Genomic DNA, 55,985 nt, shown 5'->3' on the forward strand with positions numbered 1-55,985 from the left:
GCATGGTCGTTGTAGACGAGGAAGATCACGTCGGGCTTGTTCTCCTTCATCCACTGCTTGGAGAACTCGTAGCCCTTGAACAGCGGCTGCCAGTACGGCTCGTGCGTCTTGCCGAGGTCCAGCGCGACGCCGATGGCCGGCACGTGGCTGGTGTAGACGGAGGCGGTGATGCGCGCCATCTCAGCTCCTGCCCCAGCGCGGATCACGCCCGCCGTTGATCATCATGTTGCGGTATTCCTCTTCGCTCATGCCGGTCATGCTGCCGGCCATCTGCTGGAAACTCCTGCCGTCGGTGGCGCCGATCTTGGCCAGGAAGTAGATGTTGCCGCCCAGTGCGATGCAGCGGTTCAGGTCGCGCGCCAGCACGGCCTGCTTCTGGTCTTCGCTCATCGGCCACTCGTCGAGGTAGGCGCGTTCATCCGCCTTGAAGCGCGTGCGGTTTTCGGCCTTCATCAGCGACATGCAGAACTGGTTCAGCCAGTAGCCCTTGCGGGACTGCTCGGCATCGAAGATCGTCGTGCCGGGGATGTTCTTGTAGGGTTTGTTCAGCGCCATCTCAGACCTCCTCCGGCCAGTACAGACGCATCGGATTGTCGACCAGCAGCTTCTTCTGCAAGGCCGGCGTGGGGGCGATGTGCGGGATGAAGTCGACCAGCAGGCCGTCGTCGGGCATGTGGTTCTTCAGGTTCGGGTGCGGCCAGTCGGTGCCCCAGAGCACGCGGTCCGAAAAGGTCTCGACGATGCGGCGCGCGAACGGGATCACGTCGCGGTAGGCATGGCGCTCGCCGTTCAATGCGGGCGGACCAGCGACAGAGAGTCGCTCAGGGCAGCTGACCTTGCTCCACACGTTCGGATGCTCGCGCATGAACTTGACGAACAGCTCGAACTCGGGGCCGTCGATGGGCTTGCTCACGTCGGGTCGGCCCATGTGGTCGACCACCACGGTGGTGGGCAGCGCGGTGAAGAAGTCCCACAGCTCGGGCAGGTCCACCGCCTCGAAGTAGATCACCACGTGCCAGCCGAGCTTCGCGATGCGGCCGGCGATCTCCATCAGCTCGTCCTTGGGCGTGAAGTCCACCAGCCGCTTGACGAAGTTGAAGCGCACGCCGCGCACGCCGGCGGCGTGCAACTGCTGCAGCTCGTCGTCGCTGATGCTGCGCCTGACGGTGGCCACGCCGCGCGCCTTGCCCTGGCTGGCCAGGCAGGCGTCGACCATCGCCCGGTTGTCGGCGCCGTGGCAGGTGGCCTGCACGATCACGTTGCGCGCGAAGCCGAGGTGGTCGCGCAGGGCGAACAGCTGCTGCTTGCTCGCATCACACGGCGTGTACTTGCGCTCCGGCGCATAGGGGAACTCGGCTCCAGGGCCGAACACATGGCAGTGCGCGTCGACGCTGCCGGGCGGCAGCACGAACTGCGGCTTGCTCGGGCCGGCGTACCAGTCCAGCCAGCCAGGGGTCTTGGTGAATTCCATCAGTCGGCTTTCTTCAGATGCGTGAGGATTCGGTCGGCCTCGGTGCGCCAGTCGGGGCTGCGCGCGAAGTCCCTGGTGCCCTTGGCGCCGAACAGTCCGGCGTCGGCCAGATCGGCCACCCAGGCCTGGCGCTCGGCGGTACCGGCGGCGCTCCAGGGTTCGAGGCCGGCCTCGCGCACGGTTTCCGCCACTTCGCGCACTTCCTCGCTGCGGCGCCGGCCATGTTCGATGACGCGCTGGAAGAAGTAGGCGGCCTGCTTCTCCCAGTCGATGCCCGGGAAGGTTTCCTTCAGCGAGGCGATCACCGCATCCTCCACGCCGTAGTGGCGCGCCGCGGTGAAGCTCTCGATGACCATCGCCTCCAGGCCCTTGATCATCACGCTGCGGCACATCTTGGTGGCGCTGGCCACGCCGAGCGTTTCGCTGGCGACCTTCGGCGCGAAGCCCAGGCCCGCGAGCACCGGCTCGAGCGCGGCGGCCTGCGGCCCGCCGAGCAGCAGCGGTACCTTGATGCGGTAGGGCGGCACCGAGGTCATCACCGCGCCCTCGACGTAACGGCCGCCGGCGGCGTTCACGGTCTGCGCGGCGCGCGTCTTGGCGCCGGGCGAGGCGGAGTTGAAGTCGAGGAAGAAGGCGGCCGGGGCGAGGCCCGCGGCGCAGGCCTCGGCCACCGCCACCGCCTGGCTCGCGGTGACGGCCGAGACGACCAGTTCCGCGCCGCGCACCGCGTCCACGTGCGAGGTGCCGAGCCGCACGCCGATACCGGCCGCGTGTTCGCGCAACGCATTGCCACGTTCGTCACCGAGCTTCAGATCGAAGGCCACGAGCTCGTGGCCCTTCAGGTCCTCCGCGAGGATCCGGCCGACTTCGCCATAGCCGATCAGCGCGATCTTCATGTCAGTCGATGTACCTGAGCCCGGCCTTGGCCAGCGGCTCGCGCATCTTGTACATGTCCAGCCCGAGCACGCCGCTGGCGAGCTTCGCGCGCTTTTCGCCCTCGTTGGCCTCGCGGGCCGCGGCGGCTTCCAGCGTCCTGGCGGCCATCGCACGCGGCACGCAGACCACGCCGTCGTCGTCGGCCACGATCACGTCGCCCGGGGTCACGTACGCCCCGGCGCAGACCACCGGGATGTTCACCGAGCCGAGCGTGGCCTTGATGGTGCCCTTGCTGCTGATGGCCTTGCTCCAGACCGGGAAGCCCATCTCGGTCAGCGTCTTCACGTCGCGCACGCCGGCATCGATGACCAGCGCACGGGCGCCACGGGCCTGGAAACTCGTCGCCAGCAGGTCGCCGAAATAACCGTCGGTGCACTCGGCGGTGATGGCCGCGACCACGATGTCGCCCGGCTGGATCTGCTCCGCCACGACATGCATCATCCAGTTGTCGCCCGGGTGCAGCAGCACCGTCACGGCGGTACCGGAGACCTGCGCGCCGGCGTAGATCGGGCGCATGTAGGGCTTGAGCAGGCCGACACGGCCCATCGCCTCGTGCACCGTGGCGCTGCCGAACGTCGCCAGGCCGTCGCGCACGGCCGCGTCCGTGCGCTGGATGTTGCGGTAGACGACACCGAGTTCGTAGGACATGGCTTACTTCCCCTTCTTCTTGAGCGCGGCGTCGAGGCGCGAGTAGACACGCCGTGCATTGCCCTCGTAGATCTGCTGCTTCTGCGCCGCCGTCAGCTGCGTGCTGGCCTCGATGTAGCGCTTGGTGTCGTCGTAGTTGAAGCCGGTCTCCGGGTCCACGCCGCGCACCGCGCCGATCATCTCGCTGGCGAACAGGATGTTCTCCACCGGGATCACGCGCGTCAGCAGGTCGATGCCGGGCTGGTGGTAGACGCAGGTGTCGAAGTAGATGTTCTTCAGCAGGTGGTCCTTCAGCAGCGGCTTCTTCAGCTCCTGCGCCAGGCCGCGGTAGCGCCCCCAGTGGTAGGGCGCCGCGCCGCCGCCGTGCGGGATGACGAACTTCAGGGTCGGGAAGTCCTTGAACAGGTCACCCTGGATCAGCTGCATCACGGCCGTGGTGTCGGCGTTGATGTAGTGCGCGCCGGTGGTGTGGAAACACGCGTTGCACGAGGTGCTCACGTGGATCATCGCCGGGATGTCGTACTCGACCATCTTCTCGTAGATCGGGTACCAGGCGCGGTCGGTCAGCGGCGGGCTGGTCCAGTGGCCGCCGGACGGGTCCGGGTTCAGGTTCAGCGCCACGTTGCCGTACTGCTCGACGCACTTCACCAGCTCGGGAATGCAGGTGGCCGGGTCCACGCCCGGGCTCTGCGGCAGCATCGCGGCAGGGATGAAGTGGTCCGGGAACAGCTGCGCGACGCGGAAGCAGAGCTCGTTGCAGATCGCCGCCCAGGTGCTCGACACCTCGAAGTCGCCGATGTGGTGCGCCATGAAGCTGGCGCGCGGGCTGAAGATCGTCAGGTCGCTGCCGCGCTCGCGCATCTTGGCGAGCTGGTTGGTCTCGATGGTCTCGCGGATCTCGTCGTCGGAGATCTTCAGGTCGCTCGCCTTCGGCTTGGCCGACGGGTCCTTGATGCCGGCGATCTGCTGGTTGCGCCAGTTCTCCAGCGCCTTCGGGGCGGTGGTGTAGTGGCCGTGGATGTCGATGATCATGGGCGGGTGTCTCCTCGGGTCCTCGTGTTTCGCGCTCAGGCCGGTTCCATGCCGTGGCGCCGCTTGGTCGCCGCGGTCTCGGGGGCGGCCAGGAAAGCCAGCAGCGCGCGTGCCGCATCGACCTGGGTCGAGCTGCGGCAGACGGCGGCGGCGAAGATGGTCTCGATCTGGATCGCCTCGGGCAGCGGCCCGAGGATCTCGATGCCCGGCACGTTCAGCAGCTCGCTGAGCTGCTGCACGCCCAGCTCGGCCTCGCCGCTGGCCACCAGCGAGGCCACCGGCACGCCGGGGCGGGCCTGCACCAGGCGGGCCTTCACGGCCTCGGCAATGCCCCAGCGCTCGAAGAGCTTGATGAGCGCCGTGCCGCTCGGGCCGGTGGAGTAGCCGATGCTGCGCGCGGCGAGCACCGCCTGCCTGACGGCGGCTTCGCTGGCGATGTCCGGCCGCGGCGCCCCTTCGCGCACGGCCACGGCCACGCCCGATCGCACCACGTCGACCCGGCTGCCCGGCAACGCATGGCCGGCCTCGACCAGCTTGTCGATCGCGTCCGAGGCCAGCACCACCACGTCGAAGGCCTCGCCGGCCGCGACGCGCTTCGCGGCATCGACGCCGCCGACCGATTCGAAGCTCACGCCACCGCCGCGCTGCGCCCAGGCGGCCGCAAGCTCGGCCAGCAGGGCGCGCGTCGCCATCGAGGAAATGCCGGTCAGGGAAGAACTCATGGCGGCGATTCTGGGCGCCGCCCCTCCCCCTCACAAGAAAGGGGTGCCGCTAACAGTTATCGCAGCTTGTTATGGCCGGGGCGCTCGCTGGCCAGCACCTGCTCGCGCAGCAGGCGCATCGCCTGGCGCAGCACCGGCGTGGCCGGCTTGTGCGCCGAGACGGCCAGGCACAGCCGGCTGGTCATGGCCTCGCCGGCCAGCGGCTGCACGCGCAGCGCGCTCGCCTGGCCGGAGGCGAGCACGGCGCTGCGCGCCAGCACCGCATGGCCGTGCCCGTGGCGCACCAGCTCGAGGATGGAGGCCACGCTGGACACCTCGTAGGCGATGTTCAGCTTCAGCCCGGCGAGCGCCGCCTGCGTCTCGAGCAGCTTGCGGATCGCGTGGCTGTGCTCGGGCACGACGAGCGGCAGCTTCGCCAGTTCGGCGAACGACAGGGGTGTGGCCTTGCGCCCTTCGCGCGCACCGGTGCGGGCGGCGCTCACGAGGCACAGCGGCTCGTCGAGCACCGGCAGCGTCTCGATCGCCGGGTTGGCCTCGGGGTTGTGGATCAGCCCGAGGTCGACGCGCCCGGTCGAGATCCACTCGACGATGTGCGTCGACAGGCCCTCGACGATCGCCAGCCGCGCCTTGGGCAGCTCGCGCTCGAAGGCATCGACCAGCGGCAGCGTCAGCAGCCGGCCCATGCTGGGCGGCAGGCCGAGCACGATGCGGCCGGCAGCCTCGTCGCGGCTCGCGCTGACGTCCTCGCGGGCGCGCGCCACCAGTTGCAGGATGGCCACCGCATGGTCGAACAGCCGCTTGCCCGGCTCGGTGAGCAGCACGCCGCGGCCGGTGCGCTGCAGCAGGTTGACGTGCAGGTCGGTCTCGAGCAGGCGCACCTGGCGGCTCAGCGCGGGCTGTGCGACGTCCAGCTCGATGGCGGCCTTGCTGAAGCTGCCCATCTCGGCAACGCGGACGAAGTAGCGCAGCTGGGTGAGGTTCATGGGGGCGTGGCGGCCAATGTAGCAGGCACAATGCCCCGCCAAGGGAGGGGAAGGACCGATGTCGCTGGCCGTCGTCCACAGCCGCGCGCTCGACGGGCTGCGCGCCCCGGCGGTGACGGTCGAGGTGCACCTCGCCAACGGCCTGCCGAGCTTCACGCTGGTGGGCCTCGCGGAAACCGAGGTCAAGGAGTCGCGCGAGCGCGTGCGGGCCGCGCTGCAGACCAGCGGGCTCGAGTTCCCGGCCAACAAGCGCATCACGGTCAACCTGGCTCCGGCCGAGCTGCCGAAGGAATCCGGCCGCTTCGACCTGCCGATCGCGCTCGGCCTGCTGGCCGCGAGCGGGCAGCTCGACGCGGCCCGGCTGGCGGATTTCGAGTTCGCCGGCGAGCTCTCGCTGGCCGGAGAGCTGCGCCCGGTGCGGGGTGCGCTGGCGATGGCGCTGGCGCTGCGGCGCGACGACAGCGCGGCCCCGCGCGCGCTGGTGCTGCCGGCCGAGAGCGCGGCCCAGGCGGCGCAGGTGGGCGGGCGCCGCGTGCTGGCGGCCACGCACCTGCTGGACGTGGTGCGCGCGCTGCTGCCCGGGGACGCGGCCACCGCGCTGCCGGCAGCAGACGCCGCGGCACCGGCACCCGCCGCCCCGCTGCCGGACCTGCGCGACGTGAAGGGCCAGGCCGCCGCCAAGCGCGCGCTCGAACTGGCCGCGGTCGGCGGCCACAGCCTGCTGATGGTCGGGCCGCCGGGTTCGGGCAAGTCGATGCTGGCGCAGCGATTCGCCGGGCTGCTGCCGCCGCTCACGCACGAGGAGGCGCTCGAGTCGGCCGCGGTGCTGGGCCTGGCCGGCGCCTTCGCGCCGCTGGACTGGGGCCGTCGCGTGCTGCGGGCGCCGCACCACAGTGCCTCGCCAGCCGCGCTGGTGGGCGGCGGCTCGCCGCCGCGCCCGGGCGAGATCTCGCTCGCGCACCACGGCGTGCTCTTCCTGGATGAACTGCCCGAGTTCGCCCGCGCCAGCCTCGAGGCGCTGCGCGAGCCGCTGGAGACCGGCCGCATCACGATCTCGCGTGCGGCGCGGCAGGCCGAGTTCCCGGCCCGCTTCCAGCTGCTGGCGGCCATGAACCCCTGCCCCTGCGGCCACCTCGGCAGCCCGCTGCGCGCCTGCCGTTGCACGCCCGACGTGGTGGCGCGTTACCAGGGCCGGCTCAGCGGCCCGCTGCTGGACCGCATCGACCTGCAGGTGGACGTGCCGGCGGTGCCGCCCGAGGCACTGGCCGCCGCGCCCGACGGCGCGCCCAGCGCGCAGGTCGCGGCGCGCGTGGCGTCCGCGCGCGAGCGGGCGCTGCAGCGCCAGGGCATGCTCAACGCGGCGCTGGCCGGCGAGGCGCTGGAGCGCCACGCCGCGCTCGACGCCGCCGGCAGCGCCTTCCTGCGCAACGCGTCGGCGCGGCTCGGCTGGTCGGCGCGCAGCTGGCACCGCGTGCAACGCATCGCCCGCAGCATCGCCGACCTGGCCGGCAGCGACACGATCGCGCTGCCGCATCTGGCCGAGGCGATCCAGTACCGGCGCGTGCTCGCGGTGCAGTGAGGCTCAGCCGGGCAGGCCGTCGAGCACACCCTTGCCGATCGCCTGGCCGCTCTCGATCCAGGCGTGCGCCTGGCGCAGCGTGGCCGCGCCCAGCGTGCCGAAGTGGCGCGTGCGCGTGCCCACCAGGCGGCGGTCGTCGATCGCCTGCGCCACGCGCTCGAGCAGCCGGCCCTGCTCGGCGATGTCGTCGGTCTGGTACATCGGGCGGGTGAACATCAACTCCCAGTGCAGCGACAGGCTCTTGCCCTTCAGCGCGCGGATGTCCAGCGGCTGCTTCGGGTCGTCGATCAGCGCGAGCCGGCCCTGCGGACGCAGCGCGGCCACCAGTGCGGGGAAATGCTGCTCGGTCTGCGTCAGGCTCGCCACCAGGTGCACGCCGTCGGCACCGATGCGCGCCAGCTCCTCGGCCAGCGGGCGGCGGTGGTCGACCACGTGGTGCGCACCGAGCCGCGTGACCCACTCGACCGTCTCCGGCCGCGAGGCCGTGGCGATCACCGTCAGTGCGGTGAAGCGCCGCGCGATCTGCACCAGCATCGAGCCGACGCCGCCGGCCCCGCCCACGACGAGCAGGCGCTGGCCCGCACCGCCGCCGGGAGCGACGCCGAGGCGGTCGAACAACAGTTCCCAGGCGGTGATGCTGGTCAGCGGCAGCGCGGCCGCATCGGCGAACGAGAGTGACGCCGGCTTGTGCCCGACGATGCGGGCATCGACCGCCTGGCGCTGCGCGTTCGAGCCCGGGCGGTCGATCGCGCCGGCGTAGAACACCTCGTCGCCGGGCGCGAAGCCCTGCACCCTGGCGCCGACCGACAGCACGACGCCGGCCGCATCCCAGCCCGCGATGCGCGGTGCGCCGGGCGGCACGGTGCCCCCCATCCGCACCTTGGTGTCGACCGGGTTGACCGACACCGCACGCACCTCGACCAGCAGGTCGTCCGGCCCGGGCTCGGGCTCCGCGACCTCGACGTCGACGAGCGCCTCCGGGTGGCTGAGGGGATGGTTCTGGAAGAAGCCGACGGCTTTCACGGCAGGCCTTTCGGGGTGGATGGGATGCCCGCACTGTGCGCCGCCGCGGCCCGGCGATCCAGGCGTGCCACACTGCGCCACCCACAAACGCCATTTGTCGATGGCCGCTGCCTCGCCCCTGTCCGTCGAGCTGCCGGCGCTGCGCCTGGCGCTGCGCGTGGCCGAGCTCGGCAGCGTGGCGGCGGCGGCCCGCGAGGGCTCGCTGCTGCCCGCCACCGCCACCGCGGCGGTGCGGCGCCTCGAGGCGGCGCTCGGCGTGCGGCTGTTCGCCCGCAGCAGCCGCGCGCTGCGCGTCACGGCCGAGGGCGAGGCCTACCTGCAGCGCGTGCGCGAGGCGCTCGCGCTGCTGGACCTCGGCGCCGGCGAGCTGCAGTCGCCGCTGCAGCAGGTACGCGGCACGCTGCGCCTGGCGGTCTCCACCGACCTGGGCACGCAGGTCATGCGGCCGCTGCTGGACGAGTTCCTGCGCCTGCACCCGCAGCTGACGCTGGAGCTGTCGATCGGCGACCGGCTGGCCGACATCGGCCGCGAGCCGGTCGATGCGGCGATCCGCTATGGCGAGCCGCGCAACGCCGGCCAGATCCTGCGCCCCCTCCTGCCGGGCAACCGGCGCATCCTGGTCGCCTCGCCGGCCTACCTGGCCCGGGCCGGCGTGCCGGCGAGCGCCGCGGACCTGCGCCGCCACGAGGGCATCGCGCTGCGCCTGGCCGGGCCGCGCCACCGCGTGTGGACGGTGCACGACGGCCACGCCGAGATCACGCTCGAGCCGCGTGTGCGGCGCCTGGTCGACAACGGGCTGATGGCGCGCCTGTGGGCGCTCGACGGCCTGGGCATCGCGTTCAAGAGCGAGCTGGACGTGGCCGAGGACCTGGCCGCCGGCCGGCTGCGGCGCGTGCTGCCGTCGCTTGCGATGCCCTACCCGCTGGTGCTGGCGCTGGCGCCCGGCACCCACCTGACGGCGCGCATGCGTGCGCTCGGCGACTTCCTCGCCGCGCGGCTGGCGCGCCCGGTGCGAGCCGGCTGACCCGCCGCGTGTGCGGGCCTCAGCTGGCGCCGGCGATGGCGCGCAGTGTCTTGCCCTGCAGTTGCACCCGCTGGCCGACGGCCGGCGCGCTGGACTGTTCGATGGTGCGCACGCTGCCGTCGTCCATGCGCACGGTGACCTGGTGGACCACGGTGCTCTTGACCTGCTTCTCGACCTCGTGCCCGGCCACGCCGCCGCCGACGGCGCCGAGCACCGTCATCGCGGTGCGGCCATCGCCCTTGCCGAACTGGTTGCCGACCGCCGCGCCGAGCACGCCGCCGGCCACGGCGCCGACGCCGCTGGCCTCGCCCTTGCGCTTGACCGCACGCACCGATTCGACCACGCCGCAGTCGGTGCAGGCCGGCGCCGCGGCCACCTTGGCCCCCGGCTGAGCCGCCGGAACGCGTCGTTCGGCGGTCCGTGGCGCAGGCGGGGCCGCGGCCTCGAGCGCGGCGGTGCCGCCGCCGCCGGCGGGCTCGACCGGTGGGGGCATCGCCCCGCGCATCAGCATGCCGGCGCCGGCCGCCAGCGCGGCAGCGGCGAGCACCCCGCCGATCAGCCAGGGAGTACGCGACGACGAGGCGGGCGCGGCGCCCGCAGCGGTGTCGGTGGTCATGGGTTCCTCAACGTTCTTCGAATGACGACCGCGGATTGGACCGCAGACGAGCCGGCCGGCTCCGCGGCATCCCCGCATCAGTCGTAACGGTCTGTGCGTATCAGAACGACAGTGAGCGAACGCTTACAGAAGAGACGAGAGCGAGCGGCGCACCTGCGCCACGTCCTGGCCGCCACGGGCCGCCCAGTCGGCCAGCTGGTCCTCGCCGACCTTGCCGACGTTGAAGTAGGTCGCCTGCGGATGCGCCAGGTAGAAGCCGCTGACGCTGGCCGCCGGTGTCATCGCCAGGCTCTCGGTCAGCCCCATGCCGATGTCGGCGCAACCGAGCACGCGGAACATCTCGCGCTTGACCGTGTGGTCCGGGCAGGCCGGGTAACCCGGCGCGGGGCGGATGCCGCGGTACTTCTCGGCGATCAGCTCCGGGTTGGCGAGCGCCTCGTCCGGCGCGTAGCCCCAGAACTCGGTGCGCACGCGCTGGTGCAGCCGCTCGGCGAAGGCCTCGGCCAGACGGTCGGCCAGCGCCTTGAGCATGATGGCGCTGTAGTCGTCGTGGTCGTCGAGGAACTGCTTCTCCTTGCGGTCCACGCCGATGCCGGCGGTCACGGCGAACAGGCCGATGTGGTCGGCCACGCCGGACCCCTTGGGCGCGACGAAGTCGGCCAGGCAGCGGTTCGGCCGCTTCACCCCGTCGACCACCGGCCTCGCTGTCTGCATGCGCAGCCCGCGCCAGGTCATCAGCACCTCGGTGCGCGACTCGTCGGTGTAGATCTCGATGTCGTCGTCGTTCACCGTGTTGGCCGGGTACAGGCCGACCACGCCATGCGCCGTCAGCCAGCGGCCCTCGACCAGCCGGCGCAGCATGCGCTGGCCGTCGGAGAGCACGCGGCGCGCCGACTCGCCGACGATCTCGTCGGTCAGGATCGCCGGGTAGGGGCCGGCCAGGTCCCAGGTCTGGAAGAACGGGCCCCAGTCGATGTACTGCGCGAGCTCGGCCAGGTCCTGGTTGCGCAGCAGGCGCCGGCCGGTGAACTTCGGCGGCGGCGCCTGGTAGCCCGACCAGTCGATCGGCGTCTTGTTGGCACGCGCCTCGGCCAGCGAGACCAGCGGCGTGGCCTTCTTGTTCGCATGCTGGTCGCGCACGCGCACGTAGTCGGCCTTCAGCTCGGCGATGAAGGCGGCTGCCCTGCCGTCGGACAGCAGGTCGGAGCACACGCCCACCGAGCGGCTCGCGTCGGGCACGTAGACCACCGGGCCGTCGTAGTGCGGCGCGATCTTCACCGCGGTGTGCACGCGGCTGGTGGTGGCGCCGCCGATCAGCAGCGGGATCTTCTTCACGCGGAAGAACTCGTCGCGCTGCATCTCGGCCGCGACATGCTGCATCTCCTCGAGGCTGGGCGTGATCAGGCCCGACAGGCCGATGATGTCGGCGCCCTCCACCTTGGCGCGCGCCAGGATGTCCTGGCACGGCACCATCACGCCCATGTTCACCACCTCGAAGTTGTTGCACTGGAGCACGACGGTGACGATGTTCTTGCCGATGTCGTGCACGTCGCCCTTGACGGTGGCGATGACGATCTTGCCCTTGGCCTTGACGTCGCCGCCGGCATCGGCCATGGCCTTCTTCTCGGCCTCGATGTAGGGCAGCAGGTGGGCCACCGCCTGCTTCATCACGCGCGCGCTCTTCACCACCTGCGGCAGGAACATCTTGCCGGCGCCGAACAGGTCGCCGACGATGTTCATGCCGTCCATCAGCGGGCCTTCGATCACGTGCAGCGGCCGGCCGCCGGTGGCCTCGATGGCGCGCCAGCATTCCTCGGTGTCGGCGACGATGAACTCGGTGATGCCGTGCACCAGCGCGTGGCTCAGGCGCTGCTCGACGCTGCCGCTGCGCCAGGCCAGGCGCGCCGAGTCGTCCTTGGCCGCGCCCTTGGCGCGCTCGGCGATCTCGACCAGGCGCTCGCCGGCGTCCTTGCGCCGGTTCAGCACCACGTCCTCGACCCGCTCGCGCAGCTCCGCATCGAGCTCGTCGTAGACGCCGATCATCCCGGCGTTGACGATGCCCATGTCCATGCCGGCCCGGATGGCGTGGTAGAGGAACACGGTGTGGATGGCTTCGCGCACCGGGTCGTTGCCGCGGAAGCTGAAGCTCACGTTGCTGACCCCGCCGCTCACCTTGGCGCCGGGCAGGTTCGCCTTGATCCAGCGCGTGGCCTCGATGAAGTCGACCGCGTAGTTGTCGTGTTCCTCGATGCCCGTCGCGATGGCGAAGATGTTCGGGTCGAAGATGATGTCCTCGGGCGGGAAGCCGACCTCGTCGACCAGGATGCGGTAGGCACGTTGGCAGATCTCGATCTTGCGCTGGTAGGTGTCGGCCTGGCCCTGCTCGTCGAAGGCCATCACGACGGTGGCCGCGCCGTAGCGGCGCACCAGCGTGGCCTGGCGCTTGAAGGCCTCCACGCCCTCCTTCAGCGAGATCGAGTTGACGATGCCCTTGCCCTGGATGCACTGCAGGCCGGCCTCGATCACCTCCCACTTGGAGCTGTCGATCATGATCGGCACGCGCGCGATCTCGGGCTCGCCGGCGATGAGGTTCAGAAAACGCACCATCGCGGCCTTGCTGTCGAGCATGGCCTCGTCCATGTTGATGTCGATGACCTGTGCGCCGTTCTCGACCTGTTGGCGCGCCACCGACAGCGCCTCCTCGAACTGTCCGGCGAGGATCATCCGGGCGAAGGCCTTCGAGCCGGTGACGTTGGTGCGCTCGCCGATGTTGACGAACAGCGTGCCCGCGCCGATCTCCACCGGCTCGAGGCCGGAGAGCTTCATCGGGGGGACGGTGACGGTGGAGGCATTCATCGCGGCAACCAGGTGGTGGGCCGCGGCTCACCGCGACCTGCTGTCGGGTGAGCGCCGTTGACTGCGGACCCGGCGGCCCGCCCCGCCCGAGCCTGGCGACCTGGTGGTCGTCGCAACGCTCCTCGGGCAGGCGGGAATTGTACGGTTACCGTTTCGCCCGCAGGGATCTTGTGGGCGGCAGGACCTTCGGCTGCAATCGTGTCATGCGTCACGCCCTGCGACTCCCCTCCCTGCACGCCCCCGCCGCCCTGCTCGCCGCCGCCCTGCTGGCCGCCTGCGCCACGCCGGTGGCGCCGCCGCCCAACGTGCCGCCGCCGGTGGCGCCGGCCCAGCCGAGCAGCACCGCGCCCGCGCCTCAGCCGGTGGCGCCGACCGGTGCCTGGACCTGGTCGCCCGAACTGGACGAGGCCGCGTCACGGCTGCGCGGCTCGCTGCGTGGCAGCAGCGTCGACGTGGTGCAGACCACCGACCAGCGCCTGTGGCTCAGCCTGCCGGCCGAGGACACCTTCGCGCTCGGCCGCTCGGCCATCAAGCCGGGCGCCGGGGCCTGGCTCGACGAGGTGGCGCGTTCGCTGAAGGGCCTGCCGCGCGCCGAGGTGCAGATCGTCGCGGCGCCGGACGCCAAGGGCGCCGGCGGCTCCGCGCTGGCGCTGGACCGCGCCTCGAGCGCACGCGACTGGATGGTGATGCGCGGCGTGCCGGCGCGCCGCGTGACCGTCTCGGCCCAGCTGCCCAAGTCGGCCAAGGCGCCGGTGTCGAACCGGCTCGAGATCCTGATCGGCGAGCGCAGCGGCGCGCCGGCCACCCGCTGATCAGGCCGCCGCGGCCAGGCGCGCGGGGCCGCAGCAGCGCGGCCGGTAGCGGCCCACGCGCTGGGCGATCTGCGCGATGTGCGCCGGCGTCGTGCCGCAGCAGCCGCCGGCGATGTTCAGAAAACCGGACTTCGCGAACTCCTCCAGCAGCCCGGCGGTGATCTCCGGCGTCTCGTCGAAGCCGGTCTCGCTCATCGGGTTGGGCAGGCCGGCGTTCGGGTAGCAGCTGACGTAGGTGTCGCCGGCGATGCGCGCCAGCTCCTCGATGTAGGGCCGCATCAGTGCCGCGCCGAGCGCGCAGTTCAGGCCCACGGCGAGTGGCCGCGCATGTCGCACGCTGTGCCAGAAGGCACCCACCGTCTGGCCCGAGAGGATGCGCCCGGAGGCGTCGGTCACCGTGCCGGAGACGATCACCGGCAGGCGCTCGCCGGTCTCCTCCATCAGCTCGTCGAGCGCGAAGATCGCCGCCTTGGCGTTCAGCGTGTCGAAGACGGTCTCGACCAGGAACAGGTCGGCCCCGCCCTCGAGCAGCCCGCTGGCCTGCTCGCGGTAGGCCGCGCGCAGCTCGTCGAAGCTGACGTTGCGCGCCGCCGGGTCGTTGACGTCCGGGCTGATGCTGGCGGTGCGCGGCGTCGGCCCGAGCGCGCCGGCCACGAAACGCGGCTTGTCCGGCGTGGAATAGCGGTCGCAGGCGGCGCGCGCGAGCCGCGCGGCCTCGACGTTCATCTCGTGCGCCAGGTGGCCGAGGCCGTAGTCGTCCTGCGCGATGCGCGTGGCGCCGAAGGTGTTGGTCTCGACGATGTCGGCGCCCGCCTCGAGGTACTGCGCGTGGATCTGCGCGATCACGTCGGGCCGCGTGAACTGCAGCAGCTCGTTGTTGCCCTTCAGGTCCTTGGGGTGGTCCTTGAAGCGCTCGCCGCGGTAGTCGGCCTCGCCCAGCTTGTGGCGCTGGATCATCGTGCCCATCGCGCCGTCGAGCACGACGATGCGTTCGGCGAGGATGCGCGGCAGCGCCGCGGCGCGGGTGTAGTTGGGCTGGCTCATGCCCGGATTATCCGCGCCGCGTCAATGCAGCGTGGCCGGCTTGGTTTCCTCGAACAGCGAGGCGCGGAATTCCATCGCGCGCGGGCCGTCGTCGTTCATGGCCCACAGCGCCAGTGCCTTGGCCGACATCGGCTTGGCGAACAGGTAGCCCTGCAGCTCGTCGCAGCCCAGCGAGCGCAGGATCTGCGCCTGCGCCTCGGTCTCCACGCCCTCGGCCACCACCTTGCGGCCGAGCGCCTGCGCCAGCTTGACCACCGCGTCGACCACCGCGCGCGCGTCGGCGCTGGTCTCCAGGTCGAGCACGAAGCTGCGGTCGATCTTAAGTTCCTCGGCCGGCAGCTTGCGCAGCATCGCGAAGTTGCAGTAGCCGGTGCCGAAGTCGTCGATCGAGATGTGCACGCCGACCTTGGACAGCTTCTCGAAGATCTGGCGCGTGCCGTCGGCATCCTCCATCGCCACCGACTCGGTCACCTCGCAGGTGATCAGCTGCGGGTTCACCTGGTGGCGCTGCAGCGCCGCGGCGATGCGCTCGGGCAGGTCGCGCTGGCGCAGCTGGTGCACCGAGAGGTTCATCGCCACGCGCATGCGCAGGCCCTGGTCGCGCCAGTCGCGCGCCTGGCGGCAGGCCTCGTCGATGACCCACTGGCCGATCGTGCCGATCAGGCCGTGGCGCTCGGCGATCGGAATGAACACTGCCGGGCTGACCATGCCGCGCTTCGGGTGGTGCCAGCGCAGCAGCGCCTCGGCGCCGGTGATCGCGCCGCTGGGCGCATGCACCTTGGGCTGGAACACCAGCTCGAACTGGCGCGCCGCCACCGCCGCGCGCAGGTCGCGCAGCAGCTCGACCTGCTCGCGCGGGTCGCCCAGCATCGCGGGCTCGAAGAACGCGAAGGTGGCGCCGCCGTGGCGCTTGGCGTAGCGCGCCGCCGCCTCGGCGTGGCCCATCGCGTCGCCGGTGGCCGCGCCGCGCGGGCACATCGCGATGCCGATCGAGCAGCTGCTCGGGATCGGCCGGCCCTCGATCTCGCAGGGCTCGGCCACCGCCGCGAGCAGCTGCTGGGCCGCCGCTGCGGCCGCGTCGCGGTCGATGTCCGGCCACAGCAGCACGACGAACTCGTCGCCGCCCACGCGCGCCACCTCGCCGCGCGTGTCGACCACCTCGCGCACGCGCTCGGCCTGGCGCTGCAGCAGCAGATCGCCGACGCGGCGCCCGAACGAATCGTTGACCGGCTTGAAGTTGTCCAGCCCGAGGAACAGCACCGCCATGGTCTGGCGCTCGCGCTCGGCGCGGCGCCCGGCCGCGTCGAGCCGGCGGTCGAAATCGACACGGTTCGGCAGCTGTGTCAGTGCGTCGGTGCGCGCGGCCGCATCGAGCCGTGCGATGGCCGCCTGCAGCGCGCCGCGCATGCGCGTTTCCATCACCGACAGCAGCAGCAGCACGGCCAGCAGCGAAGCGCCCGCCACCCCGGCCAGCAGGGCCAGCGTGCCGGCGCTGGCATGGTGTTCGTTCAGCGAGACGCTGCCCAGCGGCACCTCGATGGACTGCAGCAGCAGCCGGTGGCCGCCCAGCAGCGCCAGCCCGCCCAGCAGCGCCGAAGCTCCCCGGCGCAGCATGGAGGGCAGGCGGCCGGTGCGGGCGAGCAGGCCGCCGGCGCAGGCGGCCGACGCCACCGTGCCGAAGGCGAGCAGCACACCGAGCGGCGCCCATCGCGGCGCCGGTGCCAGCTGCAGGTCGGCGACGTAGAGGACCTGGCTGCCGGTCCAGGCAGCCGCCCAGAGCAGGGCCGCCAGCACGCCGCCGGCCACGCGTGTGCCGGTCGCCCAGGCCACGCGCAGCGCGACGGCCGAACCGGCCACGCCGAGCAGCACGCCCAGCGCGCTCAGGGCGCCGCCCGATCCCAGCGGCACCGGCAGCGCCGGCCCGGCCAGCGTGATGAAGTGCAGCGCCGCGGCGCCGGTGCCCATCGACAGCGCCGCCGCGGCCAGCCACAGGCCGGCGACGCGCCCCGAGGTGTGCGGCACGCGGCGCACCAGGTCCACCGTCACCCACACGGCCAGCACGGCCAGCGCGGCCGCGGTCGCGTCGAGCAGGGGACGGAATTGCCAGGGAACGATGTGGTCAGGCGTCACGGGGTCGCGCAATCGGGCTGCACCGGCCTATCGGCCCGGGGCTGCCGCGCTTGAGCGAGCCGGGCGGCGCACCGTGCGCTTGGTCACGCGTCGCGCAGGAACCCGATGCCGCGACGCTGCCGCACCTCGGGCTTGACGCGATGCTCGGCCTCGAGCTGGGCGAGGAACTCGTCCGGCCCGAACCGCTCGCCCAGCACGTCGACCTGGCGCCGCACCGCGGCGAAGTCGCCCGGCGCGAGCTGGTCCAGCGCCAGCAGCCGGGCGCGCTGCTCGGCGCTCAGCGCCGAGGCGTCGCCGTCCAGCGCCTCGGCGACGAACATGCGCTCGCGCTGCGCCGGCTCGAGCGGTTTGAACGCGATCTTGAACGTGAAGCGGCGCAGCGCCGCCTCGTCCAGCTCGTGGAACAGGTTGGTGGTGCAGATGAACACGCCGGCGAAGCGCTCCATGCCCTGCAGCATCTCGTTGACCTCGCTGACCTCGTAGTGGCGCTCGGCCATGCGGCGGCTGCGCAGGAAGCTGTCGGCCTCGTCGAGCAGCAGTACCGCCTGCTCGGCCTCGGCGGCCTCGAACATGCGCGCCATGTTCTGCTCGGTCTCGCCGACGAACTTGCTGGCGATGTCGCTCGCCTGGCGGATCATCAGCGGCCGTTGCAGCTCGGCGGCGATGTGCTCGGCCAGCGCCGTCTTGCCGGTGCCCGGCGGGCCGTGGAAGCACAGCGTGCCGAAGCCCTTGCGGCGCAGCGCCTCGACGATGCGCGGCAGCGGGAAGCGCGACTCGGTGTTGACCAGCGACAGGTCGTACTGCGTCACCACGCGGCGCGCGCCGCGCTCCTCGCGGGCCTGGCCGAGCGCCTTGTCGGCATTGCCGAGCTGGCGCTCGATCAGCGCCTCGGCGCCGAGCGCGCCGCCGGCGGCCAGGCGCGCGAACTTGACCGCGGTGCGCACCTGCGCCGGCGTCAGCCCGCGGCGCTCGGCGAGCCGCGCGGCGAAGCGCTCGCCGACCTGCACGCCGCCCAGCGCGCGCCGCACCAGCGCCTCGCGCGCGCCCGGCGGCGGGCTCTTCAGCTCGAGGTGGTACTGGAAGCGGCGCCGGAACGCCAGGTCGATCTGCTCGATGCGGTTGGTGACCCAGATCACCGGCACCGGATTGGTCTCGAGGATCTGGTTCACCCAGGCCTTGCCGGACACGCTGCCCGAGGGCTGGCCCTCGCCGAGGTCGAGCCGCGCCATCAGCTGCGCGGTGTCGGTGGAGATCGGCGGGAAGACGTCCTCCACCTCGTCGAACAGCAGTGCGACGTCGGCGCTGCCCTTCAGGAACACCTGGCTGATCTGCAGCGAGCGGTAGCGGTCGCGGCCGGACAGCGAGTTGCCGTCGCGGTCGGCGTACTCCACCTCGTAGAGCTGCAGGCCGCCGGCGCGTGCGGCCACCTTGGCCAGCTCGGTCTTGCCGGTGCCCGGCGGCCCGTAGAGCAGGATGTTGACGCCCGGCTCGCGGCACGCCACCGCGTTGCGCAGCAGCGCGCTCATCATGCGCAGGTCGTCGGCGATGTAGTCGAAGTCGCCCTCGACCAGCTCGCTCGGCGCGGCCGGGCGGGTGAACACCGCCATCAGGTCCGAGGGGCCGCGGTACTCCCGCATCAGCACCGGCGGCAGCTGCTCGCTGACCTTCATCAGGTCGGCCAGGTCGGTGATGTTGTGCTCGGAGATCAGGTTCTCGACCATGCCGGTGCGCTCGAGCCGCGAGCCGGCGCGCAGCGCCTCGGCCACCTCGGCCTCGTCGACGCCGGCCACGCGGGCGATCGCCGCGTAGGCCTCCTGCGCGTTGCTGACCTTGAACTCGACCAGCAGGCCGCGCAGGTCACGCTGGTAGCGCGCCAGCGTGCCGTACAGCAGCAGCGCGCGCTCGGCCGGGTTGAGCTGCAGCAGCCCGGCCAGCGCGTCGATGTTCTTCTCGACCAGCGTGGATTCCTTCTTCAGGCTGCGCTCCAGCCAGTCGGCGGTGGCGCCGAGCACGGCCAGCAGGTCCTTCGGCGCGTCCTTGACGTACTCGTCGAGGTAGAAGAACAGCGAACCTTCCTCGTACGGCCCGCGCCAGGGGCCGTGGCGGGCCATGAAGGCCGTGTCGTCGAGCGCCTCGTGGCCGCGCCAGTGCTCGTTGCCGCGGCAGCGGTTGGCCAGGAAGGCACGCAGCCGCGCCAGCACGGTGGCCGGCCAGACCAGGTGCTTGCCGGTCAGCGCGAGCAGGCTGTTCCAGTCGCGCCGGGGGTTGAAGCGCGCGACGTTGCGCATCGTCAGCGCCAGCACGAAGTGCGAGCACATGCGGTCGAGCACCGGCGCCTCCAGCAGGCCGGGCGACAGAACGGGCCGGCTCTCGCCGGCCGGGCGGCTGCGCGTCTTCCCCATCGCTTGGGCACCCCCATCGGGTCGGGGGCATCTTGGCCCAGCGCGCCGCACCGGACAAGCCCCCGCGGACGGCGGGGACTGGGCGCGTTTTCCCTCAGCCGCGCATCACGGCGGGGTCAATGCAGGACGAGCGGTTGCGCCATCACCCCGGCGAAGCCGGCGATCAGCGCGTCCATCTCTTCCTCGCTCGGGTCGCGCTCGACCAGCGCCTGCACCTCGTTCTTGAAGCGCTCGGCCAGCGCGCCCTGGATGAAGATCTCCTTGCGCGCGAACTTGTCGACGATCTCGTAGCCGCCGCGCGAGAGCGCCGGCGCGACCGCCTCCTCGATGTCGATCCGGACCACCGCGAAACTGTCGGAGTTGTAGAGCATCTGCATCGTGTACCTCGCTGATCCCCACCTGCGGCCGCCCTTGCAGGATTCAAGCCGGGTCGTCCCGCAGACGCGGCCTCAGCGCAGGCGCAGCTCGAACATCTCCTCGTCGCCGCTTTGCTGGGTCGCCCGCAGCGGAAGGTAGTGCCGCTGCGGGTCGAGCCAGACCTCGACGCGGGTGTCGTAGGGTCCGCGCGGCTCGCGCCGCAGGTGCAGCGCGGGCACCGCGCCGGCGCGGGTGGGCACCGGCTCCATGCCCAGCACCTCGACGCTCCAGGCGGCGCCGTCGCCGCGCGCGCCCACCACCTGCAGCACGATGCGCTGCCCGGCGGCGCGCCGCGCCGGGTCGGCGGCGACGATGCCCGGCAGCTGCACCATCCAGCTCAGCCGGTCCTGCACACCCGGGTACAGCGGCAACTCGTGGGTCGGGCCGGAGAAGCTGATGCGGCCGACGTCGCGGCGGAAGTTGGCCGCCTGCATCGCTCGCCGCGCCCGCTGGTCGGTGAATCGCTCGGGCGCCAGGCCGCGGGCATCGAGCCGGCCCCGGCTGGCCTGCGTCAGGACGCGCAGGCCGAGCACGGTGCCGTCGAGCTGCAGCTCGTAGCGTGCGCCGTCGGGGCGCCAGGCGAGCGTGCCGGTGCCGGTCAGCATGCCGCGGCGCAACTCGTACTCCAGCGTCAGCGGCGGCGGCAGCACGACCTTGTAGAGCGGCGGCGGCTCGCCGCCCGGCGGCTGGGCCGGGGCGGCGGAGGCCGCGGCCAGGGCCATCGGCGCCATCGGTAGCGGCCCGCTCGCCGCCGTTGCCTCGGCCGGGGCCGCGGCGGGCAAGTCGTGTTCGGCCCCCGCGTCGGTCTCCGGGGCGGCCTCGGCCACGGGCTGCGTCACCGCCGGCTCCGGCGCCGCGGCCACCGGCCCGGCGGCCTCGGGCGCTTCGGCGGACGCGGGCTCCGGTGCGGCCGGCAGGCGGCGCGCCGGCACGGGCGCCCCCGGCTCCGGCCGCTGGGGGGCCGGCGCCGCGACGGGGGCCGGAGCCGGTGTCGTCGGGGCAGGATCGGGCGCGGGCGGCGCCGGCCAGCTCACGCTGCGCACCTGCACCGGGGCGGGCCCGGGCGGCGCAGGAGGCCCGGCAGTCCCGAGCGGCACGCCGCCGAGCAGGAGCGCGTGCAGCAGCAGCGCCAGCAGCACGGCCACGCCCAGGCCCGCCGGGCGCAGCGCCTCAGGCCGCGCCGGTGCCATCGGCCCCTCCGCTTCCTGCCCCGACAATGGCGCTCCTCGTCATCCGCAGATCCTGCTTCCCCGCATGAAACTCGCCAGCTACCACGACGGCTCGCGCGACGGCCAGCTCGTCGTCGTCTCGCGCGACCTTTCCACCGCCCACTATGCCAGCGGCATCGCCGGCCGGCTGCAGCAGGTGCTGGACGACTGGAACTTCCTGTCGCCGCAGCTCGAGGACCTGTACCAGACGCTGAACCACGGCAAGGCGCGCCATGCCTTCCCGTTCGAGCCGAAACGCTGCCTGGCGCCGCTGCCGCGCGCCTACCAGTGGGCCGACGGCTCGGCCTACCTGAACCACGTGGAGCTGGTGCGCAAGGCGCGCGGCGCCGAGATGCCCGAGAGCTTCCGCACCGACCCGCTGATGTACCAGGGCGGCAGCGACGACCTGCTCGGCCCTTGCGCCGACATCCTCTGCGTCGACCCGGCCTGGGGCGTGGACTTCGAGGCCGAACTCGCCGTGGTCACCGGCGACCTGCCGCTCGGCAGCACGCCCGAGGCGGCGCTCGAAGGTGTGCGCCTGCTGATGCTGGTCAACGACGTCTCGCTGCGCCATCTGATCCCCGCGGAGCTGGCCAAGGGCTTCGGCTTCCTGCAGAGCAAGCCGGCCACCGCCTTCGGCCCGGTGGCGGTGACCCCCGACGAACTCGGCAACGCCTGGCAGGGCGGGCGCGTGCACCTGAACCTCGAGACCCTGTGGAACGGCCGGCGCGTCGGCCTGGTCGACGCCGGGCCGGAGATGCACTTCCACTTCGGCGAGCTGATCGCGCACCTCGCGAAGACGCGCCGGGTGCGCGCCGGCAGCATCGTCGGCGGCGGCACGGTCAGCAACCGCGATGCGACACGGGGCTACGCCTGCATCGCCGAGAAGCGCGCGCTCGAGACCATCGAGCATGGCGAGCCGCGCACCGGCTTCCTGCAGCCCGGCGACACGGTGCGCATCGAGGTCCGGGGCGGCGACGGGCAGAGCGTGTTCGGCGCGATCGAGCAGACCGTCGTCGTGCCTCAGGCGGCGTAGACCGTCCCCAGCGAGCGGAAGCCCTTGACCTCGATCGGGTTGCCGGAAGGGTCGCGGAAGAACATGGTCCATTGCTCGCCCGGCTGGCCGGCAAAGCGCTGCTGCGGCTCGAGCACGAAGCGTGTGCCGGCGGCGCGCAGCCGCTCGGCCAGCGCCTGCCAGTCCGGCAGCTCGAGCACCAGGCCCAGGTGCGGCATCGGCACCCGGTGCTCGCCCACCAGGCCGGTGTCGGTGGTGGGGAACGGCGTGCCGAGGTGCAGCGAGAGCTGGTGGCCGAAGAAGTCGAAGTCCACCCAGGTCGCCGTGCTGCGCCCCTCGCGGCAGCCGAGCACGCCGCCGTAGAAGGCGCGTGCCGCGTCCAGGTCGTGCACGTGGTAGGCGAGGTGGAACAGGCTCTTCATGGTCGCTGCCGGGCGGGGTCGGTCGTTCCATGGCATCGTAAGCGCATGTCCGCCGAATTGCCGCGCACGCTCAAGGTCGTCACCGTCTGGCTGCTGGTCGGCCTGGGGCTCTTCCTGGGCGTGCAGTGGTGGCTGCACCAGGCGGCGCAGACCCGCTTCACCGCGGGCACCGACGTGATCGAGATCCGGCGCGGCCCGGACGGCCACTACCACTGGCCCGGTCGCATCAACGACCTGGACGTCGAGTTCCTGGTCGACACCGGCGCCACCGGCACGGCGATCCCCACCCGGCTGGCGCGCGAGCTGGGCCTCGAGAGCCTCGGGCAGGTCAGCTCCAGCACTGCCGGCGGCGTGGTCACCGGCGACATCGTGCGCGCCGACATCGCGCTGCGCGGCGGCGTGACGGCGCAGCGCCTGCGCGTGATTGCGCTGCCGGGCCTGGACGATCGTCCCTTGCTCGGCATGGACGTGCTCGGGCGCCTGCACTGGCAGCAGCGCGACGGCGTGCTGCGCATCGAGCTGGGCAAGCTGCGCCACTGAGGGCCGACGACGATGACGCTGCTGCGCCGCTGCCTGCTCGTGCTGCTCGCCGGGCTGCCCGGCATCCTGCGCGCCCAGGCCCCCGACTGCCCGCCGCCGGTGGCCCCGCCCAGCCTCGAGATGGCCGCCGAAGGCCTGCGCCAGGCGCGCGACCGCGGCTTCCTGTGGCGCATCGAGAAGGACGGGCATGTCTCGCACCTCTACGGCACGCTGCACGTGGCGCGGCGCGACTGGATGTTCCCCGGTCCGCGCGTGCGCGAGGCGCTCGGCGCCAGCGACACGCTGGCGCTCGAGCTCGACCTGCTCGACCCGCAGACCGCGCAGCACATGGCCGAAGGCATGGAGGGCGGCGGCGGCGCGCCGCTGCCGGCCGCGCTGCAGCGCCGCCTCGAGCGCCGCGCGCAGGACGAGTGCGCCGACCCGGCGCTGTTCGGCCGCCTCGGGCCGGAGATGAAGATCGCCGCGCTGACCATGCTGGCCGCGCGCCGCCAGGGGCTGGAGGCGATCTACGGCGTCGACCTGTTCCTGGCCGGATGGGCGCGCAGCCAGGGCCAGCGCGTGGTCGGGCTGGAGACGCCGCGCGAGCAGCTGCAGGCGATCGGCGGCGGCCCGCCGGGCGACCTGGTCGCGCTGCTGGACAGCGGCCTGCGCGAACTCGACTCGGGCCGTTCGCAGGCGATGCTCGCGCGCCTGGCCCAGCTGTGGGCCGACGGCGACCTGGCCACGCTCAGCGCCTACCCCGAGTGGTGCCAGTGCCTGGGCACGCCGGCCGAGGTGGCCGCGATGCGCCGCCTGCTCGACGAGCGCAACCCGGTGCTGGCGCAGCGCGTCGACGCGCTGCATGCGGGCGGCGCGCGGGTGTTCGCCGCGGTCGGCAGCCTGCACATGATCGGCGTGCACGGCCTGCCCGCGCTGATGGCGCAGCGCGGCTACCGGGTCGAGCGCGTCGTGTTCGAGCCCGCCGCGCTGGACCTGCGCGCGTTGTGGGACTTCGCCGACCCGGCGCGCTCGGAGGAGCGTTTCCGCGCCGCGCTGCAGCGTGCCGGCGGCGACGCGGCGCTGGTGCTGCAGACCCAGATCGCGCGCACGTTCGGCCTGCGGCGGCGCTTCGACGAGGGCCATGCGCTGCTCGACGGCCTGGCCGGCGCGCTGCCCGGCGCCGGCGCCGAGCCGCGCGTGCGCGCGCTGCTCGAGCGCGGCCGCCTGTGGCGCTCGGCCGGTGCGCCGGAACGTGCCCGGCCGCTGTTCGAGCACGCCCTCGCGCAGGCCGACGGGGCCCGCCTGCCGGAGCTCGCGATCGACGCGATGCACATGGTCGCGCTGGTCGAGCCCGACCCGGCGCTGCAGATCGAGGGGGGCCGGCGCGCGCTGGAGCGCGCCCGCGGCAGCACCGACCCGCGTGCGCGGCGCTGGGAGGCCTCGCTGGCGCACAACCTCGGCATGGCGTTGATGGACGCCGGCCGGCCGGGCGAGGCGCTGGAGAGCTTCCGCCAGGCGCTGGCGGCGCGCGAGCGCGCGGGCGAGCGCCCCGAGATCCGCGTGGCGCGCTGGGCGGTGGCCTGGGCGCTGCGCCGGCTCGGCCGGCATGCCGAGGCGCTCGAGATCCTGCAGCCGCTGGCGCGCGAGCTGGCGGCCGACGGCGCGCACGACGGCTGGGTCTGCGAGGAGCTGGGCGAGAACCTGCTCGCCCTCGGCCGCCCGGCCGAGGCGCGGCCCTGGTTCGCGCAGGCGCACGCGCTGCTGTCCGGGCAGCCGCCGCCGCAGCGGCCGGACGACACGCGGCTGGCGCGGCTGCTCGAACTGTCGCGCTGAGGCGCGCCCGGGCGCACAATGCCTGCGCACCCCAGAACCACACCCAGAGGAGACACCATGGCCGACGCCGCCAACTTCACCAAGCTCGTCCCCGGCTTCGACTTCCTGCAGGGCCTGGTCAAGAACGCCGGGGCCGCGCTGCCCAACATCGGCCAGTGGGTCGCGCCGACGCTCAACCCCGAGGAGCTGGAAAAGCGCATCGAGGAGCTGCGCACGGTGCAGTTCTGGCTCGAGCAGAACGCCCGCATGCTCGGCGCCACCATCCAGGCGCTCGAGGTGCAGCGCATGACGCTGTCGACGCTGAAGACGATGAACGTGCAGATGGAGGACCTGCGCGAATCGCTGCAGATCCGCATGCCCGCGCCGGCCGAGACGGCGCCCAGGTCGGCCGAGCCGGCGCCGGCGCCGGCGACGACGGCCAGGCGCAAGCCGGCACCGGCGCGCAAGACGGCCGCCGCCAAGGCGGAGCCGCCGGGCGTGGTCGACCCGATGCAGTGGTGGGGCGCGCTGACCAAGCAGTTCACCCAGCTCGCCACCAGCGCGATGAAGGACAGCGCTAGCGACGCCGCCAAGAACCTGGCTGGCGCGATGGTCAAGCAGAGCGTCGACGCCGCCGGCCAGACGCTCAAGAAGGCCGCCGGCATGCCGGCCGCCGTGGCGCGCAAGGCGGCCGGCAAGGCCGCTTCGCGCAAGCGCGCCACGGCCGCGGGGAGCTGAAGGGCGCGCGATGCAACCGTTCCTGCAGGCCCACGCGACGCACCCCGACTGGCGCCTCGCGCTGGCGATGGTGCAGCCGCAGCTCGAGGCGCAGCAGCGCGCGCGCGAGGCGGGCTGGACGCCGACGCTGGGCTGGGTCTACCTGACCGACCACTACGCCACCCAGGCCGAGGCGCTGCTGGCCGAGTTGCGCAAGCGCTGGCCGGGCGTGGCCTGGGTCGGCAGCGTCGGCATCGGGGTGGCGGCCAGCGGCGTCGAGTATGTCGACGAGCCGGCCCTGTCGCTGATGCTGGCCGACCTGCCGGTGTCGGACTTCCGCCTCTTCTCCGGCACCCGGCCGCTGGGCGGTTTCGCGGCCCATGCCGCGCTCGTGCACGCCGACCCCGGCACGCCGGACCTGCCCGAGCTGCTGGCCGACCTGAGCGGCAAGACCGACAGCGGCTACCTGTTCGGCGGGCTGGCCTCCTCGCGCGGCCGCACCGTGACCATCGCCGACGCGGTGCTGCAGGGCGGCCTGTCGGGCGTCGCCTTCGGCCCCGAGGTGGCGCTGGTCTCGCGCGTCACCCAGGGCTGCCAGCCGATCGGCCCGCGCCGCACCATCACCGCGGTGCAGCAGAACGTGGTGACGCGGCTCGACGGCACGCCGGCGCTGGACTGCCTGCTGGCCGACCTCGGCCTGCCCGGGCGCGACCCGCGCGAGGCGCTGCCGCAGATCCGCCGCACGCTGGTGGGCCTGTCCGATCCGGCCGACGGCGCCGACGGCCTGGCGCGGCCGGGCGCGTTCGGCCCCGACACTCGGGTGCGCCACCTGATCGGGCTGGACCCGGCGCAGCGCGGCATCGCCGTGGCCGACCAGCCCGAGGCAGGCCAGCAGCTGGCCTTCTGCCAGCGCCACACCGAGGCGGCGCGGCGCGACCTGGTGCGCATCTGCGCCGAGATCCGCGAGGAGCTCGCCCCCGCGCACGAGCCGGCGCTGCTGCAGGGCGGCGCGGCCGAGCCGGCCGCCGCCACGGTGCGCGGCGCCGTCTACGTGAGCTGCTCGGGCCGCGGCGGGCCGCATTTCGGCGCGCCCTCGGCCGAGCTGCAGATCGTGCGCCGCGCGCTCGGCGACGTGCCACTGGTCGGTTTCTTCGCCAACGGCGAGATCGCGCGCCACCACCTGTACGGCTACACCGGGGTGCTGACGGTCTTCACGTCGGCCGGCTGAGGCCATGGCGGCCGGCCGCATCCCGCCGATCCATTGCCTGCAGAGCTTCGAGGCGCTGGCGCGGCTGCGCAGCGTCACCCTGGCGGCCGACGAACTGAGCGTGACACCCAGCGCGGTGAGCCACCGCATGCGCCAGCTCGAGTCGCAGCTCGGCGTGCGGCTGTTCGCGCGCGGCGACTTCAGCCTGAGCGCCGACGGCGCGGCCTACCTGGCGCGGGTGCGCGAGGGCCTGCAGGCGCTGCAGCAGCTGCCCGGCCAGGGGCACGCCGCCGGACCGGTGCGGCTGCGCCTGGCGGTGACGCCGACCTTCTCGCGCCAGATCCTGCTGCCCAGGCTGGCGCTGTTCCGCCATGCCTACCCGGACGTCGAGCTGATCCTGCAGGTGGCGATCCCGCTGCTGGACGTGAAGGCCGAGGAGGCCGACCTGGAGGTGCGCTACGGCACCGGCCCCTACGCCGGCGTGGAGCAGCTGCGCATCCTCAGCGACGAGGTGGTGCCGGCGTGCAGCCCGGAATACCTGCACGAGGCCGGGCCCTTCGACGGCTTCGACACCCTCGAGCAGGTGAGCCGCGCGCGTCTGATCCGCAGCCCGCTCGAATCCTGGAACACCTGGTTCCGCGCCTGCAGCATCGCGCTGCCCGAGCCGCGCGAGGGCGCGCAGTTCAACGACGTCGGCCTGATGCTCGACGCCGCCGCGGCCGGCTTCGGTGTCACGCTGATGCGCCTGAAGCTCGGGCGCGACTGGCTGGCCAACGGGCGGCTGGTGCGGCTCTCGCCGCGTTCGGTGCCGTCGCCCAACCACCACTTCCTGTGCTGGAAGCCGGGCGCGCTGGAGCGCTGGGAGTGCGCCGCCTTCGTCGACTGGCTGAAGCAGGCGCTGAGCTGACGCCCTGAAGAATCCTCACGCGCGGCGCCAACAGACTTCACGCGCAGCGCCCGCCGCCGGCCCTACAGTCGCGTCCCGATCGACGGGCGGCGCGCAGCGGGCGCGTTACAGTCGGCCACGCGATCCGAAGGACGTCCGATGAACGCACCGACCACGATGCCCGCCGAACTCGGCCTCGCCGGCGGCGTCGCGACGAACGGCCGCGCGGCGCGCCGCGCCGAGGTCGTGGCCGAGCTCGCGCCGCTGCTGCCGCCGCACGCGCTGCTGTGGCACAGCGAGGACACCATCCCCTACGAATGCGACGGGCTGACGGCCTACCGCCAGCAGCCGCTGGTGGTGGCGCTGCCCGAGACCGAGGAGCAGGTCGCCGCCGTGCTGCGCACCTGCCACCGGCTCGGCGTGCCGGTGGTGGCGCGCGGCGCCGGCACCGGGCTGTCGGGCGGCGCGCTGCCGCACAAGCTGGGCGTGACGCTCAGCCTGGCGAAGTTCAACCGCATCCTCAAGCTCGACGCGCTGGCCCGCACGGCGCGTGTGCAGTGCGGCGTGCGCAACCTCGCGATCAGCGAGGCCGCGGCGCCGCACGGCCTGTACTACGCACCCGACCCCTCGAGCCAGATCGCCTGCACGATCGGCGGCAACGTGGCCGAGAACTCCGGCGGCGTGCACTGCCTGAAGTACGGCCTGACGATCCACAACGTGCTGCGCGTGCGCGGCTTCACGATCGAGGGCGAGGCGATCGAGTTCGGCTCCGAGGCGCTCGACGCCGCCGGGCTCGACCTGATGAGCGTGCTGGTGGGCAGCGAGGGCATGCTGGCGGTGATCACCGAGGTCACCGTCAAGCTGGTGCCCAAGCCCCGGCTGGCGCGCTGCATCATGGCCAGCTTCGACGACATCCGCAAGGCCGGCGCGGCGGTGGCCGACGTGATCGGCGCCGGCATCATCCCGGCCGGCCTGGAGATGATGGACAAGCCGATGACGGCCGCGGTCGAGGACTTCGTGCATGCCGGCTACGACCTCACGGCCGAGGCCATCCTGCTGTGCGAGAGCGACGGCACGCCCGAAGAGGTGGAGGAAGAGATCGCCCGCATGGTCGAGGTGCTGAAGGCCAGCGGCGCGACCGGCATCGCGGTCAGCGAGAACGAGGCGCAGCGCCTGAAGTTCTGGAGCGGGCGCAAGAACGCCTTCCCGGCCTCGGGCCGCATCAGCCCCGACTACATGTGCATGGACTCGACCATCCCGCGCAAGCGCCTGGCCGACATCCTGCTCGCCATCGCCGAGATGGAGAAGAAGTACGAGCTGAAGTGCTGCAACGTGTTCCACGCCGGCGACGGCAACCTGCACCCGCTGATCCTGTTCGACGCCAACGACCCCGACCAGCTGCACCGCTGCGAGCTGTTCGGCGCCGACATCCTCGAGACCAGCGTGCGCCTGGGCGGCACGGTGACCGGCGAGCACGGCGTGGGCGTCGAGAAGCTCAGCTCGATGTGCGTGCAGTTCGCGCCGGCCGAGCGCGAGCAGATGCTCGCGCTCAAGCGTGCCTTCGACCCGCAGGAGCTGCTCAACCCGGGCAAGGTGATCCCGACGCTGCACCGCTGCGCCGAGTACGGGAAGATGCATGTCTCGCGCGGCCTGCTGCCGTTCGCGGACATTCCGCGCTTCTGACATGAAAGACCCCGCGCTGCAGATCCTGATCGACCGCGTGCTCAGCGCCCAGGCCGCCGGCGCGCAACTCGACATCCGCGGCGGCGGCACCAAGGCCTTCTACGGCGAGGTGCCGGTCGGCGAGCCGCTGGACACGCGCGTCCTCGAGGGCATCTCGAGCTACGAACCGACCGAGCTGGTCGTCACCGCGCGCTGCGGCACCTCGCTGGCCAAGCTGGAGGCGACGCTGGCCGAGCAGGGTCAGTGCCTGCCCTTCGAGCCGCCCCATTTCGCGCCCGGCGCGACGGTCGGCGGAATGGTCGCCGCGGGGCTGGCCGGCCCGGCGCGTGCGGCGGTCGGCTCGGTGCGCGACTACGTGCTCGGCGCCACGCTGCTCAATGGCCGCGCCGAGGTGCTCAGCTTCGGCGGCCAGGTGATGAAGAACGTGGCCGGCTACGACGTGGCGCGCCTGCTGGCCGGCTCGCTGGGCACGCTGGGCGTGATCCTCGAGGTCTCGCTGAAGGTGCTGCCGGTGGCCCCGGCCACGGCGACGCTGCGCTTCTCGATGGACCAGGCGCAGGCGCTCGACCGGCTCAACCGCTGGGGCGGCCAGCCACTGCCGATCAACGCCAGCGCCTGGTGGGACGGCACCCTGCTCGTGCGCCTGCGCGGCGCCTTCGCGGCGGTGCAGTCGGCCATCGCGACGCTCGGCGGCGAGCTGATCGAGCCGGCCCACGCCGCGCCGTTCTGGGACGGCCTGCGCGACCACGGTGACGAGTTCTTCGCCAAGGCGGCCGCCGCGGTGGAGGCCGGCGCCGCGCTGTGGCGCCTGTCGGTGCCGCAGACCGCACCGGTGCTGGCGCTGCCCGGCGAGCAGCTGGTCGAGTGGGGCGGCGCGCAGCGCTGGCTGTGCAGCGGCGTCGGTGCCGCCGCGGTGCGCGACGCGGCCGCCAGGGCGGGCGGCCACGCGACGCTGTTCCGCGCGCGGGACAAGTCCGCCGGCGCGTTCGCGCCGCTGAAGGCGCCGCTGGACCGCATCCACCGCGAGCTGAAGAAGGCCTTCGACCCCTCGGGCGTGTTCAACGCCGGCCGGCTCTACCCGGGGCTCTGAGCAGATGCTCGTGCTGCGGGGCCTTGCCTGGCTGCTGCTGGCCCAGTCGCTCGGCGAGGCGCTGGCGCGCCTGCTCGAGCTGAAGCTGCCCGGCCCGGTGCTCGGGCTGCTGCTGATGCTCGCGGCGCTATCCTTCGAGGCGGTGCGCACGCCGGTGGCCGCGGCGGCGGACACCCTGCTGGCCCACCTCTCGCTGCTGTTCGTGCCGGTCGGCGTGGGCGTGATGACGCACCTCGGGCTGCTCGCGCAGTACGGGCTGCGCATGCTGCTGGTGATCGTGGCCTCCACCTTCGTCGGCCTGGCCGTCACGGCGCTGGTGCTGCGCGCGGCGCTGCGGAGGCGTGCCTGATGCACGAGGTCGTCGAGCTGTGGGTCTACCTCTCTGCCACGCCGCTGTTCGGGCTGACCGCGACGCTGGTCACCTACGTGCTGGCGCAGGCGCTGTACCAGCGCGCCGGGCAGGCCCCCTGGGCCAACCCGGTGCTGTGGACGGTGCTGATGCTGGCCACCCTGCTGACGCTGACGAACACGCCCTACCCGAGCTACTTCTCGGGCGCGCAGTTCATCCACTTCCTGCTCGGGCCCGCGGTGGTGGCGCTCGCCTGGCCGCTGTGGCAGCGCCGGCACGAGCTGCGCGCACGCGCGGTCGCGCTGCTGGGCGCCGCACTGGCGGGCGGCGCGGCGGCTGCCGGCAGCGCGGTGGCGCTCGGCTGGGCGCTCGGCCTGCCCGGCGAGGTGCTGCGCTCGCTCGCGCCCAAGTCGGTGACGGCGCCGGTGGCCATGGGCATCGCCGAATCGCTCGGCGGCATCCCGGCGCTGGCCGCGGTGTTCGCGGTGCTGACCGGCCTGGCCGGCGCGATCGGCGCCAAGTACCTGTTCGACGCGCTGCGCATCGGCGCACCCGAGCAGCGCGGCTTCGCGCTCGGCACCGCCTCGCACGGCATCGGCGCCGCGCGGGCGATGCAGGTCCACCCGGACGCCGGCGCCTATGCCGGCCTCGCGCTCGGCCTGCAGGCGGTGCTTGCCGCGCTGCTGATGCCGCTGCTGGCCCATTTCCTCTGAGCCCCACCCACCATGCAGACCACGCTCGCGCCCGAGTTCCAGAACACGCCCGAAGGCCGCGAGGCCGAGGCGATCCTGCGCAAGTGCGTGCATTGCGGCTTCTGCACCGCCACCTGCCCCACCTACCAGCTGCTCGGCGACGAGCTGGACGGCCCGCGTGGCCGCATCTACCTGATGAAGCAGGTGCTCGAGGGCAAGCCGGTCACGCGTGCCACCCAGCAGCACCTGGACCGCTGCCTGACCTGCCGCAACTGCGAGACCACCTGCCCGAGCGGCGTGCAGTACGGTCGCCTGGTGGACATCGGGCGCCACATCGTCGAGCAGCGCGTCGAGCGCCCGGCGCAGGAGAAGGCGGTGCGCTGGATGCTCAAAGAGGGCCTCACGTCGCCGGCCTTCAAGCCCGCGCTGGCGCTCGGCCGGCTGGCCCGGCCCTTCCTGCCCGCGGCGCTGAAGTCCAAGGTCCCGGCCGCGGCGGGCGACCGCGCGCACCGCTGGCCGACGCGCACGCACCCGCGCAAGGTGCTGATGCTGCTGGGTTGCGTGCAGCCGGCGATGATGCCCAACGTCAACAGCGCCACCGCGCGCGTGCTCGACGCCGCAGGCATCCAGACCCTGGTGGCCGACGGCGCCGGCTGCTGCGGCGCGCTGCGCGCCCACCTGGCCGACCACGACGGCGGCCTGGCCGACATGCGGCGCAACGTCGACGCCTGGTGGCCGCTGGTCTCGGCCGGCACGGTGGAGGCGATCGTGATGAACGCGTCGGCCTGCGGCGCGACGGTGAAGGACTACGGCCACGCGCTGCGCGACGATCCGGCCTACGCCGAGCGCGCCGCGCGCATCTCGGCGCTGACGCGCGACCTCTCCGAACTGCTGCCCGAGATCGTGCCCAGGCTCAAGCCGCGCCTGCAGCGCCGCGGCCTGTCGCAGATCGCCTTCCATCCGCCGTGCACGCTGCAGCACGGCCAGCAGCTGCGCGGCGGCGTCGAGGCCGGCCTGGCCGAGCTGGGCTTCGACGTCAGGCTGGCCGCCAGCGAGGCGCACCTGTGCTGCGGCTCGGCCGGCACCTACTCGGTGCTGCAGCCCGAGCTCTCGACCCAGCTGCGCGACCGCAAGCTCGCCAACCTGTCGCCGCTGCAGCCGCAGGTGATCGCCTCGGCCAACATCGGCTGCATCCAGCACCTGCAGTCGGGCACGCAGACACCGGTGAAGCACTGGGTCGAGATCGTGGACGAATGCCTGGCCTGAACACCTGCTCACGATCGGCCGCCGGCGCTTAAGGCAGGGCTAACCCGCCCTGCCGAGCATGCCTGCATCGAACACGGCGCCACCGCGGCGCCTGCGGGAGCATGCATGGCGATGGCCTGTCGAGACGAGGAACCCCGGTCCGTGCCGGCGCCGGGCACGCTGCGCCTGCACGGGCGCGACGACGCGCAGCGCGCCGAGGTCGAGCAGTTCATCCGCACCGTCTATGCCGAGCGCTTCGGCGCCGTGCTGCGCCGCTTCGCGCCGCAGCTGGTGAGCCTGCGCGATGCCGACGGGCACATCACCGCGGCCGCCGGCTACCGCAGCGCGGCAACCGACACGCTGTTCCTGGAGCGCTACCTGGACGAGCCGGTGCAGGTCGCGCTGGCCCGCCATGCCGGCGAGGCGCCGGCGCGTGCCGGCATCGTCGAGGTCGGCCACCTCGCCGCGGCGCGCGCCGGCGAAGGCCGGCGCCTGATCCTGCTGCTCGGCCCGCACCTGGCGGCGCAGGGCTGCCAGTGGGTGGTCAGCACGCTGACCGAGGAGTTGCGCGCGCTGTTCGTGCGCATCGGCGTGACGCCGCTGGCCCTCGGCCGCGCCGACGCGGCCATGCTCGGCGCCGAGGCGGCCGACTGGGGCGACTACTACGAGCACCAGCTGGTGGTGCTGGCCGGCCACCTGCCGCTCGCCCTGCGCCGCCTGGCGCGCCGCATCGCGCAGGAGCAGGGCGCATGACGCTGCCGGTGCTGGAAGCGCTGCGGCGCCATGCCGGGTGCGTGGTGCTGGAGGACGGCACGCGCGGCTGGCACGCCGAAGAGCTGCTCGCCGAGGTCGAAGCCCTGGCCACGCGCCTCCACGAAGGCCGCGTGCGTGTGCTGGCCACGCTGCTGGACAACGGCGTGCCCTGGATCGTCGCCGAGCTCGCCGCGGCGCAGGCCGGCTGCGTGCACCTGCCGCTGCCGGGTTTCTTCACACCCGCCCAGCTGCGCCATGCGCTGCAGTCCGCCGGGGCCGATGCATTGCTGCTCGCCCCCGCCCATGCCGCCGCCTTCGCATCGCTGCCGGCGGCCGACCTCGGCCTGGCCGGCACCCCGCTCGCCTGGCTGCGCCTGCCGGCCGCGCCCGTGGCCCTGCCGCCGGGCACGACCAAGCTCACCTTCACCTCCGGCACGACCGGCACGCCCAAGGGCGTCTGCCTCGGGGCCGCGGCGCAGCAGGCGGTGGCCGACGGCCTGGCCCAGGCCACCGCAGCGCTGGCCATCACGCGCCACCTGAGCGCGCTGCCCTATGCGCTGCTGCTGGAGAACATCGCCGGCGTGCTGGCGCCGCTGACGCAGGGCGCGACGACCATCGCGCTGCCGCTGGCCGAGATCGGCCTGGCCGGCGCGTCGTCGTTCGATCCGGCGCGCCTGCACGCCGTGGTCGAGCGCACCCGGCCGCACAGCCTGATCCTGCTGCCGCAGATGCTGCGCGCCTGGGTCGGCTGGCTGCGCGGCAACACGCGCCGCGCGCCGGAATCGCTGCGCCTCGTCGCCGTCGGCGGCGCGGCCGTCGGCGCACCGCTGATCGAGGCCGCGCAGTCCCTCGGCATCCCGGCCTGCGAGGGCTACGGCCTGTCCGAGGCCGCCTCGGTGCAGACGCTCAACCTGCCGGGCGCGCAGCGGCCCGGCTCGGCCGGCCGCGTGCTGCCGCACGCGCGCCTGCGCATCGCCGCCGACGGCGAGATCGAGATCGCCGGCAGCCTGTTCCTCGGCTACCTGGGCGAGTCCGCACCGGTGCCGGCCTGGTGGGGCAGCGGCGACCTCGGCCACGTCGACGCCGACGGCTTCGTGCACGTGCACGGGCGCAAGAAGCAGGTGCTGATCACCGCCTACGGCCGCAACGTCAGCCCGGAGTGGGTCGAGACCACGCTGCGCGGCGACGACGCGGTGGCCCAGGCGGTGGTGTTCGGCGACGGCGAGCCCGCCCTGAGCGCCGTGCTCTGGCCGACCCGCGAGGCCTTGCCCGACGCGGCGCTGCAGGCCGCGGTGGCGCGCGCCAATGCGCAGCTGCCCGACTACGCGCGGGTGCAGCGCTGGTGCCGCGGCGCGCGCCCCTTCGACGCCAGCGGCGGCATGGCCACGCCGAACGGCCGGCCGCGCCGCGCGGCCATTCTTTCCCTGCACGCGGCCGCGCTCGGCCTCGCCGCGCCGGCCCTGGAGACCCCATGAGCAACATCCCGTTCTTCCAGCGCCTGCTGCGCGACACCGAGGCGGCCCGGGCCGGCCTGGTGGCGGCCCCAATCATCCAGGGCTGCCTGGCCGGGCGCGTGTCGCTGCCGAGCTACGTGGCCTTCCTGACCGAGGCGTACCACCACGTGCGCCACACCGTGCCGCTGCTGCGCGCCTGCCGGGCCGCGCTGCCGGCACGGCATGCGCCCTGGCTGGGCCCGGCGCTGGACGAGTACGTCGAGGAGGAGCAGGGCCACGACGAGTGGATCCTGGACGACATCGCGGCCTGCGGCGCCGACGCGCAGGCGGTGCGCCACGGCCGGCCCGGCCACGCCACCGAGGTGATGGTGGCCTACGCCTACGACACCATCGCGCGCGGCAACCCGCTCGGCTTCCTCGGCATGGTGCACGTGCTCGAGGGCACCAGCGTGGCGCTCGCGCTGCAGGCGGCCGACCAGATCCAGGCCCACCTGCGCCTCCCCGACCGCGCCTTCAGTTACCTGCGCTCGCACGGCACGCTGGACCGCGAACACACCGCGCATTTCGCGCTGCTGATGGACCGCATCGAGGACCCGGCCGACCAGGCCGCGATCGTGCATGCGGCGCGCGCCTTCTACCGCCTCTACGGCGACGTGTTCCGCAGCCTGCCGCTGCCCGAACCCGTGGAGGCCCTGGCATGAAGGCCGCCGACGCCCGGGTGCTGCTGACCGGCGCGACCGGCGGCATCGGCCAGGCCGTGGCGGCCGAACTGCTCGCGCGCGGCGCCGCCGTGATGCTGACCGGGCGCTCGCCGGGCCGGCTGGCCGCGCTGGCGCGCAGCCTGGGCGACAGCGCGGCGCGGCGCGCACGCCTGCACTGGCACCCGGCCGACCTGGACGACCCGGCCGCGCTGGCCGGGCTGTGCGAGGCCGCGGTGCAGTGGCAGGCCAACGTGCTGGTGAACAACGCCGGCGTGCCGAGCTTCGGCCGGCTCGAGGCGCTCGGCGCCGCGCACCTGGAGCAGGTGCTGCACACCAACCTGGTGGTGCCGATGCGGCTGACGCAGGCGCTGCTGCCCTGGCTGCGCAGCCGCCCGGCGGCGCAGGTGATCCAGGTCGGCTCGGTGCTGGGCCGGCTCGGCCTGCCCGGCTACAGCGTCTACAGCGCCAGCAAGTTCGGCCTGCGCGGCTTCGCCGAGGCGCTGCGCCGCGAGCTGCGCGGCAGCACCGTGCGTGTGCAGTACCTCGGCCCGCGCAGCACGCGCACCGGCTTCAACGACGGCCGCGTCGACGCCTACAACCGCGCCACCGGCACCGCGGTGGACGACCCGCAGCGCGTGGCCGCCGCGCTGGCCGAGCTGCTCGAGAGCGGCGCGGCGGAACGCTTTCTCGGCTGGCCCGAGCAGCTGGCAGTGCGCGTCGGCTCGCTCGTGCCCACCTTGCTGGACGGTGCCTTCGACAAGCACCGCGCCAGCCTGCCCCCTTCGATGGAGACCTCGTCATGATCCGCCGCCTCGCCCTGCTCCTACTGCTGCTCGCCCCGACCGTCGGCCGCGCCGGCCCGCTCGAGGACGGCATCGTCATGCTGCAGCACGACTGGGAACTGATTCGCTACCAGACCCCCGCCGCCGAGCGCGAGAAGCGCTTCGAGGCGCTGGCCGCGAAGGCGCACGAGTTCAGCGAGGCGAATCCGCAGCGCAGCGAGCCGCTGGTGTGGGAAGGCATCATCGTCAGCTCCTGGGCCGGCGAGAAGGGCGGGCTGGGCGCGCTCTCGCTGGTCAAGAAGGCCAAGGCGCTGTACGAGAACGCGATCCGCATCGACGCCAGTGCGCTGGAGGGCTCGGCACTGAACAGCCTCGGGGTGCTGTACTACAAGGTGCCGGGCTGGCCGATCGGCTTCGGCGACAAGGACAAGGCGCGCGAGCTGATCGGCAAGGCCCTGCAGATCAACCCGAACGGCATCGACCCGAACTACTTCTACGGCGAGTTCCTGCTCGAGACCGGCCACGCGGCCGAGGCCGCCACCTACCTCGAGCGCGCCCTCGCGGCGCCGCCGCGTCCGGGCCGCCAGGTGGCCGACACCGGCCGGCGCGAGGAGGCCCGCGCCCTGCTCGAGAAAGCGCGCGCCGCACGCTGATCCGGGCCCGGCGCTCCCCCGGGCCGATGCTGAGGGGTCTGCGGCGTTTCGGGACTAGCATGACCGGGCGGACATGGACCTCACCCATCATCTCGACGCGCCGGCAGGCGGTACCGCGGAGTTCACGCTGCATCGCGCGACCCACCTGCCGGACGGGGCGCCCGTGCTGGTGAAGCTGAGCCGGGGCGACGCGGCCGACACGCAGCGGCGCCGCACCGAGTTCGCGCTGCTGCGGGGCCTGGAGTCCCCCGGCATCGCAGCACCGCGCGCGCTGGCCGACACGCCCGCCGGGCTGCTGCAGGTGTTCGACCCGCTGCCCGGCCTCCTGCTCGAGACCCTGCTCGACCAGGGCCCGCTGGCGCCGCCGCTGTTCCTGCGCCTGGCGCAGCAGATGGCGCAGGTGCTGGCCGCGCTGCATGCCAGGGGCTTGATCGCCTGGGACCTGCGTCCGGCCCACTGGCTGGTGGACCCGGCGCAGCAGCGCATCCGGCTGATCGACGCGAGCCGCGCCGTGCCCGAGACGGCCGGCCTGGTTGCGCCGCCGCCGGATGCCGATGCCGACTGGCCCGGCCTGTCGCCGGAGCAGACCGGCCGGCTCGCCGGAACGGTCGATGCGCGCAGCGACCTCTACGCGCTCGGCGTCGTGTTCTACCGCATGCTGTGCGGCGCGCCGCCGTTCGTCGCCCACGATCCGCTCGAGTGGGCCCACTGCCATACGGCCCGCCAGCCGGCGGCGCCGGCCGAGCGCAGGCCCGGGGTGCCGCCCGCGCTGTCGGCCCTGGTGATGAAGCTGCTCGCCAAGTCGCCCGAGGCGCGCTACCGCAGTGCCCGGGGCCTGCTGGCCGACCTGGCGCAGGCCGAGGCGGACTGGCAGGCGCACGGCCGCATCGAGCCGTTCGTGCTCGACGCACACGACGCCGGCGGCCGCCTGCAGTGGCCGCGCCGGCTCTACGGGCGCGAGGCGGAGACGGCGGCGCTGCGGCACGCGCTCGATGCCGCGGCCAGCGGGCGCCGGCCCGGGCTGGCGACTATCCGCGGGCCGGCCGGGACGGGCAAGTCGGCGCTCGCGGGCAGCTTGCGCGAGGCCGTCGCGCAGCTCGGCGGCGTGATGATCGCGGCCCGCTTCGACCGGTCCGGCCGGGAGCTCCCGCAGGCCGCCTGGCGCGACGCCCTGCAGCAGCTCGTTCCACCGCTGCTGGCCGGCAGCGACGCGACGCTGGCGGCGACGCGCGCGCGCCTGACCGGCGCGCTCGGCAGCGCGGCCGCCGCGTTGCTCGAGCTGGCGCCCGAACTCGCGCCGCTGCTCGGCACCGGCGCCGGCGCGCCGACCCGGGGCGGCCAAGCGCAGCAGCTCCGGCTCGCGTTGCGCCGGCTGCTGCACGCCAGCGCCCGCTGCATCGGGCCGCTGGTGCTGTTCCTGGACGACCTGCACCACGCCGACGAGGCCAGCCTGCCGCTGCTGGCCACGCTGCTGCACGACGACCCGGCCGAGGAAGGCGCGGCGCTGCTGCTGGTGCTGGCCTGGTGCGACGATGGGCCGGCCCCCGCCGGCGATGCCGCACTCGGCGCCGCGCTCGACGAACTGCGCGGCAGCGTGGCGGCGCCGGTGGAGATCCGGCTCGGGGCGCTCGCGCCCGACGCACTCGCCGCGCTGCTGGCCGACACGCTCGGCATCCCATCGCCGCAGGCGGCCCCGCTCGCGCAACTGCTCGGGCCACGCTGCGGCGGCAATCCGCTCCTCTTCGTCCAGTGCGTCGAGGCGCTGCGGCATGCCGGCCTGCTGGGCTGGGACCCTGGCGCCGGCGCCTGGCACTGGGACCTGGCCGGGATCGAGGCCACGCCGGTGCCGGACGGCGCGGTCGGCCTGGCCGCACAAGGCCTCGACCGGCTCGCGCCGCCGGCGCGCGCGGCGGCGCAGCTCGCCGCCGCGCTGGGCGAACGCTTCGATCTGGCGACGCTGGCCCGCGCCGGCGCGCAGAGCCCGGAGGTTCTGCGCGAGCACCTTCAGGCGGCCGCGGATGCCGGCCTGCTGGTGCTGGCCGGCGACGGCGGACACTTCCTGCACGACGGTCTGCGCGTGGCCGCCTACGAATCCATCCCCGCGCCGCAGCGGGCGGCGCTGCACCTGCAGCTGGCGCGCGCGCTGGACGCCGATGCCGCGTCACGCACCGGGCGGCTGTTCGAGATCGCGGCGCAGTACCGGCATGCCAGGCCGGACGCGCTCGCCGGCCCCGAGCGGGCGCTCGCCGCCGATCGCCTGGAACGCGCCGCGCGCCGCGCCCGCGCGGCCGGCGCGCATGCCCTGGCGGCCGAGCTGTACGCGGACACGCTGGCGCTGTGCGGCGAGGCACCCGCGGCGCGGCGCCTGGCGCTGCTGCTCGGGCGCGCGGACTGCGCGCTGGCCACCGGCGACCTCGACGGCGCGCAGGCCCTGGTGCAGCAGGCCCGGCCGCTGGCCGCGTCGCCGCTCGACGCGGCGACGCTGCAGCGTCGGCAGCTCCAGCTGCACGTGCTGCGCTCGGAGAATGCCAGCGCGGTCGAGAGCACGCTGGCCTGCCTGCGCAGCCTGGGCATCGCGCTGGAGGCGCACCCGGACGACGCGCAGGTGCAGGCCGAGTTCGAGGCCGTCCGGCGCCGGCTCGACACTCGTGCCCCCGAGACGCTGGCCGAACTGCCGCTGTCGACCGACGCCGAGCTGCGGCAGGCCACGCAGCTGCTCTCGGTGCTGCTCGGGCCGGCCTACTTCACCGACTTCCGCGCCTACTGCCTGATCCTGTGCCGCATGGTCCGGCTCATGCTCGAGCGCGGCCGCACCGAGGCCAGCGCCCATGCCTGCGCCTTCTTCGGCGTCGTGCTCGGGCCGGTGTTCCACCGCTACCACGAGGGCGAGCGCTTCGTTCAGCTCGCCGGCCGGCTGGCCGAGCGCGGCGAGGCCGGGGCGAGCCGGGCCGCGATCCACTATGCGCGCGCCCTGGTGGCCGGCTGGACGCGCCCGCTGGACGAGGCCGTCGCGGCGATGCGCCGCGCCGCCACCCTGGCGGAGGAGGACGGCGACACGGCCTTCGCCTGTTATGCACGCTCGCAGGTGGTCGGCTTCCTGCTGCTGCGCCACGACCCGCTGGACGCGGTGGCCCGCGAGGCCGAGCAGCACCTCGCCCGGGTGCGCGCGGCCCGTTTCGACGACGTGGCCGGCATGATCGTCGCGCAGCTGCGCTTCATCGCCGCGCTGCAGGGCCGCACCGCCGCACCGGACCGCTTCGACGGCCCGGACTTCGACGCGGCGGCCTTCGAGGCCGGGCTCGGCGACCGGCGCACCGCGACGATGGCCTGCTTCCACTGGATCCTGCGGCTCGAGGCCAGCCTGCTGGCCGGCGACCCGGCGGCCGCCCTGGCGCATGCCGAACGCGCGCAGCCGCTGCTCTGGTCGGCCACCGCGCACCTGCAGCTGCTCACCTACCACTGCTGCAGCGCGCTCGCGCTGGCAGCGCAGGGCGAGCCGGCCGACAGGGCAGCAGGTGCCCCCTGGCGCGCCCGGCTGCAGGCGCATCTGGCGCAGCTGGCGGAATGGGCCGAGGTGAACCCCGCCACGTTCTCCGACAAGCACCGGCTGGTGGCGGCCGAGATCGCCCGCCTGGACGGCCGCGACGCCGAGGCGACCGACCTGTACGAGCAGTCGCTCGCCGCCGCACGCGCCGGCGGCTTCGTGCACACCGAGGCGCTGGCCAGCGAGCTGGCGGCGCAGTTCCACCGCGCACGCGGCCACGCGGTGATCGCCGAGGCCTACCTGCGCGACGCCTGGCGCCACTACGAACGCCGGGGCGCCGCCGCCAAGCTGCGCCAGCTCGAGGCGCGCCATCCGCAGCTGCGCCCGGCGGTGCCCGCGGCGCCGGCCGCGGCGCTCGACCAGCTGGCCATCGCCAAGGCGGCGCAGGCGATCTCCGGCCGGCTGGTGCTCAGCGAGCTGGTCGACACGCTGCTGCGCGTGGTGCTCGAGCAGTCGGGCGCGCAGCGCGGCGCGCTGCTGCTGGCGCGCGGCGGCACCGGGCTGGCACTGGCCGCACTCGCGCAGGTGCGCGACCAGGCCATCCACGTGCAGGCGGATCCGGCCGGGCCGGACGCCGCGTTGCCCGGCACCCTGCTGCACTTCGTCGAGCGCAGCCGCACGCCGGTGCTGCTGGGCGACGCACACGCCGCGCACGCGTTCGAGGCCGACCCCTACTTCGCGGCCGCCGCGCCGCGCGCGCTGCTGTGCCTGCCGCTGCTGCACCGCGGCGCGGTGGTCGGCGCGCTGTACCTCGAGCACCGCGAGCTGCCCGGCGTGTTCACCGCGCCGCGCCAGGGCGTGCTGGAGCTGCTCGCCGGCCAGGCCGCCATCGCGCTGGAGAACGCCGCCCTGTACGCCGAGCGCGACCGGGAGATCCAGGAACGGCGCCGCGCCGAACAGGCGCTGCGCAGCAGCGAGGCGCGCTTCCGCCGGCTGGTCGAGTCCGACATCATCGGCGTGTTCTTCTGGTCGCTCGACGGCCGCATCAGCGAGGCCAACAGCGCCTTCCTGCAGATGATCGGCTGCAGCCGGGAGGACCTGCTCGCCGGCCGCATCGACTGGGCCGCGATGACCCCGCCCGAGCACCGCGAGCGCGACCGCCAGGCCGGCGAGGAGCTGCGCCGGCGCGGCACCTGCGCCGCCTACGAGAAGGAGTACCTGCTGCGCGACGGCACGCGCCTGCCGGTGCTGATCGGCGCCGCGCTGCTGGAGGGCTCGAGTGACCACGGCGTCGCCTTCGTGCTCGACCTGAGCGAGCGCCGCCGCGCCGAGGCCGAGCAGCGCGCCCGCGCCGCCGCCGAGGCGGCCAACCAGGCCAAGAGCGAGTTCCTCGCCAACATGAGCCACGAGATCCGCACGCCGATGAACGCGATCATCGGCATGTCGTGGCTCGCGCTGCAGGGCCCGCTGGCGGCGCAGCAGCGCAACTACGTCGAGAAGGTGCACCGCTCGGCCGAATCGCTGCTCGGCGTGATCAACGACATCCTCGACTTCTCCAAGATCGAGGCCGGGCACCTCGAGATGGAGGACATCGCGTTCTCGCTCGGCGACGTGTTCGACCATGTCGCCGGGCTGCTCGTGCTGAAGGCCGAGGAGAAGGGCCTCGAGCTGCTGCTCGACCTGCCGCAGCACGTGCCCGTGCAGCTGCGCGGCGATCCCTCCCGGCTCGGCCAGGTGCTGCTGAACCTGGGCAGCAACGCGGTCAAGTTCACCGAGCGCGGCAGCGTCGTGATCAGCGTGCGCGAGCTGGAGCGCCCGGCCGATGCGGTGCGGCTGCGCTTCGAGGTGCGCGACAGCGGCATCGGCATCGCCCCCGCGCAGCGCGCGCGGCTGTTCCAGCCCTTCTCCCAGGCCGACGCGTCGACCAGCCGGCGTTTCGGCGGCACCGGGCTCGGGCTCGTCATCAGCCGCCACCTGGTGCAGCGCATGGGCGGCGAGCTCGACGTGGACAGCACGCCCGGCCAGGGCAGCTGCTTCCACTTCGACGCGCGCTTCGGGCTCGCCGGGCCCGGGCCCGCGGCGCAGCCCGAGGCGGCGCTGCCGCACGAACTGCGCGGGGCGCGGGTGCTGGTGGTCGACGACAACGAGATGGCGCGCGAGCTGCTGCAGCGCATGTGCCGCTCGCTCGGCCTGGACACCGATGCGGCCGACGACGGCGCGCCGGCGGTGCAGGCGGTGGCGGCCGCCGACGCGGCCGACCGGCCCTACCGGCTGGTGCTGCTGGACTGGCGCATGCCGGGCCTGGACGGCATCGGCTGCGCCGGGCGCATCGCCGTGCTGCCGCTGCGCCATCCGCCGCCCACGGTGCTGATGCTGACCGCGTTTGCGCGCGAGGAGGTGCAGCGCCGCCTGGCGGCCGAGCGCGTGCGGGTGGCCGCCACGCTGGTCAAGCCGGTCACGGCCTCGACGCTGCTGGACGCCTGCCTGGCCGCGCTGCACGTGCCCGGCCGCGTGCCCTCGCGCGATGCGCGGCGCGAGGAGGCGCTGGCCGCGCACGCCGCGCGCCTGGCCGGCACCCGGGTGCTGCTGGTCGAGGACAACCCGATCAACCAGGAGCTGGCGCGCGACATGCTGGGCCGCGCCGGGCTGCAGGTGCAGGTGGCCGGCGACGGGGAACAGGCGCTCGCCCGCCTGGCGCAGGGGCCGTTCGACGTGGTGCTGATGGACTGCCAGATGCCGGTGATGGACGGCTATGCCGCGACCCGCGCGCTGCGGCAGGACCCGCGCTGGCGCGAGCTGCCGGTGATCGCGATGACGGCCAACGCGATGGCCGGCGACCGCGAGGCGGTGCTGGCCGCGGGCATGAACGACCATGTGGCCAAGCCGATCCGGGTCGACGAGCTGTTCGGCGCCCTGGCCCGATGGGTCCCGGCGCGCGGCGCTGCGCCGGCCGGACGCTGGCCCGGCATCGACAGCGCCGGCGCGCTGGACCTGCTCGGCGGCAACGAGGCGCTGCACCGGCGGCTGCTGGGCATGTTCGCGCTGCGCGAGGCGGACTTCGTGGCGCGCTTTCGTGCCGCGCACGGCGGCCCCGATGCCTCGGACGCCGTCCGGCTGGCGCACGACCTGCGCGGCGTGGCCGCCACGCTGGGCGCGGCCGAGCTGGCCGAGGCGGCCGGCGCGCTCGAGCAGGCCAGCCTGCACGACGCGACGCCGGCCGAGATCGACGCTCGGCTGGCGCTGGTGTCGCGCCGGCTCGATCCGCTGGTCGCGGCCCTGCGGGCCGACCCGGAGGTGATGGCCGCGGCCGCCACGGCGCGACGCTGACGCGCTCGTCAGCCCGCCGGCTCGAAACCCACCGTCACCTTCAAGCCGCGCCCGTCGGCGCGCGGCGCGAAGCGCACCGCGAGCCCGTGCAGCGCCGCGACACGCCGCACGATCGACAGGCCGAGCCCGCTGCCCGACTCGTCCTGCCCTTCGGCGCGGTGGAAGCGTTCGCCGAGCCGCTCGAACTGCGCCGGCGCGATCGGCTCCGCGTCGTTCTCGACCTCGAGCGCATGTTCGCGGAAACGCAGCACGACGGTGGATCCGGGGGTCGCGTAGCGCACCGCGTTGTCCAGCAGGTTGCGCAGCAGCACGGTGAGCAGGTCGGGGTCGCCGAGCAACGCGAGCGGCGCTCGCGCGCCGCCCTCCAGGCCCTCGCAGGACAGCTCGACGCGGCGCCGCTCGGCCAGCGCGAGGCAGTCGCCCATCGCCTGGGCCACGATCTCCGGCCAGGCGATGTCGCGCTGCGCCACGGCGGAGCTGCCCGACTCCAGTCGCGCCAGCGCCAGCATCTGCGTCACCAGCCGGTCCAGCCGCGCCAGTCCGCGGTCGAGCTGCGCCTCGGCGCGCTCGCGCTCGGCGCCCGGCGCGGCGCGGCGCAGCACGTCCCACTGCGCGCGCAGCACGGCCAGCGGCGTGCGCAGTTCGTGTGCCGCATCGGCGGTGAAGCGGCGCTCGTGCGCGAGCACCGCCTCGATGCGGCGGAACAGGCCGTTCATCGCGTCCAGCAGCGGGCGCAGCTCGATCGGCGCGGTCTCGACACGCACCGGCTGCAGCTCGTCGGCGCCGCGCGCGCGCAGCTCCGCGCTGAGCTGCTCGACCGGCGCGAGCGAGCGCCGCACCGCCCAGGCCATCGCGACCAGCAGGATCGGCAGCATCGCCAGCCAGGGCAGCAGCTGCGAGAGCGTCAGGTCGTAGCTCAGTTCGTCGCGCTCGTAGACACGCTGGCCGGCGGCGACCAGCCGGCTGCCGTCGAAGGACTGCAGGTAGTAGACACGCCAGGCCTCGCCCTCGATCTGCAGGTCGACGAAGCCGGCCGCCTCGCTCCGGTAGGGCAGCAGCACGCCCTCGCGGTCGGCCACGCCGAGCCGGCCCTGCGCGTCCCACACCGCGATCGCCAGGTCGCGCATGTCGGCCTCGCCGCTGGAGCCGGCGTCCGCCGGCAGCGGCGCGGTGCTGCCTACCGGCATCGCCACCGCCACCTGAACCTGGCGCGCCAGGCGGATCATCTCGGTGTCGAACAGCTCGTCCACCTCGTGGCGCGCGGCCCGCAGCGACAGCAGCATCGCGACGCCCCAGACCAGCGGCGCGCTGATCAGCAGGTACAGCAGCAGGCGGCGTCGCAGGCTCACGCTTCGTCGCCGCCCTGCGCCGCGCCGAGCGCATAGCCCACGCCGCGCACCGTGCGCACCACGTCGCGCGCGAGCTTGCGGCGCAGGTGGTGCACGTGCACCTCGAGCGTGTTGCTCTCGAGCGTCTCGCCCCAGTCGTACAGCTTCTCCTGCAGCTGCGCCTTGGAGAGGATGCGCCCGGGGTTGGCCATCAGGGCCTCCAGCAGCGCGAGTTCGCGTGCCGTCAGCTCGACCGGCCTACCCTGCCAGACGACGCTGCGCGCGGCCGGGTCGAAGCTGAGCGCCCCATGCTCCCAGACCGACTTGCTGCGCCCGCTGCGCCGGCGCGCCAGCGCGCGCAGGCGCGCCGCGAGCTCGTCGACGGTGATCGGCTTGACGAGGTAGTCGTCGGCGCCCGCGTCCAGCCCGGCGATGCGGTCCTCGACGCCGTCGCGCGCGGTCAGGATCAGCACCGGCACCTCGTGGCGCGCGCTGCCCCGCCAGCGCGCCAGCCAGTGCATGCCGTCGCCGCCGGGCAGGCCGAGGTCGAGCACGACGGCGTCGTACTCGGCACCGGCCAGCGCGGCGTCGGCGCGCTGGCCGTCTCGGAACCAGTCGACCGCATGGCCGAGCTGGCGCAGCCCGGCCGCCAGCGCGTCGCCCAGCAACGGGTCGTCCTCGACGATCAGCACGCGCATGGGGACTCGCTCAGGCGAAAGCGCGCAGTCCGGCGATCTGGCGCAGCGCCCGCTCGAACACCTCGGGCGGCTGCCCGCCCTGGATCAGGTGCTGCCCGTTCACCACCACCGAGGGCACCGCGGTGATGCCGAGCTGCTGCCAGTGGCGCTCGCGCTCGCGCACCTCGGCGACGAAGGCGCCGCTGTCGACCACCCGTGCCGCCGCGTCGGCGTCGAGCCCGGCCTCGGCCGCGCAGCGCAGCAGCACCTCGCGCGCGCCGGGGTTCTCGCCACGGCCGTGGTAGGCCCGCAGCAGCGCGTGCTTGAGGGCCCGCTGCGCGGCCGGGTCGGTCGTGCCGGCCCAGTGCAGCAGGCGGTGCGCGTCGAAACTGTTCCAGGTGCGCGAGCGGGCCTGCAGGTCGAACGCGAAGCCGACCGCCGCGCCGCGTTCGCGCAACGCGTCGCCGTTGCGCCGCACCTGCTCCGGCGTGATGCCGTACTTGCGTGTCAGGTGCTCGACGATGTCCTCGCCCTCCGGCGGCATCTGCGGGTTCAGCTCGAAGGGCTGGAAGTGCAGCTGCACGTCGATCTCGCCGGCCAGGCGCTGCAGGGCGATCTCCAGCGCGCTCAGCCCGACGGCGCACCAGGGGCAGACGACGTCGGAGACGAAGTCCAGGGTCAGGGCGGGACGACTCATGCCGGGAGTCTAGGGCGGCGGAGCCGGCCACGCGCCGTGCGGGATCGCGTTCGCTGCGAAATCACAAGAGCTTGTGCCCACTTACGTCAACCGGTGACGCTCGGCTCGACACATGCGTACACATCCGAGGGGCGCAGGGCCGAAAGATTTGGGATAATTTTCCCAATCATGGACATCGCGACCCACACCCACCAGGTCCTGACGGCCGCCCTGCGCAAGCTGCTGCGCCCGCTGTTCCGGGTGCTGCTGCGGCAGTCGATGTCCTTCGTCGCCTTCGAGGAGCTGGCCAAGCGGGTCTACGTCGAGGTGGCGATGAACGAGTTCGCGATCGAGGGCAAGAAGCCCTCGATCTCGCGCGCCTCCATCCTCTCCGGCCTGACGCGCAAGGAGGTGCAGCGCCTGCTGGCCGAGGCGCCCGGCTACGAGGGCGACAGCGGCGAGCGCTACAACCGCGCCGCGCGCGTGCTGACCGGCTGGACACGCGACACCGAGTTCCTGGGCGAGGACGGCGAGCCGCGCGCCCTGCCCTTCGATGGCGACACCGGCTTCGCGGCACTGGTGCGGCGCTACAGCGGCGACATGCCGGCGCGGGCCGTGCTGGACGAGCTGGTGCGGGTCGGCGCGGTGCGGCGACGCGAGGACGGTCAGCACGAACTGGTGACACGCGCCTACGTGCCGCAGCGCAGCGCGGCCGACAAGCTGGCCATCCTGGGCGTCGACGTGGCCGACCTGGTGGCCACCATCGGCCACAACATGGAGCACGGCGAGGCCGACCCGCGCTTCCAGCGCAAGGTGATGTACCACAGCATTCCGGTCACGGCGCTGCCGGCCTTCCGCAAGCTCGCGGCGGCGCAGGGCCAGGCCCTGCTCGAGCGGCTCGACCGCTGGCTGCTGGCCCACGACAGCGACATCCCGGCCGACGGCTCGGGCCCCGAGCGGCGGCGGGTCGGCGTCGGCATCCATTACTTCGAGGGGCCGGCCAGCGGCTCGACCCCGGACTCCCAAGGAGAACTGCCATGAACATGCGTCGTTGGCTGACCGGCCTGGCCGGTGCAATCGCCATGCTGGCCGCGGGCTGCGGCGGCGGCGGCGGGATCGGCGGCACGGGCGCGCCGATGGGCACGATGCGCGTGTCGGTGACCGACGCCCCGGCCTGCGGCTACGACGAGGTCAACATCACGGTCGAGAAGGTGCGCGTGCACCGCAGCGCCAGCGCCAGCCCGGACGAGCCGACCGGCTGGTCCGAGATCGTGCTGAACCCGGCGCGCCGCATCGACCTGCTGACCCTGACCAACGGGGCGCTCGAGGAGCTCGGCGAGATCGAGCTGCCCGCGGGCACCTACCAGCAGATCCGCCTGGTGCTGGCCGACAACGCCGGCACCAGCCCGCCGGCCAACTCGGTGGTGCTCTCTGGCAGCGGCGACGAGATCGCCCTGACCACGCCCAGCGCCCAGCAAAGCGGCCTGAAGCTCAACGCCGACGTCGAGGTGCCGGCGGGCAAGGTGCTCGACGTGGTGCTCGACTTCGACGCCTGCCGGTCGGTCGTCAAGCGCGGCAACTCGGGCCGGTACAACCTGAAGCCGGTGATCAGCGTGATCCCGGTGCTGTCGGACGCCGGCCTGCGCGTGGTCGGTTATGTCGACCCGGCGCTGGTCGGGCCGGACACCGCGGTCTCGGTGCAGACCGCCGCCAGCGGCGTGCCGCCGACGCTGGTCAAGGCCACCATCCCGGACAGCACGGGCCGTTTCGTGCTGCGCCCGGTGCCCGAGGGCAACTACACCCTGGTGCTGACCTCGCCGACCCATGCCACCGCGGTGATGACCGGGGTGCCGGTGACGGCGGCCGCGCCGACCACGGTCAGCACGCAGCAGTTCCCGCTGGCCCCGGCCGCGGCCGCCTCGGCCCCGGTGACGGTGTCGGGCAGCGTGCAGCCGGTCGATGCCACGGTGCGCGTGCTGCAGTCGCTGACCGGCGGCCCGACGGTCGAGATCGGCTTCGTGCCGGTGGACGGCGACACCGGCGGCTTCGTCACCGCGCTGGGCCTCGCGGCACCGCTGCGCACCGCCTACCCGGCACCGGCGAACGCGCCCATCACCTTCACCGCCGATCCGGGCGCGGCGGGCCTCTACACCCTCGAGGCCGTGTCGGGCGGCGTGGCGCAGGCGGCCGAGGTGGACGTCAACGTGGCGCCGGTACCTCCGGTTACCTTCGTCTTCCCCTGATGGCGACAATTTCAGGAGAACCCGCATGATGAAGACACGCGTCCTGTCCGCCGCCCGCGAGATCAGCCACTGGCGGCACTTCTTCCGCACACGCGACGCGGCGCTGCGGCGCGCCGGCACGTCGAGCCTGCCGTTCGAACGGGACGACACCCACCCGGACACTCTGTACCCGCCCACCGAGTGGGCCGAGACCGAGTGGCCCGACACCAACATCGAAGCGCCGGCGCGCTGACCCGCACCGGCCTCTCCTGGAGCCTCCCCGCATGAAGACCCTTGCCACCCTGGCCCTGGCCCTCGCGGCCGCGCCCGCCCTCGCGCAGACCAGCGTCGGCGTCTCGATCGGCATCCACCAACCCGGCGTCTACGGCCGCATCGACATCGGCAACTTCCCGCCGCCGCCGGTGATCTACCCGCAGCCGGTGGTCATCGCGCCGACGCCGGTGGCGGTCTACCAGCGCCCGGTCTACCTCTACGTGCCGCCGGGCCACCAGAAGGACTGGCGCAAGCACTGCCGCCGCTACGCCGCCTGCGGCCAGCCGGTGTACTTCGTGCAGGAGCAGTGGGTCGTCGAGCGCTGGGACGAGCGGCGCGGCCGCGGGCGTGGCGACGACCATCCCGGCCGCGGCCACGGCAAGGGCAAGGGCAAGCACCGCGACGACTGATCGTCCCGGCCCCGCGGGCCCGCCTCAGTAGCCCACGCTCGCGCGCAGGCCGAAGACGCGCAGCGCGGGCGCCCGGCCGTCGCCGCCCGGGCGGCGGATCCACTGCAGATCGGGCGAGAGCTCGATGTGCTCGTTGAGCGTCCAGCGGTAGTACAGCTCGGCCAGCGTCTCGCTGCCGCCGGCCGCGTAGCCGACCAGCGTCCCATCCGCCGTCGCGGCGCGCCAGGCGCCGTCCGTGCCGATCCGTCCGAGCGCGAGGCCGACCGCATCGTGGCCGCGTCCCCAGGCGCGCCCGCCATGCTCGAACCCGAGCGTGAGCGCGCGGTCGAAGTGGCCGTCGCCGCGCAGGCGCCGGCCCCAGCGCCCGAACAGGTTCCACTCGCGGCCGACGCGCTGGTCGACGGACACGCCGACGCCGGTGTGGCGCTGGCGCTGCTCGTCCAGCCCGAGCGTGCGGCCGTTGCTCCAGGCGTAGAGCCGGTAGCTGGCGCGCGGCTCGCCGTTGATCTGCAGCGGCGCCAGCTCGAACTGGCCGATCACCAGCGGGCGCCCGGGCGAACCGCTGAAGTTCGCCCCCGCCCCGGCGCCGAACACGCCGACCGAGGCGCCCCAGGCCCATGAACCGTCGGTGTCGAAGTAGCCGGCCCGCAGGCCCGGCGCGAAGCCGTACGCATCGGCGCCGATGTCGCCGCCGGAGTCGAGCAGCGGGTTGTGCACGAAGGCGTTGTTGAGGAACTGGGTGGCCTCGTCGCCGGCCGCCGCGTTCTGGTCGAAGAAGCCGAACAGGTCCATCTTGCCGGCGGTCAGTTCGACGCGCCGGCCCTTCTGGTCGTTGAAGCCGCCGGCATCCAGCGTCCACTCCAGCTGCACCCAGGCCTGGGCGAGGATCGCGAACGAGTCGTCCGGGCCGGCGGCCGTCTCGAAACCGACCGAGTTGACCGTGCTGGTGTGGGTCGGGCGCAGCGCGACGCCGGGGCCCTGGCCGAAGCGCAGGTGCGCGAACGCGGTCGCCTGGGCGTCGCCCACGGCACCGGCGGGCAGCTCGACCGTCAGATCGCCGCGGTAGCCCAGGCGCGTGGCATCGCGGCCGTCGGCACTGCCGCCGGCGTTCACGCGCTGGCCGACGGCGACGACGCTCGCCCCGATCGTCGGCCCGTCCGCCGGCGCCTCCTCGACCGGTTCGGCACTGCGCGTCAGCGCATCGACGCGCTGCTCGAGCTGCTGCACACGCGCGGTGCCCCAGCCGCCGGGCGCCGCCGAGGCGGCCGCCGCCGGCGCCTGCAGCGCGCGCAGCTGGCGCTCCAGCTCGGCGTTGCGCTGCTCGAGCTGGGTCAACCGCTCCAGCACCTGGCGCAGCTGCGCGGCCACCGCGTCGTCGGCCGCCCGGGCCGACAGGCCCAGGGTCAGGCCGAGCAGCAGCACGCCCATGTTCCTCGCGCGACGCGCGGTCGCTCCGACCGGCTAGGTCATCGCTCCCTCCTTGTGGGCCTAGAATGACTACAAACACAAATCGTTCTCATTTATCATAACCCCAATCCGATCCAGGATACGACGCCGTCAGCCGAGGAGAGACATCGATGCACAAACGCGACTTCATGCGCAGCGCCGTGGCGCTGGCCGCCGTCCTGGGCAGCGGCGCGCTGCGGGCCGAGGGCGTGGACGCCGCCGCGGTGGCGCAGCACCATGCGGCGCTGGTCGAAGCCAGCTACCGCGATGCGCTGGACGCCGCGCTCGAGCTGCAGAAGGCCGTGCAGGCTTTCGTGGCCGCGCCGACCGCCGACGGGCTGGCGCAGACGCGGCGGGCCTGGCTGGCGGCCCGCGAGTGGTACGGCCTGACCGAGGCGTTCCGCTTCTACGGCGGCCCGATCGACGACGACAAGGGACCCGAGGGCCGGCTCAACGCCTGGCCGCTGGACGAGGCCTATGTCGACTACGTCAGGGGCAAGCCTGCCGCGGGCCTGGTCAACGACCGGCGTGTCGCGCTGTCGAAGGCGGTGCTGTCGCGCTACAACGAGCGCGGCGGCGAGGAGAACATCTCCTGCGGCTGGCACGCCATCGAGTTCCTGCTCTGGGGCCAGGACCAGGACGAGGCGGGCCCGGGCAAGCGCCCGTTCGCGGACTATGTCGACGGCCAGGCCGCCAACGCCGACCGGCGCCGCCAGTACCTGCTGCTGGTCACCGAGCTGCTGATCGACGACCTGCGCTACCTGGCGGCGGCCTGGGCGCCCAACACGCGCAACTACCGCGCCGGCTTCGAGCGCGGCGGGCTCGAGTCGATCCGCAAGATCATCGTCGGGCTCGGCTCGCTGTCGCGCGGCGAGCTGGCCGGCGAGCGCATGGAGGTGGCGCTGAACACGCAGGACCAGGAGGACGAGCACTCCTGCTTCTCGGACAACACGCATCGCGACATCGTGGCCAATGCCAGCGGCATCCGCAATGTCTGGGAGGGCCGCTTCAAGCGCCGCGACGGCAGCCTGCTCGAGGGCCCGTCGCCGGCCGCGCTGGTGGCGACGCGCGACGCCGCGCTGGCCGAGCGCGTGAGCCGGCAGATCGCCGCCTCGGTGAGCGCCGCCGAGGCGATCCAGGCGCCGTTCGACCGCGAGATCATCGGCGGCCGGGACGCCCCCGGGCGGCAGCGCATCCAGAAGACCATCGACAGCCTGGTGCAGCAGTCCAAGGACCTGGTCGAGGCCGCCGCGGCGATCGGCATCACGCGCCTCACGCTGGTCAAGCCGACGTGATGCGGCTGCTGACGCCGCTGCTGCTGGCCGCCGGCCTGGCCGCGCCGGCCTGGGGCGACGAGGCGCCGCCGGAGCGCACCGCGGGCGAAGCCACGGTGTTCGCCACCGGGCGCAACGCCTTCTCGTTCCCGCTTGCCACGCTGGACGACGCCGAGCGCGCCCGCTTCGCCGTGGGCAACAGCTTTTTCCGCCGCAACTGGGTCGAGGCGCCGGCCTCGACCCGCGCGCGCGACGGGCTCGGGCCGCACTTCATCGCCCGCTCCTGCGGTGGCTGCCACGTGCAGGACGGCCGCGGCGCACCGCCGGCGCGCGGCGAGCCGCCGGTGGCGCTGCTGCTGCGCCTGTCGGTGCCGGGGGTCGGGCGCCAGGGCGGCGTACAGCCGGAGCCGACCTATGGCGACCAGCTCAACAACAACGCGGTCCAGGGCGTGCGGCCCGAAGGCCGGGTGCGCATCACGCAGCGCACGATCCGCGGTCGCTTCGCCGACGGCACGCCGTACCGGCTGCAGCAGCCGATCTACCGCATCGACCGGCTCGCCTACGGGCCGCTGGCGCGCGGCACGCTGGTCTCGCCGCGCATCGCGCCGCAACTGGCCGGCGTCGGCCTGCTGGAGGCGATCCCGGAGGCCGAGATCCTCGCCAATGCCGCCGCGCAGGCGGCCGCCCCCGGCCCGGTGAAGGGACGGCCGAACCATGTGTGGGACGACTTCAGCCAGTCGCAGCGCATCGGCCGCTTCGGCTGGAAGGCCAACGTCGCCACGCTCGCGCACCAGACCGCCGGCGCGTTCCACGGCGACATCGGCATCACCTCCGAGCAGCACCCGCAGGAGGCCTGCACGCCCGCCCAGGCCGACTGCCTGGCCGCGCCGCGCGGCGGCCACGACGGCGCGCCGGAGATCGATGCGCGCACGCTGTCCGACGTGGTCTTCTACCAGGCCACGCTGGCGCCGGCCGCGCGGCGCGGGGCCGCCGACCCCCAGCTGCGCCAGGGCCAGGCGCAGTTCGAGCGTGCCGGCTGCGGCACCTGCCATCGGCCCAGCTACCTGACCGGCAGCAGCCCGCTGCCCGCCATGGCCAGCCCACGCCTGGCCGGCCTGACGATCTGGCCCTACACCGACCTGCTGCTGCACGACATGGGCGAGGCGCTGGCCGACGGCCGGCCCGACGGCGAGGCGAACGGACGCCAGTGGAAGACGCCGGCGCTGTGGGGCATCGGCCTGATCCCCGAGGTCAACGGCCACCGCCGCCTGCTGCACGACGGCCGCGCCGACGGCGTGCTGGAGGCCATCCTGTGGCATGGCGGCGAGGCCGAGGCGAGCCGCAACATCGTGCTGCAGATGCGGCGTGCCGAGCGCGAGGCGCTGGTGCGTTTCGTGGAGTCGCTGTGAGGCGGCGCGAGGCGGCAGCCGCCGTGCTGCTGCTGGCCGGCGCACCACGCGCCTCGGCCCAGGGCGACTGGCGGCGCGTCGCGGTGCCGGTGTACTCGCCGGCGGCGGTGGTGCGCGGCCTGCTGCACGATGCCACCCTGCCGCGCGCACGCGCCTTCGCGCAGGCCGCCGGCGCGCTCGTCACGACGCTGCGCGACCGCTGCGGACCGGCCGCGCGTGCCGCCTGGCGCGAGGCACTGGTGGCGTGGAGCGAGCTCAACGCGATCGCCTTCGGTCCGCTGCTGCAGCGCCGCTCGGCGCGCCGCATCGACTTCCAGCCGGTGCGCCCGGCGCTGCTGGCGCGTGCCGTCGAATCGGCCCCGCAGGACGAGGCGGCGATGGAGCGCATCGGCAGCGCGGCCAAGGGCTTCGCGGCGCTGGAGGCGCTGCTGTGGTCGCCGCGCCCTGCGCCGGCCGACTGCGCCTACGCGCTGCAGGCGGCGCTGGACCTGCAGCGCGAGGCCGATGCGCTGGCGCAGGACTTCGGTGGGCTGGAACATGCCGACGACACGACGCTCGCCGGCCTGTTCGGCGAACTGCTGAACCAGTGGATCGGCGGCCTCGAGCAGCTGCGCCTGCAGGCCATCGAGCGACCGCTGCGCGAAAGCCTCACGCGCGGCGCGCAGGCCTTTGCGCGCCACCGCAGCGGCAGCGACGCGGCCGAGCGCGCAGCACGCTGGCGCGCGCTGCGCGGGCTGGCGCTGTTCGCCGGTGCGGCCGCGCCGCCGCCGGGCGCGGGGCTGGCGCCGTGGGAGACGGTGCTGCGCGGCCAGGGCCTCAACCCGCTGGCCGACCGCCTGCGCCAGGCCGCGCTGCGGGTGGACGCTCCGCTGCGCGACGGTGGCCGCAGCCCGGCCGCGCTGCGCCGGGCGGCGCGCCAGCTCGCTGCGCTGAAGGCCCTCGCCGAAGCCGAGCTGGCCCCGGCGCTGGACGTGCGGGTCGGCTTCTCCGACGCCGACGGCGATTGAGCATGCACCGGCGCGACTGGCTCGCCGGCAGCGCTGCACTGCTGCTGGCCGCGGCGCCGACCCGGGCCGCGAGCATGCCGCGCCTGGCCGCCGCCTGGGACGATGCCGAGGGCCGCCACCATGCCGGCTGGCTGCAGCCGCAGCGCGGCCGCCTGCAGGTGCTGCGCTCGATCGAGCTGCCCACGCGTGCCCACGGCCTGTGGATCGAGCCCGATGGTGCGCTGCTCGTGGTCGCGCGCCGCCCGGGCGAATGGCTGCTGCGCTGGCGCGCCGGCGCGCCCGCGCAATGGTGCTGGAGCGAACCCGAGCGGCGCTTCTGCGGCCACGTGATCGCCGCGCACGGCGCGCTCTACACGACCGAGGCCGAGCTCGACAGCGGGGCCGGCCGCGTGGTGCGCCGCGATGCACGCAGCCTCGCGCCGCTGGCCGACGGGCCCAGCCACGGCATCGACCCGCACCAGCTGCTGTCCGATGCCGACGGCAGCCTGCTGGTGGCCAACGGCGGCGTGCCGACGCGGCCGGAAAGCGGGCGCCTGAAGCTCGACCTCGATCGCATGGACCCGTCGCTGGTGCGCCTGGACGCACACCGCGGCACGCTGCTCGGGCAGTGGCGACTGCCCGACCCGCGCCTGTCGATCCGCCACCTCGCGCGGCATGCCGACGGCACCGTCGGCATCGCGCTGCAGTCCGAGCACGACGACGTGGCGCGGCGGGCCGCGGCACCGCTGCTGGCCTTGTTCGATGGCCACGCGCTGCGTGGGGTCGAACCACCGCGTCCGCTGGCGGGTTATGCGGGCGACATCGCGGCCACCCGCGCGGGCTTCGTGCTCGCCGCCACACGCGCCGGCGGGCTCGCGCACTGGCGCAGCGACGGCACCTGGGGCGGCTTCGACGCCTTGCCCGAGGCCTGTGCGCTGGCCGCGCGTCCGCGCGATGCTTGGTGGGCCGGCGGGCACGGGCAGGTGCTTCAGGCCACCGACACCGGCTCCACCCACCGCGTGACCAGCGCGCTGCGCCTGGACAACCACTGGCTGTCGCGCGATTGAGCGGGATGGTTCACATCAGCGTGCCTATCAGTGTCATTGGCCCGCTTGCATTGAGACTGCCGCACCCGGCTCCTAGACTGGCTTGGCCTTTCCCACACCACAGCCGAAGGAGTTCAGCATGTCGAACGAAGCGAAGTGCCCGTTCCCGCACGCCGCACCGAGCAACGCGAAGGCCGGGGGCCGCAGCAACCGCGACTGGTGGCCCGAGCAGCTCAACCTCGCCATCCTGCACCAGCACTCGCCCAAGTCCGACCCGATGGGGGCGGGCTTCGACTACGCGAAGGAGTTCAAGACCCTCGACCTCGATGCGGTGGTGAATGACCTGCGCGCGCTGATGACCGATTCGCAGGACTGGTGGCCGGCCGACTGGGGCCACTACGGCGGCCTGTTCATCCGCATGGCCTGGCACAGCGCCGGCACCTACCGCATCGCCGACGGACGCGGTGGCGCGGGCCACGGCAACCAGCGCTTCGCGCCGCTGAACAGCTGGCCCGACAACGGCAACCTCGACAAGGCGCGCCGG

At 73.8% G+C, this 55,985-nt stretch carries 50 protein-coding genes and 1 riboswitch (2 of these 51 only partly in view); of the genes, 29 read left to right on the top strand and 21 right to left on the bottom strand.

All coding sequences use genetic code 11. From position 1 onward, the window contains the following. The 8 genes in view from D9C15_RS13015 to D9C15_RS13050 are tightly spaced (at most 56 nt apart) and all read right to left on the bottom strand, a layout consistent with a single transcriptional unit that may run on beyond the window. Nucleotides 1-179: the start of a class III extradiol dioxygenase subunit beta gene (locus D9C15_RS13015; RefSeq protein WP_127997879.1), read on the bottom strand. Its footprint begins 688 nt before the window's first position; 179 of the gene's 867 nt are visible here — the first part of the coding sequence; it begins with the start codon at nt 177-179; its stop codon lies off the left edge, out of view. A 1-nt stretch (nt 180) separates the two neighbouring features. Next, on the bottom strand, nt 181-555 hold the full coding sequence (gene ligA / locus D9C15_RS13020) for a protocatechuate 4,5-dioxygenase subunit alpha (protein WP_127997880.1): 375 nt from the start codon (nt 553-555) through the stop codon (nt 181-183). A 1-nt stretch (nt 556) separates the two neighbouring features. Next, nucleotides 557-1,474, bottom strand: a complete 918-nt coding sequence (locus D9C15_RS13025) for an amidohydrolase family protein (protein ID WP_310734480.1) — start codon at nt 1,472-1,474, stop codon at nt 557-559. Next, nucleotides 1,471-2,367, bottom strand: a complete 897-nt coding sequence (locus D9C15_RS13030) for an NAD(P)-dependent oxidoreductase (protein ID WP_127997882.1) — start codon at nt 2,365-2,367, stop codon at nt 1,471-1,473. Before D9C15_RS13030 ends, D9C15_RS13025 begins: the two co-directional genes overlap by 4 nt. A 1-nt stretch (nt 2,368) precedes the next feature. Further along, complete coding sequence (gene ligK, locus D9C15_RS13035; protein WP_127997883.1) at nt 2,369-3,055, bottom strand: 4-carboxy-4-hydroxy-2-oxoadipate aldolase/oxaloacetate decarboxylase; 687 nt, start codon at nt 3,053-3,055, stop codon at nt 2,369-2,371. Between the two features lie 3 nt (nt 3,056-3,058). After that, entirely contained in the window at nt 3,059-4,087 is a 1,029-nt protein-coding gene (locus D9C15_RS13040) for an amidohydrolase family protein (protein WP_127997884.1), read from the bottom strand. A gap of 35 nt (nt 4,088-4,122) precedes the next feature. Next, nucleotides 4,123-4,809, bottom strand: coding sequence for a substrate-binding domain-containing protein (locus D9C15_RS13045; protein WP_127997885.1), 687 nt, complete (start codon nt 4,807-4,809; stop codon nt 4,123-4,125). A 56-nt stretch (nt 4,810-4,865) separates the two neighbouring features. Continuing rightward, complete coding sequence (locus tag D9C15_RS13050; protein WP_127997886.1) at nt 4,866-5,792, bottom strand: LysR substrate-binding domain-containing protein; 927 nt, start codon at nt 5,790-5,792, stop codon at nt 4,866-4,868. A gap of 58 nt (nt 5,793-5,850) precedes the next feature. Here D9C15_RS13050 and D9C15_RS13055 point away from each other — a divergent pair, with 58 nt between their 5' ends. Then, nucleotides 5,851-7,371: a YifB family Mg chelatase-like AAA ATPase gene (locus tag D9C15_RS13055; protein WP_127997887.1), complete on the top strand. Its 1,521-nt coding sequence runs from the start codon at nt 5,851-5,853 to the stop codon at nt 7,369-7,371. Nucleotides 7,372-7,374: 3 nt separating this feature from the next. Here the strand turns inward: D9C15_RS13055 and D9C15_RS13060 are convergent, their stop codons facing one another. After that, entirely contained in the window at nt 7,375-8,394 is a 1,020-nt protein-coding gene (locus tag D9C15_RS13060; RefSeq protein WP_127997888.1) for a zinc-binding alcohol dehydrogenase family protein, read from the bottom strand. A 100-nt stretch (nt 8,395-8,494) separates the two neighbouring features. On the opposite strand from D9C15_RS13060, the gene D9C15_RS13065 reads away from it, so the two are divergent. After that, the gene (locus D9C15_RS13065) at nt 8,495-9,418 is read left to right on the top strand and encodes a LysR family transcriptional regulator (protein WP_127997889.1); all 924 of its coding nucleotides are present in this window, start codon (nt 8,495-8,497) and stop codon (nt 9,416-9,418) included. A 19-nt stretch (nt 9,419-9,437) separates the two neighbouring features. On the opposite strand, the gene D9C15_RS13070 is transcribed toward D9C15_RS13065, so the two are convergent. Both D9C15_RS13070 and metH read right to left on the bottom strand, forming a co-directional pair. After that, on the bottom strand, nt 9,438-10,034 hold the full coding sequence (locus tag D9C15_RS13070; RefSeq protein ID WP_240668399.1) for an outer membrane lipoprotein: 597 nt from the start codon (nt 10,032-10,034) through the stop codon (nt 9,438-9,440). A gap of 123 nt (nt 10,035-10,157) precedes the next feature. Further along, nucleotides 10,158-12,860, bottom strand: a complete 2,703-nt coding sequence (gene metH / locus D9C15_RS13075; RefSeq protein WP_127998788.1) for a methionine synthase — start codon at nt 12,858-12,860, stop codon at nt 10,158-10,160. A 72-nt stretch (nt 12,861-12,932) separates the two neighbouring features. Then, nucleotides 12,933-13,020: riboswitch (S-adenosyl-L-homocysteine riboswitch) on the bottom strand. Nucleotides 13,021-13,093: 73 nt separating this feature from the next. On the opposite strand from metH, the gene D9C15_RS13080 reads away from it, so the two are divergent. Further along, a complete protein-coding gene (locus D9C15_RS13080; protein WP_127997891.1) occupies nt 13,094-13,702 on the top strand; it encodes an OmpA family protein in 609 nt (202 codons plus the stop codon). Here D9C15_RS13080 and D9C15_RS13085 read toward each other — a convergent pair whose 3' ends face one another. From D9C15_RS13085 to D9C15_RS13105, 5 genes are all read right to left on the bottom strand, one after another. After that, nucleotides 13,703-14,746 (bottom strand): homocysteine S-methyltransferase family protein, encoded by a 1,044-nt coding sequence (locus D9C15_RS13085; protein ID WP_127997892.1) that lies wholly within the window; start codon nt 14,744-14,746, stop codon nt 13,703-13,705. It lies immediately after the preceding gene. Nucleotides 14,747-14,767: 21 nt separating this feature from the next. Further along, complete coding sequence (locus D9C15_RS13090; protein ID WP_127997893.1) at nt 14,768-16,876, bottom strand: putative bifunctional diguanylate cyclase/phosphodiesterase; 2,109 nt, start codon at nt 16,874-16,876, stop codon at nt 14,768-14,770. Nucleotides 16,877-16,959: 83 nt separating this feature from the next. Next, a complete protein-coding gene (locus D9C15_RS13095; protein ID WP_127997894.1) occupies nt 16,960-19,278 on the bottom strand; it encodes an ATP-binding protein in 2,319 nt (772 codons plus the stop codon). Nucleotides 19,279-19,394: 116 nt separating this feature from the next. Then, nucleotides 19,395-19,655 carry a BTH_I0359 family protein gene (locus tag D9C15_RS13100; protein WP_127997895.1) on the bottom strand — a complete coding sequence of 87 codons (261 nt, stop codon included), beginning with the start codon at nt 19,653-19,655 and terminating at the stop codon, nt 19,395-19,397. A 72-nt stretch (nt 19,656-19,727) separates the two neighbouring features. After that, nucleotides 19,728-20,885: a DUF3108 domain-containing protein gene (locus tag D9C15_RS13105; RefSeq protein WP_127997896.1), complete on the bottom strand. Its 1,158-nt coding sequence runs from the start codon at nt 20,883-20,885 to the stop codon at nt 19,728-19,730. A 64-nt stretch (nt 20,886-20,949) separates the two neighbouring features. Here D9C15_RS13105 and D9C15_RS13110 point away from each other — a divergent pair, with 64 nt between their 5' ends. After that, the gene (locus D9C15_RS13110; RefSeq protein ID WP_127997897.1) at nt 20,950-21,939 is read left to right on the top strand and encodes a fumarylacetoacetate hydrolase family protein; all 990 of its coding nucleotides are present in this window, start codon (nt 20,950-20,952) and stop codon (nt 21,937-21,939) included. Here the strand turns inward: D9C15_RS13110 and D9C15_RS13115 are convergent. Beyond that, nucleotides 21,927-22,340 carry a VOC family protein gene (locus D9C15_RS13115; protein ID WP_127997898.1) on the bottom strand — a complete coding sequence of 138 codons (414 nt, stop codon included), beginning with the start codon at nt 22,338-22,340 and terminating at the stop codon, nt 21,927-21,929. The two genes, D9C15_RS13110 and D9C15_RS13115, sit on opposite strands and share 13 nt — an antisense overlap. Before the next feature lie 45 nt (nt 22,341-22,385). Between D9C15_RS13115 and D9C15_RS13120 the strand changes: the two genes are divergently transcribed. From D9C15_RS13120 to D9C15_RS13195, 16 genes are all read left to right on the top strand, one after another. Then, nucleotides 22,386-22,880 carry a retropepsin-like aspartic protease family protein gene (locus D9C15_RS13120; RefSeq protein ID WP_127997899.1) on the top strand — a complete coding sequence of 165 codons (495 nt, stop codon included), beginning with the start codon at nt 22,386-22,388 and terminating at the stop codon, nt 22,878-22,880. 12 nt (nt 22,881-22,892) lie between these two features. Further along, nucleotides 22,893-24,692, top strand: coding sequence for a TraB/GumN family protein (locus D9C15_RS13125; protein ID WP_127997900.1), 1,800 nt, complete (start codon nt 22,893-22,895; stop codon nt 24,690-24,692). Nucleotides 24,693-24,749: 57 nt separating this feature from the next. Beyond that, nucleotides 24,750-25,409: a PhaM family polyhydroxyalkanoate granule multifunctional regulatory protein gene (locus D9C15_RS13130; protein WP_127997901.1), complete on the top strand. Its 660-nt coding sequence runs from the start codon at nt 24,750-24,752 to the stop codon at nt 25,407-25,409. A 10-nt stretch (nt 25,410-25,419) separates the two neighbouring features. Continuing rightward, entirely contained in the window at nt 25,420-26,616 is a 1,197-nt protein-coding gene (locus D9C15_RS13135) for an FIST signal transduction protein (protein ID WP_127997902.1), read from the top strand. Between the two features lie 4 nt (nt 26,617-26,620). Continuing rightward, nucleotides 26,621-27,502, top strand: coding sequence for a LysR substrate-binding domain-containing protein (locus tag D9C15_RS13140; protein WP_127997904.1), 882 nt, complete (start codon nt 26,621-26,623; stop codon nt 27,500-27,502). Nucleotides 27,503-27,640: 138 nt separating this feature from the next. Further along, nucleotides 27,641-29,164 (top strand): FAD-linked oxidase C-terminal domain-containing protein, encoded by a 1,524-nt coding sequence (locus D9C15_RS13145; RefSeq protein ID WP_205854793.1) that lies wholly within the window; start codon nt 27,641-27,643, stop codon nt 29,162-29,164. Between the two features lies 1 nt (nt 29,165). Then, nucleotides 29,166-30,254, top strand: coding sequence for a glycolate oxidase subunit GlcE (gene glcE, locus D9C15_RS13150; protein WP_127997906.1), 1,089 nt, complete (start codon nt 29,166-29,168; stop codon nt 30,252-30,254). A gap of 4 nt (nt 30,255-30,258) precedes the next feature. Further along, complete coding sequence (locus tag D9C15_RS13155) at nt 30,259-30,603, top strand: CidA/LrgA family protein (RefSeq protein WP_127997908.1); 345 nt, start codon at nt 30,259-30,261, stop codon at nt 30,601-30,603. Beyond that, nucleotides 30,603-31,316, top strand: a complete 714-nt coding sequence (locus tag D9C15_RS13160) for an LrgB family protein (protein ID WP_127997910.1) — start codon at nt 30,603-30,605, stop codon at nt 31,314-31,316. Before D9C15_RS13155 ends, D9C15_RS13160 begins: the two co-directional genes overlap by 1 nt. 12 nt (nt 31,317-31,328) lie before the next feature. After that, nucleotides 31,329-32,561 carry a glycolate oxidase subunit GlcF gene (gene glcF / locus D9C15_RS13165; protein WP_127997912.1) on the top strand — a complete coding sequence of 411 codons (1,233 nt, stop codon included), beginning with the start codon at nt 31,329-31,331 and terminating at the stop codon, nt 32,559-32,561. 111 nt (nt 32,562-32,672) lie between these two features. Next, nucleotides 32,673-33,293: a thermostable hemolysin gene (locus D9C15_RS13170; protein ID WP_240668400.1), complete on the top strand. Its 621-nt coding sequence runs from the start codon at nt 32,673-32,675 to the stop codon at nt 33,291-33,293. Further along, nucleotides 33,290-34,768 carry an AMP-binding protein gene (locus tag D9C15_RS13175; protein WP_127997916.1) on the top strand — a complete coding sequence of 493 codons (1,479 nt, stop codon included), beginning with the start codon at nt 33,290-33,292 and terminating at the stop codon, nt 34,766-34,768. Before D9C15_RS13170 ends, D9C15_RS13175 begins: the two co-directional genes overlap by 4 nt. Nucleotides 34,769-34,773: 5 nt before the next feature. Continuing rightward, nucleotides 34,774-35,448, top strand: a complete 675-nt coding sequence (locus D9C15_RS13180) for an iron-containing redox enzyme family protein (RefSeq protein WP_127998792.1) — start codon at nt 34,774-34,776, stop codon at nt 35,446-35,448. Further along, nucleotides 35,445-36,251 carry an SDR family oxidoreductase gene (locus D9C15_RS13185; protein ID WP_127997918.1) on the top strand — a complete coding sequence of 269 codons (807 nt, stop codon included), beginning with the start codon at nt 35,445-35,447 and terminating at the stop codon, nt 36,249-36,251. The genes D9C15_RS13180 and D9C15_RS13185 overlap by 4 nt, the downstream gene beginning before the upstream one ends. Then, a complete protein-coding gene (locus D9C15_RS13190) occupies nt 36,248-36,883 on the top strand; it encodes a tetratricopeptide repeat protein (protein WP_127997920.1) in 636 nt (211 codons plus the stop codon). Before D9C15_RS13185 ends, D9C15_RS13190 begins: the two co-directional genes overlap by 4 nt. Before the next feature lie 73 nt (nt 36,884-36,956). Then, the gene (locus D9C15_RS13195) at nt 36,957-43,694 is read left to right on the top strand and encodes a response regulator (protein ID WP_127997922.1); all 6,738 of its coding nucleotides are present in this window, start codon (nt 36,957-36,959) and stop codon (nt 43,692-43,694) included. Nucleotides 43,695-43,702: 8 nt separating this feature from the next. Here D9C15_RS13195 and D9C15_RS13200 read toward each other — a convergent pair whose 3' ends face one another. The 3 genes from D9C15_RS13200 to D9C15_RS13210 are packed head-to-tail and all read right to left on the bottom strand — an operon-like array spanning nt 43,703 to nt 46,396. Beyond that, nucleotides 43,703-45,043 carry an ATP-binding protein gene (locus tag D9C15_RS13200; RefSeq protein ID WP_127997924.1) on the bottom strand — a complete coding sequence of 447 codons (1,341 nt, stop codon included), beginning with the start codon at nt 45,041-45,043 and terminating at the stop codon, nt 43,703-43,705. Beyond that, a complete protein-coding gene (locus D9C15_RS13205; protein ID WP_127997926.1) occupies nt 45,040-45,720 on the bottom strand; it encodes a response regulator in 681 nt (226 codons plus the stop codon). Before D9C15_RS13205 ends, D9C15_RS13200 begins: the two co-directional genes overlap by 4 nt. 10 nt (nt 45,721-45,730) lie before the next feature. Continuing rightward, nucleotides 45,731-46,396, bottom strand: a complete 666-nt coding sequence (locus D9C15_RS13210) for a DsbA family oxidoreductase (RefSeq protein WP_127997928.1) — start codon at nt 46,394-46,396, stop codon at nt 45,731-45,733. A gap of 168 nt (nt 46,397-46,564) precedes the next feature. On the opposite strand from D9C15_RS13210, the gene D9C15_RS13215 reads away from it, so the two are divergent. The 4 genes from D9C15_RS13215 to D9C15_RS13230 are packed head-to-tail and all read left to right on the top strand — an operon-like array spanning nt 46,565 to nt 49,280. Further along, on the top strand, nt 46,565-47,416 hold the full coding sequence (locus D9C15_RS13215; protein ID WP_127997930.1) for a DUF6502 family protein: 852 nt from the start codon (nt 46,565-46,567) through the stop codon (nt 47,414-47,416). Further along, a complete protein-coding gene (locus D9C15_RS13220) occupies nt 47,413-48,618 on the top strand; it encodes a DUF4382 domain-containing protein (protein WP_127997932.1) in 1,206 nt (401 codons plus the stop codon). Before D9C15_RS13215 ends, D9C15_RS13220 begins: the two co-directional genes overlap by 4 nt. Nucleotides 48,619-48,643: 25 nt before the next feature. Then, complete coding sequence (locus tag D9C15_RS13225) at nt 48,644-48,850, top strand: hypothetical protein (RefSeq protein WP_127997934.1); 207 nt, start codon at nt 48,644-48,646, stop codon at nt 48,848-48,850. Nucleotides 48,851-48,881: 31 nt separating this feature from the next. Beyond that, nucleotides 48,882-49,280: a hypothetical protein gene (locus D9C15_RS13230; protein ID WP_127997936.1), complete on the top strand. Its 399-nt coding sequence runs from the start codon at nt 48,882-48,884 to the stop codon at nt 49,278-49,280. Nucleotides 49,281-49,304: 24 nt separating this feature from the next. On the opposite strand, the gene D9C15_RS13235 is transcribed toward D9C15_RS13230, so the two are convergent. Next, nucleotides 49,305-50,708 (bottom strand): carbohydrate porin, encoded by a 1,404-nt coding sequence (locus D9C15_RS13235; protein ID WP_127997938.1) that lies wholly within the window; start codon nt 50,706-50,708, stop codon nt 49,305-49,307. Between the two features lie 149 nt (nt 50,709-50,857). On the opposite strand from D9C15_RS13235, the gene D9C15_RS13240 reads away from it, so the two are divergent. The 5 genes from D9C15_RS13240 to katG form a co-directional block, all read left to right on the top strand. After that, a complete protein-coding gene (locus D9C15_RS13240) occupies nt 50,858-52,021 on the top strand; it encodes an imelysin family protein (RefSeq protein ID WP_240668401.1) in 1,164 nt (387 codons plus the stop codon). After that, on the top strand, nt 52,021-53,409 hold the full coding sequence (locus D9C15_RS13245; RefSeq protein ID WP_127998796.1) for a di-heme oxidoreductase family protein: 1,389 nt from the start codon (nt 52,021-52,023) through the stop codon (nt 53,407-53,409). The genes D9C15_RS13240 and D9C15_RS13245 overlap by 1 nt, the downstream gene beginning before the upstream one ends. Beyond that, a complete protein-coding gene (locus D9C15_RS13250; RefSeq protein WP_127997940.1) occupies nt 53,406-54,416 on the top strand; it encodes an imelysin family protein in 1,011 nt (336 codons plus the stop codon). The genes D9C15_RS13245 and D9C15_RS13250 overlap by 4 nt, the downstream gene beginning before the upstream one ends. A 2-nt stretch (nt 54,417-54,418) precedes the next feature. Further along, on the top strand, nt 54,419-55,462 hold the full coding sequence (locus D9C15_RS13255; RefSeq protein ID WP_240668402.1) for a DUF1513 domain-containing protein: 1,044 nt from the start codon (nt 54,419-54,421) through the stop codon (nt 55,460-55,462). Between the two features lie 118 nt (nt 55,463-55,580). Further along, a protein-coding gene (gene katG, locus D9C15_RS13260) for a catalase/peroxidase HPI (protein ID WP_127997944.1) crosses the window boundary here: on the top strand, nt 55,581-55,985 show its start. It continues 1,803 nt past the right edge of the window; 405 of the gene's 2,208 nt are visible here — the first part of the coding sequence; it begins with the start codon at nt 55,581-55,583; its stop codon lies off the right edge, out of view.

Origin of the sequence: Piscinibacter defluvii (genome assembly GCF_004011805.1) — a bacterium.
GTDB lineage: Bacteria > Pseudomonadota > Gammaproteobacteria > Burkholderiales > Burkholderiaceae_C > Piscinibacter > Piscinibacter defluvii.

What these genes read in the sequence shown, in the direction of transcription:
- ligA (WP_127997880.1), bottom strand. Translation starts at nt 555, where the DNA reads ATGGCGCTGAACAAACCCTACAAGAACATCCCCGGCACGACGATCTTC.
- D9C15_RS13030 (WP_127997882.1), bottom strand. Translation starts at nt 2,367, where the DNA reads ATGAAGATCGCGCTGATCGGCTATGGCGAAGTCGGCCGGATCCTCGCG.
- ligK (WP_127997883.1), bottom strand. Translation starts at nt 3,055, where the DNA reads ATGTCCTACGAACTCGGTGTCGTCTACCGCAACATCCAGCGCACGGAC.
- D9C15_RS13040 (WP_127997884.1), bottom strand. Translation starts at nt 4,087, where the DNA reads ATGATCATCGACATCCACGGCCACTACACCACCGCCCCGAAGGCGCTG.
- D9C15_RS13045 (WP_127997885.1), bottom strand. Translation starts at nt 4,809, where the DNA reads ATGAGTTCTTCCCTGACCGGCATTTCCTCGATGGCGACGCGCGCCCTG.
- D9C15_RS13050 (WP_127997886.1), bottom strand. Translation starts at nt 5,792, where the DNA reads ATGAACCTCACCCAGCTGCGCTACTTCGTCCGCGTTGCCGAGATGGGC.
- D9C15_RS13055 (WP_127997887.1), top strand. Translation starts at nt 5,851, where the DNA reads ATGTCGCTGGCCGTCGTCCACAGCCGCGCGCTCGACGGGCTGCGCGCC.
- D9C15_RS13065 (WP_127997889.1), top strand. Translation starts at nt 8,495, where the DNA reads ATGGCCGCTGCCTCGCCCCTGTCCGTCGAGCTGCCGGCGCTGCGCCTG.
- D9C15_RS13070 (WP_240668399.1), bottom strand. Translation starts at nt 10,034, where the DNA reads ATGACCACCGACACCGCTGCGGGCGCCGCGCCCGCCTCGTCGTCGCGT.
- metH (WP_127998788.1), bottom strand. Translation starts at nt 12,860, where the DNA reads ATGAAGCTCTCCGGCCTCGAGCCGGTGGAGATCGGCGCGGGCACGCTG.
- D9C15_RS13080 (WP_127997891.1), top strand. Translation starts at nt 13,094, where the DNA reads ATGCGTCACGCCCTGCGACTCCCCTCCCTGCACGCCCCCGCCGCCCTG.
- D9C15_RS13085 (WP_127997892.1), bottom strand. Translation starts at nt 14,746, where the DNA reads ATGAGCCAGCCCAACTACACCCGCGCCGCGGCGCTGCCGCGCATCCTC.
- D9C15_RS13095 (WP_127997894.1), bottom strand. Translation starts at nt 19,278, where the DNA reads ATGGGGAAGACGCGCAGCCGCCCGGCCGGCGAGAGCCGGCCCGTTCTG.
- D9C15_RS13100 (WP_127997895.1), bottom strand. Translation starts at nt 19,655, where the DNA reads ATGCAGATGCTCTACAACTCCGACAGTTTCGCGGTGGTCCGGATCGAC.
- D9C15_RS13105 (WP_127997896.1), bottom strand. Translation starts at nt 20,885, where the DNA reads ATGGCACCGGCGCGGCCTGAGGCGCTGCGCCCGGCGGGCCTGGGCGTG.
- D9C15_RS13110 (WP_127997897.1), top strand. Translation starts at nt 20,950, where the DNA reads ATGAAACTCGCCAGCTACCACGACGGCTCGCGCGACGGCCAGCTCGTC.
- D9C15_RS13115 (WP_127997898.1), bottom strand. Translation starts at nt 22,340, where the DNA reads ATGAAGAGCCTGTTCCACCTCGCCTACCACGTGCACGACCTGGACGCG.
- D9C15_RS13120 (WP_127997899.1), top strand. Translation starts at nt 22,386, where the DNA reads ATGTCCGCCGAATTGCCGCGCACGCTCAAGGTCGTCACCGTCTGGCTG.
- D9C15_RS13125 (WP_127997900.1), top strand. Translation starts at nt 22,893, where the DNA reads ATGACGCTGCTGCGCCGCTGCCTGCTCGTGCTGCTCGCCGGGCTGCCC.
- D9C15_RS13130 (WP_127997901.1), top strand. Translation starts at nt 24,750, where the DNA reads ATGGCCGACGCCGCCAACTTCACCAAGCTCGTCCCCGGCTTCGACTTC.
- D9C15_RS13135 (WP_127997902.1), top strand. Translation starts at nt 25,420, where the DNA reads ATGCAACCGTTCCTGCAGGCCCACGCGACGCACCCCGACTGGCGCCTC.
- D9C15_RS13140 (WP_127997904.1), top strand. Translation starts at nt 26,621, where the DNA reads ATGGCGGCCGGCCGCATCCCGCCGATCCATTGCCTGCAGAGCTTCGAG.
- D9C15_RS13145 (WP_205854793.1), top strand. Translation starts at nt 27,641, where the DNA reads ATGAACGCACCGACCACGATGCCCGCCGAACTCGGCCTCGCCGGCGGC.
- glcE (WP_127997906.1), top strand. Translation starts at nt 29,166, where the DNA reads ATGAAAGACCCCGCGCTGCAGATCCTGATCGACCGCGTGCTCAGCGCC.
- D9C15_RS13155 (WP_127997908.1), top strand. Translation starts at nt 30,259, where the DNA reads ATGCTCGTGCTGCGGGGCCTTGCCTGGCTGCTGCTGGCCCAGTCGCTC.
- D9C15_RS13160 (WP_127997910.1), top strand. Translation starts at nt 30,603, where the DNA reads ATGCACGAGGTCGTCGAGCTGTGGGTCTACCTCTCTGCCACGCCGCTG.
- glcF (WP_127997912.1), top strand. Translation starts at nt 31,329, where the DNA reads ATGCAGACCACGCTCGCGCCCGAGTTCCAGAACACGCCCGAAGGCCGC.
- D9C15_RS13170 (WP_240668400.1), top strand. Translation starts at nt 32,673, where the DNA reads ATGGCCTGTCGAGACGAGGAACCCCGGTCCGTGCCGGCGCCGGGCACG.
- D9C15_RS13175 (WP_127997916.1), top strand. Translation starts at nt 33,290, where the DNA reads ATGACGCTGCCGGTGCTGGAAGCGCTGCGGCGCCATGCCGGGTGCGTG.
- D9C15_RS13185 (WP_127997918.1), top strand. Translation starts at nt 35,445, where the DNA reads ATGAAGGCCGCCGACGCCCGGGTGCTGCTGACCGGCGCGACCGGCGGC.
- D9C15_RS13190 (WP_127997920.1), top strand. Translation starts at nt 36,248, where the DNA reads ATGATCCGCCGCCTCGCCCTGCTCCTACTGCTGCTCGCCCCGACCGTC.
- D9C15_RS13195 (WP_127997922.1), top strand. Translation starts at nt 36,957, where the DNA reads ATGGACCTCACCCATCATCTCGACGCGCCGGCAGGCGGTACCGCGGAG.
- D9C15_RS13205 (WP_127997926.1), bottom strand. Translation starts at nt 45,720, where the DNA reads ATGCGCGTGCTGATCGTCGAGGACGACCCGTTGCTGGGCGACGCGCTG.
- D9C15_RS13210 (WP_127997928.1), bottom strand. Translation starts at nt 46,396, where the DNA reads ATGAGTCGTCCCGCCCTGACCCTGGACTTCGTCTCCGACGTCGTCTGC.
- D9C15_RS13215 (WP_127997930.1), top strand. Translation starts at nt 46,565, where the DNA reads ATGGACATCGCGACCCACACCCACCAGGTCCTGACGGCCGCCCTGCGC.
- D9C15_RS13220 (WP_127997932.1), top strand. Translation starts at nt 47,413, where the DNA reads ATGAACATGCGTCGTTGGCTGACCGGCCTGGCCGGTGCAATCGCCATG.
- D9C15_RS13225 (WP_127997934.1), top strand. Translation starts at nt 48,644, where the DNA reads ATGATGAAGACACGCGTCCTGTCCGCCGCCCGCGAGATCAGCCACTGG.
- D9C15_RS13230 (WP_127997936.1), top strand. Translation starts at nt 48,882, where the DNA reads ATGAAGACCCTTGCCACCCTGGCCCTGGCCCTCGCGGCCGCGCCCGCC.
- D9C15_RS13235 (WP_127997938.1), bottom strand. Translation starts at nt 50,708, where the DNA reads ATGGGCGTGCTGCTGCTCGGCCTGACCCTGGGCCTGTCGGCCCGGGCG.
- D9C15_RS13240 (WP_240668401.1), top strand. Translation starts at nt 50,858, where the DNA reads ATGCACAAACGCGACTTCATGCGCAGCGCCGTGGCGCTGGCCGCCGTC.
- D9C15_RS13245 (WP_127998796.1), top strand. Translation starts at nt 52,021, where the DNA reads ATGCGGCTGCTGACGCCGCTGCTGCTGGCCGCCGGCCTGGCCGCGCCG.
- D9C15_RS13255 (WP_240668402.1), top strand. Translation starts at nt 54,419, where the DNA reads ATGCACCGGCGCGACTGGCTCGCCGGCAGCGCTGCACTGCTGCTGGCC.